General features: G+C 72.5%; 50 protein-coding genes and 1 pseudogene (1 of these 51 cut by a window edge). 28 read left to right on the top strand and 23 right to left on the bottom strand.

The genetic code is table 11. From position 1 onward, the window contains the following. Positions 1-314 carry the end of a hypothetical protein gene (locus ACH4T9_RS29930; RefSeq protein WP_396674619.1) on the top strand. It extends 505 nt beyond the left edge of the window, so the window shows 314 of its 819 coding nt (coding positions 506-819); its start codon lies off the left edge, out of view; the stop codon is at positions 312-314. Positions 315-391: 77 nt separating this feature from the next. Beyond that, positions 392-2,656, top strand: a complete 2,265-nt coding sequence (locus tag ACH4T9_RS29925; protein ID WP_396674617.1) for a transglycosylase domain-containing protein — start codon at positions 392-394, stop codon at positions 2,654-2,656. Positions 2,657-2,707: 51 nt separating this feature from the next. Here ACH4T9_RS29925 and ACH4T9_RS29920 read toward each other — a convergent pair whose 3' ends face one another. Beyond that, a complete protein-coding gene (locus tag ACH4T9_RS29920; protein WP_396674615.1) occupies positions 2,708-4,558 on the bottom strand; it encodes a thiamine pyrophosphate-requiring protein in 1,851 nt (616 codons plus the stop codon). A gap of 56 nt (positions 4,559-4,614) precedes the next feature. Between ACH4T9_RS29920 and ACH4T9_RS29915 the strand changes: the two genes are divergently transcribed. Together ACH4T9_RS29915 and argG are read left to right on the top strand one after the other, a co-directional pair. Next, positions 4,615-5,490 carry a TrmH family RNA methyltransferase gene (locus tag ACH4T9_RS29915; RefSeq protein WP_396674613.1) on the top strand — a complete coding sequence of 292 codons (876 nt, stop codon included), beginning with the start codon at positions 4,615-4,617 and terminating at the stop codon, positions 5,488-5,490. Positions 5,491-5,551: 61 nt separating this feature from the next. After that, positions 5,552-7,003, top strand: coding sequence for an argininosuccinate synthase (gene argG / locus ACH4T9_RS29910; protein ID WP_396674611.1), 1,452 nt, complete (start codon positions 5,552-5,554; stop codon positions 7,001-7,003). 77 nt (positions 7,004-7,080) lie between these two features. On the opposite strand, the gene ACH4T9_RS29905 is transcribed toward argG, so the two are convergent. Together ACH4T9_RS29905 and ACH4T9_RS29900 are read right to left on the bottom strand one after the other, a co-directional pair. Further along, positions 7,081-8,118 carry a hypothetical protein gene (locus ACH4T9_RS29905; RefSeq protein ID WP_396674609.1) on the bottom strand — a complete coding sequence of 346 codons (1,038 nt, stop codon included), beginning with the start codon at positions 8,116-8,118 and terminating at the stop codon, positions 7,081-7,083. 1,330 nt (positions 8,119-9,448) lie between these two features. After that, positions 9,449-10,732: a serine hydrolase domain-containing protein gene (locus tag ACH4T9_RS29900; RefSeq protein ID WP_396674607.1), complete on the bottom strand. Its 1,284-nt coding sequence runs from the start codon at positions 10,730-10,732 to the stop codon at positions 9,449-9,451. Between the two features lie 121 nt (positions 10,733-10,853). Here ACH4T9_RS29900 and ACH4T9_RS29895 point away from each other — a divergent pair, with 121 nt between their 5' ends. Then, positions 10,854-12,869, top strand: a complete 2,016-nt coding sequence (locus ACH4T9_RS29895) for a PucR family transcriptional regulator (protein ID WP_396674605.1) — start codon at positions 10,854-10,856, stop codon at positions 12,867-12,869. 191 nt (positions 12,870-13,060) lie between these two features. On the opposite strand, the gene ACH4T9_RS29890 is transcribed toward ACH4T9_RS29895, so the two are convergent. Beyond that, positions 13,061-14,410 (bottom strand): hypothetical protein, encoded by a 1,350-nt coding sequence (locus ACH4T9_RS29890; protein ID WP_396674603.1) that lies wholly within the window; start codon positions 14,408-14,410, stop codon positions 13,061-13,063. Between the two features lie 87 nt (positions 14,411-14,497). On the opposite strand from ACH4T9_RS29890, the gene murD reads away from it, so the two are divergent. Both murD and ACH4T9_RS29880 read left to right on the top strand, forming a co-directional pair. Then, a complete protein-coding gene (gene murD / locus ACH4T9_RS29885; RefSeq protein ID WP_396674601.1) occupies positions 14,498-15,847 on the top strand; it encodes a UDP-N-acetylmuramoyl-L-alanine--D-glutamate ligase in 1,350 nt (449 codons plus the stop codon). 113 nt (positions 15,848-15,960) lie between these two features. Beyond that, positions 15,961-16,782 (top strand): poly-gamma-glutamate hydrolase family protein, encoded by an 822-nt coding sequence (locus tag ACH4T9_RS29880; RefSeq protein ID WP_396674599.1) that lies wholly within the window; start codon positions 15,961-15,963, stop codon positions 16,780-16,782. A 24-nt stretch (positions 16,783-16,806) separates the two neighbouring features. Here the strand turns inward: ACH4T9_RS29880 and ACH4T9_RS29875 are convergent, their stop codons facing one another. After that, a complete protein-coding gene (locus ACH4T9_RS29875) occupies positions 16,807-17,253 on the bottom strand; it encodes a hypothetical protein (RefSeq protein ID WP_396674597.1) in 447 nt (148 codons plus the stop codon). A 36-nt stretch (positions 17,254-17,289) separates the two neighbouring features. Here ACH4T9_RS29875 and ACH4T9_RS29870 point away from each other — a divergent pair. After that, a pseudogene (locus ACH4T9_RS29870) lies at positions 17,290-17,610 on the top strand (UDP-N-acetylmuramoyl-L-alanine--D-glutamate ligase); the annotation flags it as partial. Here the strand turns inward: ACH4T9_RS29870 and ACH4T9_RS29865 are convergent. From ACH4T9_RS29865 to ACH4T9_RS29850, 4 genes are all read right to left on the bottom strand, one after another. Further along, positions 17,607-18,584, bottom strand: coding sequence for an NAD(+)/NADH kinase (locus ACH4T9_RS29865; RefSeq protein ID WP_396674595.1), 978 nt, complete (start codon positions 18,582-18,584; stop codon positions 17,607-17,609). The pseudogene ACH4T9_RS29870 and the gene ACH4T9_RS29865 overlap by 4 nt on opposite strands. A 135-nt stretch (positions 18,585-18,719) precedes the next feature. Continuing rightward, a complete protein-coding gene (locus ACH4T9_RS29860; protein ID WP_396674593.1) occupies positions 18,720-19,325 on the bottom strand; it encodes a DUF6114 domain-containing protein in 606 nt (201 codons plus the stop codon). 1 nt (position 19,326) lies between these two features. After that, positions 19,327-19,956, bottom strand: coding sequence for a DUF6230 family protein (locus ACH4T9_RS29855; RefSeq protein ID WP_396674591.1), 630 nt, complete (start codon positions 19,954-19,956; stop codon positions 19,327-19,329). 230 nt (positions 19,957-20,186) lie between these two features. After that, positions 20,187-20,969, bottom strand: a complete 783-nt coding sequence (locus ACH4T9_RS29850; RefSeq protein ID WP_396674590.1) for a TetR/AcrR family transcriptional regulator — start codon at positions 20,967-20,969, stop codon at positions 20,187-20,189. A 545-nt stretch (positions 20,970-21,514) separates the two neighbouring features. Between ACH4T9_RS29850 and ACH4T9_RS29845 the strand changes: the two genes are divergently transcribed. Beyond that, complete coding sequence (locus tag ACH4T9_RS29845) at positions 21,515-22,189, top strand: Tat pathway signal sequence domain protein (protein WP_396674588.1); 675 nt, start codon at positions 21,515-21,517, stop codon at positions 22,187-22,189. A 62-nt stretch (positions 22,190-22,251) separates the two neighbouring features. Here the strand turns inward: ACH4T9_RS29845 and ACH4T9_RS29840 are convergent, their stop codons facing one another. Further along, positions 22,252-23,271 (bottom strand): hypothetical protein, encoded by a 1,020-nt coding sequence (locus ACH4T9_RS29840; protein WP_396674587.1) that lies wholly within the window; start codon positions 23,269-23,271, stop codon positions 22,252-22,254. A gap of 263 nt (positions 23,272-23,534) precedes the next feature. Here ACH4T9_RS29840 and ACH4T9_RS29835 point away from each other — a divergent pair, with 263 nt between their 5' ends. Together ACH4T9_RS29835 and ACH4T9_RS29830 are read left to right on the top strand one after the other, a co-directional pair. Further along, the gene (locus tag ACH4T9_RS29835; protein ID WP_396674585.1) at positions 23,535-24,842 is read left to right on the top strand and encodes an aspartate aminotransferase family protein; all 1,308 of its coding nucleotides are present in this window, start codon (positions 23,535-23,537) and stop codon (positions 24,840-24,842) included. Positions 24,843-24,900: 58 nt separating this feature from the next. Further along, complete coding sequence (locus ACH4T9_RS29830) at positions 24,901-26,385, top strand: CoA-acylating methylmalonate-semialdehyde dehydrogenase (protein WP_396674669.1); 1,485 nt, start codon at positions 24,901-24,903, stop codon at positions 26,383-26,385. On the opposite strand, the gene ACH4T9_RS29825 is transcribed toward ACH4T9_RS29830, so the two are convergent. Continuing rightward, positions 26,357-27,730 carry an acyltransferase gene (locus ACH4T9_RS29825; RefSeq protein WP_396674583.1) on the bottom strand — a complete coding sequence of 458 codons (1,374 nt, stop codon included), beginning with the start codon at positions 27,728-27,730 and terminating at the stop codon, positions 26,357-26,359. The genes ACH4T9_RS29830 and ACH4T9_RS29825 overlap by 29 nt on opposite strands. A gap of 156 nt (positions 27,731-27,886) precedes the next feature. On the opposite strand from ACH4T9_RS29825, the gene ngcE (ACH4T9_RS29820) reads away from it, so the two are divergent. Genes ngcE (ACH4T9_RS29820) through ACH4T9_RS29810 form a run of 3 tightly spaced genes read left to right on the top strand, consistent with a single transcriptional unit; the run spans position 27,887 to position 31,118 of the window. After that, positions 27,887-29,302, top strand: a complete 1,416-nt coding sequence (gene ngcE / locus ACH4T9_RS29820) for an N-acetylglucosamine/diacetylchitobiose ABC transporter substrate-binding protein (RefSeq protein WP_396674581.1) — start codon at positions 27,887-27,889, stop codon at positions 29,300-29,302. Continuing rightward, positions 29,299-30,207: a carbohydrate ABC transporter permease gene (locus ACH4T9_RS29815; RefSeq protein ID WP_396674578.1), complete on the top strand. Its 909-nt coding sequence runs from the start codon at positions 29,299-29,301 to the stop codon at positions 30,205-30,207. Before ngcE (ACH4T9_RS29820) ends, ACH4T9_RS29815 begins: the two co-directional genes overlap by 4 nt. Continuing rightward, positions 30,204-31,118 (top strand): carbohydrate ABC transporter permease, encoded by a 915-nt coding sequence (locus ACH4T9_RS29810; RefSeq protein ID WP_396674576.1) that lies wholly within the window; start codon positions 30,204-30,206, stop codon positions 31,116-31,118. The genes ACH4T9_RS29815 and ACH4T9_RS29810 overlap by 4 nt, the downstream gene beginning before the upstream one ends. A 95-nt stretch (positions 31,119-31,213) precedes the next feature. On the opposite strand, the gene ACH4T9_RS29805 is transcribed toward ACH4T9_RS29810, so the two are convergent. Beyond that, positions 31,214-31,630 carry a tetratricopeptide repeat protein gene (locus ACH4T9_RS29805; protein WP_396674574.1) on the bottom strand — a complete coding sequence of 139 codons (417 nt, stop codon included), beginning with the start codon at positions 31,628-31,630 and terminating at the stop codon, positions 31,214-31,216. A 53-nt stretch (positions 31,631-31,683) separates the two neighbouring features. Between ACH4T9_RS29805 and ACH4T9_RS29800 the strand changes: the two genes are divergently transcribed. From ACH4T9_RS29800 to ACH4T9_RS29790, 3 genes are all read left to right on the top strand, one after another. After that, positions 31,684-32,265: a hypothetical protein gene (locus ACH4T9_RS29800; protein ID WP_396674572.1), complete on the top strand. Its 582-nt coding sequence runs from the start codon at positions 31,684-31,686 to the stop codon at positions 32,263-32,265. 21 nt (positions 32,266-32,286) lie between these two features. Further along, a complete protein-coding gene (locus ACH4T9_RS29795) occupies positions 32,287-32,622 on the top strand; it encodes a hypothetical protein (RefSeq protein WP_396674571.1) in 336 nt (111 codons plus the stop codon). Between the two features lie 130 nt (positions 32,623-32,752). Then, positions 32,753-32,986 carry a hypothetical protein gene (locus ACH4T9_RS29790; RefSeq protein ID WP_396674569.1) on the top strand — a complete coding sequence of 78 codons (234 nt, stop codon included), beginning with the start codon at positions 32,753-32,755 and terminating at the stop codon, positions 32,984-32,986. Positions 32,987-33,091: 105 nt separating this feature from the next. Here the strand turns inward: ACH4T9_RS29790 and ACH4T9_RS29785 are convergent, their stop codons facing one another. Further along, the gene (locus tag ACH4T9_RS29785) at positions 33,092-34,081 is read right to left on the bottom strand and encodes an N-acetylglucosamine kinase (protein ID WP_396674567.1); all 990 of its coding nucleotides are present in this window, start codon (positions 34,079-34,081) and stop codon (positions 33,092-33,094) included. A 195-nt stretch (positions 34,082-34,276) separates the two neighbouring features. Between ACH4T9_RS29785 and ACH4T9_RS29780 the strand changes: the two genes are divergently transcribed. The 6 genes from ACH4T9_RS29780 (at position 34,277) to ACH4T9_RS29755 (ending at position 41,113) form a co-directional block, all read left to right on the top strand. After that, complete coding sequence (locus ACH4T9_RS29780) at positions 34,277-35,233, top strand: MurR/RpiR family transcriptional regulator (protein ID WP_396674565.1); 957 nt, start codon at positions 34,277-34,279, stop codon at positions 35,231-35,233. Continuing rightward, positions 35,230-35,979, top strand: a complete 750-nt coding sequence (locus ACH4T9_RS29775) for an SIS domain-containing protein (RefSeq protein WP_396674564.1) — start codon at positions 35,230-35,232, stop codon at positions 35,977-35,979. Before ACH4T9_RS29780 ends, ACH4T9_RS29775 begins: the two co-directional genes overlap by 4 nt. 26 nt (positions 35,980-36,005) lie before the next feature. Then, the gene (ngcE, locus tag ACH4T9_RS29770) at positions 36,006-37,445 is read left to right on the top strand and encodes an N-acetylglucosamine/diacetylchitobiose ABC transporter substrate-binding protein (RefSeq protein WP_396674562.1); all 1,440 of its coding nucleotides are present in this window, start codon (positions 36,006-36,008) and stop codon (positions 37,443-37,445) included. Between the two features lie 13 nt (positions 37,446-37,458). After that, positions 37,459-38,367, top strand: a complete 909-nt coding sequence (locus ACH4T9_RS29765) for a carbohydrate ABC transporter permease (RefSeq protein WP_396674560.1) — start codon at positions 37,459-37,461, stop codon at positions 38,365-38,367. A gap of 1 nt (position 38,368) precedes the next feature. After that, complete coding sequence (locus ACH4T9_RS29760; protein ID WP_387026226.1) at positions 38,369-39,286, top strand: carbohydrate ABC transporter permease; 918 nt, start codon at positions 38,369-38,371, stop codon at positions 39,284-39,286. A 120-nt stretch (positions 39,287-39,406) separates the two neighbouring features. Then, the gene (locus tag ACH4T9_RS29755) at positions 39,407-41,113 is read left to right on the top strand and encodes a bifunctional 3'-5' exonuclease/DNA polymerase (RefSeq protein ID WP_396674559.1); all 1,707 of its coding nucleotides are present in this window, start codon (positions 39,407-39,409) and stop codon (positions 41,111-41,113) included. A gap of 60 nt (positions 41,114-41,173) precedes the next feature. On the opposite strand, the gene ACH4T9_RS29750 is transcribed toward ACH4T9_RS29755, so the two are convergent. Continuing rightward, positions 41,174-41,794 (bottom strand): TetR/AcrR family transcriptional regulator, encoded by a 621-nt coding sequence (locus tag ACH4T9_RS29750; RefSeq protein WP_396674558.1) that lies wholly within the window; start codon positions 41,792-41,794, stop codon positions 41,174-41,176. A gap of 92 nt (positions 41,795-41,886) precedes the next feature. Between ACH4T9_RS29750 and ACH4T9_RS29745 the strand changes: the two genes are divergently transcribed. Next, positions 41,887-42,897, top strand: a complete 1,011-nt coding sequence (locus ACH4T9_RS29745; protein ID WP_396674557.1) for a hypothetical protein — start codon at positions 41,887-41,889, stop codon at positions 42,895-42,897. Positions 42,898-42,988: 91 nt separating this feature from the next. Further along, on the top strand, positions 42,989-43,582 hold the full coding sequence (locus tag ACH4T9_RS29740; RefSeq protein WP_396674556.1) for an NTP transferase domain-containing protein: 594 nt from the start codon (positions 42,989-42,991) through the stop codon (positions 43,580-43,582). A gap of 255 nt (positions 43,583-43,837) precedes the next feature. Here the strand turns inward: ACH4T9_RS29740 and ACH4T9_RS29735 are convergent, their stop codons facing one another. The 3 genes from ACH4T9_RS29735 to ACH4T9_RS29725 all read right to left on the bottom strand — a co-directional run bounded on the left by ACH4T9_RS29735 (position 43,838) and on the right by ACH4T9_RS29725 (position 45,291). Continuing rightward, positions 43,838-44,131 carry a type II toxin-antitoxin system Phd/YefM family antitoxin gene (locus tag ACH4T9_RS29735; protein WP_396674555.1) on the bottom strand — a complete coding sequence of 98 codons (294 nt, stop codon included), beginning with the start codon at positions 44,129-44,131 and terminating at the stop codon, positions 43,838-43,840. A 125-nt stretch (positions 44,132-44,256) separates the two neighbouring features. Further along, positions 44,257-44,643, bottom strand: coding sequence for a hypothetical protein (locus ACH4T9_RS29730; RefSeq protein ID WP_396674554.1), 387 nt, complete (start codon positions 44,641-44,643; stop codon positions 44,257-44,259). A gap of 42 nt (positions 44,644-44,685) precedes the next feature. Further along, positions 44,686-45,291, bottom strand: coding sequence for a helix-turn-helix domain-containing protein (locus ACH4T9_RS29725; protein ID WP_396674553.1), 606 nt, complete (start codon positions 45,289-45,291; stop codon positions 44,686-44,688). A 144-nt stretch (positions 45,292-45,435) separates the two neighbouring features. Between ACH4T9_RS29725 and ACH4T9_RS29720 the strand changes: the two genes are divergently transcribed. Next, complete coding sequence (locus tag ACH4T9_RS29720; protein ID WP_396686873.1) at positions 45,436-45,717, top strand: winged helix-turn-helix domain-containing protein; 282 nt, start codon at positions 45,436-45,438, stop codon at positions 45,715-45,717. A 51-nt stretch (positions 45,718-45,768) separates the two neighbouring features. Next, a complete protein-coding gene (locus ACH4T9_RS29715) occupies positions 45,769-46,797 on the top strand; it encodes a phosphotransferase (protein WP_396674550.1) in 1,029 nt (342 codons plus the stop codon). A gap of 64 nt (positions 46,798-46,861) precedes the next feature. Here the strand turns inward: ACH4T9_RS29715 and ACH4T9_RS29710 are convergent, their stop codons facing one another. From ACH4T9_RS29710 to ACH4T9_RS29700, 3 genes are all read right to left on the bottom strand, one after another. After that, a complete protein-coding gene (locus tag ACH4T9_RS29710; RefSeq protein WP_396674549.1) occupies positions 46,862-48,271 on the bottom strand; it encodes a GH1 family beta-glucosidase in 1,410 nt (469 codons plus the stop codon). Then, positions 48,268-50,505: an alpha-xylosidase gene (gene yicI, locus ACH4T9_RS29705; RefSeq protein WP_396674548.1), complete on the bottom strand. Its 2,238-nt coding sequence runs from the start codon at positions 50,503-50,505 to the stop codon at positions 48,268-48,270. Before yicI ends, ACH4T9_RS29710 begins: the two co-directional genes overlap by 4 nt. A 222-nt stretch (positions 50,506-50,727) precedes the next feature. Further along, positions 50,728-51,936 (bottom strand): erythromycin esterase family protein, encoded by a 1,209-nt coding sequence (locus ACH4T9_RS29700; protein ID WP_396674547.1) that lies wholly within the window; start codon positions 51,934-51,936, stop codon positions 50,728-50,730. A gap of 283 nt (positions 51,937-52,219) precedes the next feature. Between ACH4T9_RS29700 and ACH4T9_RS29695 the strand changes: the two genes are divergently transcribed. Further along, positions 52,220-53,503 (top strand): glycosyltransferase, encoded by a 1,284-nt coding sequence (locus tag ACH4T9_RS29695; protein ID WP_396674546.1) that lies wholly within the window; start codon positions 52,220-52,222, stop codon positions 53,501-53,503. Between the two features lie 120 nt (positions 53,504-53,623). Here the strand turns inward: ACH4T9_RS29695 and ACH4T9_RS29690 are convergent, their stop codons facing one another. From ACH4T9_RS29690 to ACH4T9_RS29680, 3 genes are all read right to left on the bottom strand, one after another. Next, a complete protein-coding gene (locus tag ACH4T9_RS29690) occupies positions 53,624-54,433 on the bottom strand; it encodes a metal-dependent hydrolase (RefSeq protein ID WP_396674544.1) in 810 nt (269 codons plus the stop codon). Between the two features lie 117 nt (positions 54,434-54,550). Continuing rightward, positions 54,551-56,209, bottom strand: a complete 1,659-nt coding sequence (locus tag ACH4T9_RS29685) for a protein kinase (protein WP_396674542.1) — start codon at positions 56,207-56,209, stop codon at positions 54,551-54,553. Positions 56,210-56,290: 81 nt separating this feature from the next. After that, the coding region (locus ACH4T9_RS29680) for a glycosyltransferase family 4 protein (protein WP_396674540.1) at positions 56,291-57,163 on the bottom strand (873 nt) is incomplete at its 5' end.

The raw sequence follows: 57,163 nt of genomic DNA, 5'->3' as shown, positions 1-57,163 counted from the left end.
CCACCTGCTACACGGTGGGCTGGTTCCTCACCGGATGGGCGGTGGCCCGTTCCGGCATGTTCAGCATCGGCGACGGCGCGATGCTGATGATCGCCGCCCCGCTGGTCGGCATCGGCGGCGCGCTGGTCGGATCCCTGCAGACCTTCGGGGCGATCTTCGTGCTGATCGCCGGCATCGGCATCGGGTACCGCTCCGGCCGCCTGGTCCCCGCCGCGATCGCCCGGGACGCGGCCAGCGCCAGCGTCGCCACCGCCACCGCCCCGGGCGGCGGCGCGACGGCAGGTCCCGGCGGCGGCCCGCTCGCCGCAGGCTGACCCGGTTTTCCGCCGGCCGTTCGGGAGGTTCGTCCCGCTCCCTGCCGCCCAGGTGGGGAAGCGCCTGGCGGGACGCGGTGAATTACCTGACAATCGCCCCCGGGGCTGGCCGGATCGCGGCTTTCGTGGCAATCCTTGGCTCCATGCCGCCACCCCGGTCGCCGCTGTCGCGGCTGTTCACCGTGCTCCTCGCCGGCGTGCTCGCCGGTCTCGTCCTGGCGGTCGCGGCGCTGCCGGGCAACCTGCTGCTCGGGTACGCCGCGAAGTCGGCGATCGGGTCGTACGCCGTGCTGCCCGAGGCGCTGCGCACCCCGATCACCCCGCAGCGGTCGTACCTCTACGCCAACGACGGCAAGACGCTGATCACCACGTTCTACGACGTCAACCGCACCGACGTGCCGCTGGCCGAGATCGCCCCGGTGATGCGCCAGGCCATCGTGGCAGCCGAGGACCGGCGGTTCTACTCGCACGGGGGCGCCGACCTGCGCGGCCTCGCCCGCGCCCTGGTCGCCAACGTCACCGGCGGCGGCACCGAGCAGGGCGGCTCCACGCTGACCATGCAGTACGTCCGCAACGTGCTCAAGACCGACCCGAACCGCACCGCCGAGGAGCGGCAGGCCGCCACCGAGCAGACCGTCGGGCGCAAGCTCCAGGAGATCCGGTACGCCACGGCGCTGGAGCAGCGGCTCAGCAAGGACGAGATCCTCAACGGCTATCTCAACATCGCGTACTTCGGCTCCGGCGCGTACGGCATCGCGGCGGCCAGCCAGCGCTACTTCGCCAAGTCCCCGGCCGAGCTGACCCTGCCCGAGGCGGCCCTGCTCGCCGGCCTGGTCCAGTCGCCGGACGCGTACAGCCCGATCGACGGCGACGCCGACGCGGCGCTGGCCCGGCGCGGGTACGTGCTCGACGCGATGGCCGGCACCGGCGCGATCACCGCCGAGCAGGCCTCGGCGGCCAAGGCGCAGAAGCCGGCGCTGAGCCCCACCCGGCAGCCCAACGGCTGCACCGCCGTGGCGCAGGGCCACGACGACTGGGGCTTCTTCTGCGACTACCTGCGCCAGTGGTGGCTCACCCAGCCCACGTTCGGTGAGACCGTCGAGGAGCGTGAGCAGGCGCTGCGCCGGGGCGGCTACACCGTGGTCACCTCCCTCGACCCGAAGATCCAGGCCACGGCGCAGCAGCAGGCCACCGCCGTCTACGGGTACGACAACAAGCGCGCCCTGCCGATCGCGGCCGTGCAGCCCGGCACCGGCCGGGTGCTCGCCATGGCGGTCAACCGGCACTACAGCCTCGAGGACAACCCGGAGGGGCAGGCCAACCGCCCCAACACCGTCAACCCGCTGATCTCCGGTGGCGGCGGCGTCGACGGGTACCAGGCCGGGTCGACGTTCAAGCTGTTCACCATGCTCGCCGCCCTGGAGAACGGCAAGCAGCTCGCCACCGGCTTCGACGCGCCCAGCCGGCTGCCCACCCGGTACGCCGCCGAGGGCGAGGCGAGCTGCGATGGCAAGTGGTGCCCGGCGAACGCCAACCCGCAGTGGATGGACGGCTACCGCACCATGTGGGACGGCTTCGGCCGCTCGGTGAACACCTACTTCGTCTGGCTCGCCGAACAGGTCGGCCCGGCGAAGGTGGTGGAGATGGCCCAGCGCCTCGGCATCACCTTCCGGGCCGACTCGGACGCCGCCTTCGCGAAGGACAACGCCGCCAACTGGGGGTCGTTCACCCTCGGCGTGGCCGCCACCACCCCCCTCGACCTCGCGAACGCGTACGCGACCGTGGCCGCCGAGGGCACGTACTGCGCCCCGCTGCCGGTGGTCTCGGTGACCGCCGCAGACGGCGACCGGGTTCCGGTCGGCGACCCGTCCTGCCGCAAGGTGCTCGACGCCGACGTGGCCCGGGCGGCCACCGACGCGGCGCGCTGCCCGGTCGGCCAGCAGACCACGTTCGCCCAGTGCGACGGCGGCACCGCGACCTCGGTGGACCGGATCGTGGGCCGCCAGGTCGCCGGCAAGACCGGCAGCTCGGAGAAGAACGCCACCGAGACATTCGTCGGCTTCACCCCGCAGGTCGCCGTCGCCGGCATCGCCGCCAACCCGGACGACCCGGGCGACTCGGTCGGCTCAGCCGTACAGGCGAAGGTGATCGACGCGGTGGCCCGGACCATCCGCACCGCCGTCAACGGCCAGCCGGTGCGCGACTTCACCCCGCCCAGCCGGAAGCTGGCCGGCGAGGTGCACCGCCCGGCCCCGGAGCCGAGCCCCACGCAACAGCGCCGGCAGCAGGAACAGAACCTCCCTCCGGACGTGCTCCGCTGGCTCAACCGCGGCCGAGGCTGAGGCGCGACCGAGTCTCAACCGGGGCCGAGGCTGAGAGGGCTCGTCACGCGCTCAGCGGCGGCGGGGACGCCAGGTGGCGACGGCGCTGGGCAGGCCGCGCCGGATGATCCCCGCCCGGTCGGCGTCGCCGCGCAGCATCGCCGCCGCCGTGTTGCGCGCCTGTTCGGCGGTGAAGTGCGGGGGCAGCATCAGCTCCGCCGGGTCCACCACCGCATTGATCACCGTCGGCCGGTCGGCGGTCAGGGCGCGCTGCCACACGTCCGGCACCTGGTCGGGGGAGTCGACCAGGACGCCGCGCAGGCCGAGCACCTCCGCCCACCGGTGGTAGTCGACGTCGGGCAGGTCCTGGCTGGCCGGGAACGCCGGCGTGCCCTCGGTGGAGCGCTGCTCCCAGCTGACGAAGGCGAGGTCCCGGTTGTTCAGCACCAGCACCACGAACCGGGGGTCCGACCAGCTCCGCCAGTACTTCGCCACGGTGATCAGCTCGTTGACCCCGTTCATCTGCATCGCCCCGTCGCCGAGCAGCGCCACCAGCGGCCGGTCCGGGTGGGCGAACTTCGCCGCGATGCCGTACGGCATGCCCCCGCCCATGGACAGCAGGGTGCCCGACAGGCTGGCCAGCATCCCGGGGCGGACCCGCACGTGCCGGGCGTACCAGGCGGTGCTGGTGCCGCAGTCCACCGAGAGCATCACGTCCCCGGGTAGCTGGTCGTCCAGCGCCGTGAACAGCGACTGCGGGTTCACCGGGTCGGCGGGCTGGCCGGCGATCTCCCGCTGGGCACGCCGCCAGGCGGAGGTGGCGTCGACGATATTCTGCCGCCAGGCGGTCGGTGCCGGGCCGGGGCCCAACTCGCGCAGCAGCGCCCGCAGCGTCGGCCCGGCGTCGCCGGTGAGGTTGACCTCGGTGGGGTAGCGCAGCCCCATCCGGCTGCCGTCCACGTCGATCTGCACGGCCCGGGCCTGCCCCTCGGGCGGGTAGAACTCCGAGTACGGCATGTTGCTGCCCACGATCAGCAGCCGGTCGCAGTCGCGCATGAGCTGCCAGCTCGGCCGGGTGCCGAGCAGCCCGATCGCCCCGGTGACCCACGGCTCGCGGTGGTCGACGGCGGCGAACCCGAGCAGGGCGGCGGCCACCCCGGCACCGAGCCGGTCGGCGACCTGGCGTACCTCGGCCTCGGCGCCCAGCACGCCCTGGCCGACCAGCATCGCCACCCGCTCGCCGCCGCGCAGCACCTCGGCGGCCCGGCGCACGTCCGCCTCCGGCGGCACGGTGGTGGCGCTGCTCGGCACGGCGCTGGTGTGGTAGTAGCCGTGCGCGTGCGGCGGGTCCGGCACCGCCGGCCGGTTCTGCACGTCCAGGGGGAGCACCAGCGCGGTGACGGTACGCCGGGCCAGCGCCGTCCGGCAGGCCCGGTCCACCAGATGCCGCACCTGGGACGGGTCGTCGAGCTGGGCCAGGAACGCCGAGGCGACATCCTTGTAGAGGGCGAGCAGGTCGATCTCCTGGTAGTAGCCGCCGCCCTCGGCGGTCAGCGCGGTGTTCCCGACCAGTGCCACCACCGGCTGGTGGTCCAGCTTCGCGTCGTACAGGCCGTTGAGCAGGTGGACCGCCCCGGGGCCGCTGGTGACGAGGGCGCAGCCGAGCGGGCCGCCGCCGTACTTCACGTGGGCCGAGGCGGCGAAACCGGCGGTCTCCTCGTGCCGCACCTGGACGAACTCCACCCGCCCGGCGGCGCGTTGCAACGCCGAGGTCATGCCGTTGATGCCGTCGCCGGGGAGGCCGAAGTACCGGCGTACGCCCCACAGGGACAGCCGGGCCACGATGTGGTCGGCGACGGTGGCGCCCTTCGGCAGGCCACCCTGTCCGTCCGGGGCCGTCCCGCCTGCCTGGTTCGCGCTCACCCGTCAGGTCCCTCCGGTCGCGTCTGCTGTCCTCGGGCGCGTTCCCCGTCGTACCCGTGCAAAACGCCGCGGGACGACCGGCGCGCGGGGCCGGCGGCGCGGTCCGGCAGAATCGCCGGGTGTCCGTCCACCAGATCACCGACCCCGACGACGACCGGATCTCCGACTACCGCGCCCTCACCGACGTGGAGCTGCGCACCCGGTGGGAGCCGCCGCACGGCCTGTTCATCGCCGAGGGGGAACTGGTGCTGCGCCGGGCGCTGCGGGCCGGCTACCCGGCCCGGTCGTTCCTGGTCGACGCCAAGCGCGTCGACCAGTTCGCCGACCTCGACACCGGCGACGCCCCCGTGTACGCGGCCACCCAGGAGGTGCTGGAGCGGGCCACCGGCTTCCACGTGCACCGGGGAGTGCTGGCCTCGTTCCGCCGCAAGCCGCTGCCGGACGCGGCCGAGGTGCTCGCCGACGCCCGGCGGGTGGTGATCCTCGAGGACGTCAACAACCACACCAACCTCGGCGCGGTTTTCAGGGGGGCCGCCGCGCTTGGCATCGACGCGGTGCTGCTGTCCCCGTCCTGCGCCGACCCCCTCTACCGGCGCAGCGTGCGGGTCAGCATGGGGGAGGTCTTCGCGGTTCCGTACGCCAAGCTCGAGCGCTGGCCTGCGGGTTTGGACCAGGTGCGGGAAGCGGGCTTCACCGTGCTTGCCATGACGCCGGCTCCGGACGCCGTACCGATCCAGCGGTTGACTCCGGCGCAGCGCGAGCGGGCAGCGCTGCTGCTGGGAGCCGAGGGTCCCGGCCTCACCGCGGCGGCCCAGTCCGCCAGCGACGTACGGGTGGTCATCCCGATGCGGCGCGGAGTGGATTCGTTGAATGTCGCCGCCGCTGCGGCGGTGGCGTTCTGGGAACTGGGTCGCGACGACCCACCGGGCTGACGCCGGTCCAGCCGAGCGCTTCGGTTTGCATGATGATGCGGTCTAGTGCATAGTCTTCCTGGTGTCCAAGGTTCTCACCTCCCTGCCCATCGGCGAGCGTGTCGGCATCGCCTTTTCCGGCGGCCTCGACACCTCGGTCGCGGTCGCCTGGATGCGCGACAAGGGTGCCGTTCCCTGCGCCTACACCGCTGACATCGGCCAATACGACGAGCCAGACATCGTCTCGGTGCCCGGTCGCGCGCTCAGCTACGGCGCCGAGGTCGCCCGCCTGGTCGACTGCCGCGCCGCCCTGGTCGAGGAGGGCCTGGCAGCGTTGACCTGCGGGGCCTTCCACATCCGTTCGGGCGGGCGGGCGTACTTCAACACCACCCCGCTGGGCCGGGCCGTGACAGGGACCCTGCTGGTACGGGCGATGATCTCGGATGACGTCCAGATCTGGGGCGACGGCTCGACCTTCAAGGGCAACGACATCGAGCGGTTCTACCGGTACGGCCTGCTGGCCAACCCGCAGCTACGCATCTACAAGCCGTGGCTCGACACCGACTTCGTCACCGAACTGGGCGGGCGTAAGGAGATGTCGGAGTGGCTGCTCGAACGCGACCTGCCGTACCGGGACAGCACCGAGAAGGCGTACTCCACCGACGCCAACATCTGGGGTGCCACGCACGAGGCGAAGACCCTGGAGCACCTCGACACCGGCATCGAGACGGTCAACCCGATCATGGGAGTCCGGTTCTGGGACCCGTCGGTGGAGATCCCGACCGAGGATGTCACGATCGGCTTTGACCAGGGTCGTCCGGTGACGATCAACGGTAAGGAGTTCGGCAGCCCCGTCGATCTGGTGCTGGAGGCCAACGCCATCGGGGGCCGGCACGGCCTGGGCATGTCGGACCAGATCGAGAACCGGATCATCGAGGCCAAGAGCCGGGGCATCTACGAGGCGCCCGGCATGGCGCTGCTGCATGCCGCGTACGAACGGCTGGTCAACGCCATCCACAACGAGGACACCGTGGCGAACTACCACAACGAGGGCCGCCGCCTCGGTCGGCTGATGTACGAGGGGCGTTGGCTGGACCCGCAGGCGCTGATGCTGCGCGAGTCGTTGCAGCGCTGGGTCGGCACGGCGGTCACCGGCGAGGTGACGTTGCGGCTGCGCCGGGGCGAGGACTACTCGATCCTGGACACTACCGGCCCGGCGTTCAGCTACCACCCGGACAAGCTGTCGATGGAGCGTACCGAGGACTCGGCGTTCGGCCCGTCGGACCGGATCGGCCAACTCACCATGCGCAACCTGGACATCGCCGACTCGCGGGCGAAGCTGGAGCAGTACGCCACCCTTGGCCTGGTCGGCGGCACGACCCCTCAGCGGATGGTCGGCGCTGCACAGGCAGCCTCGACCGGGCTGATCGGTGCGATGCCACAGGGCGGCGCGGAAGCGATCGCCTCCCGGGGCGTCTCCTCCGCCGACGACGAGGCACTTGACCGCGCCGCGATGGAGTTCGGCGTCGACTGAGCGACGCCTCGGGACGGGACCGGTAAAGCCGTAGGGTTCGAACCCCGCCGCCGCGACGACCCCGGCCTGAGGAGGCGTCAGCCCTTGATGGAGTTGGGCACCACCGGGACGGAGATCGAGGTGCCGGCGCCCTTGGTGAGGTCCGGCAACTGGATGCGGGTGATCTGGATCTCGGGGCGCGTGGTCCGCTTTCCGATGCTGTCGGCCTCCCTCTTGACCGGGAAGAACGGCAGGTCCAACCAGAAATTCGCGAACGCACGCCACGCGGCGGTCTCGCGTTCCGCGAGTTCGGCCACCTTGTCGCTGTCGTTGTGGCCCTCGGCGATGTCCTGTGCGCCAGCGATGTCGAGCGCCTTGGCGAGGGTGCGCACCATGGTTTCGAACCTGTCGACGGGAATGGCCTTGCCGAGGCCCCATCCATCCCGGATCCCGTTCAGCCGGATCCGGTCCGCTTCGGTGACGTCCCTGTCCTGCTCTTTGCCGATGTTCAGACCGCTGTCGTCCTTGCCCGTCCACCAGCTGGCGAAATAAGCGCCCTGGTAACCCTGACACAGGTAGCGGTTCCCGTTCGAGTGGACCTCAAGTACGAATGTGTGAACCAAGGGAAAGGTGCAGTCGAGGAGCAGGATCTGCCCTTGTTGCGGCACTGCGCTGAGAGCCCGCCTCGCCGCTTCGCCCTTTCCGGCGGGCACCGTCAGCCGCTCTACGCCCGTGATCCCGCCCGCGAGTTCGGGGTGGAGTTTCTTCAGCTCGAACAGGATGTTGTCGGAGGTCTTGCCGCAGTTGGCCCAGTTGACGCTGCCCATGGCCATGTTGAAGTGCTCTTCGTTGTGGGCTTTCGCCTCCTCCATGCGGCTGGCCCCGAGAAGCCCGCCGGTCTTGACTTTGGCGTTAGCGGCGCGTACGGCCGCCAACCAGGACGGGAACATTTCCTTTCCCGCTGGCCCGGACCACCTGATCAACTGCTCGAGAACTGATTGTTTGGTGGGATTGTCGAGGGCCTCCCCGCTTGATTCGATGAACTTGGTGAATGCGCTCTCAATGTCTTGAGCGTGCGGAGCCAGCGCGCCCTCGACGCTCAGGTCGGGGATCGGTACCTTGTTGATGTAGAGCAATTCCGCTCCTCGGGGTGACTTCTCGACGTTGGTGTCGCCGACAATACCGAACAGCGACGGACCGTTGTCTCACGAATCACTATCTGTCCAGAATCCGTCAGTACCCGTCGGGCTTTACGGGACTGAATGAGCGTTTCCGAGTGACGGGGTGGTTGTCGTTTTAGGTGGTCCGTCCGTCTCGTCTCGATGTGGAGGATGACCAGGTTCTAGGGCCCCGGCAAAGCCGCGGAGTGTCCGATCCCGCCCGAAGCTCATCCCCCTTCCGGGAATCCCGTTCCGCTCCTTGCGGATGACCCGAGATCCCTGGCCAGGGCCTCGGTCTGGTCGGTCCTGCGCCCTGTCCCCTCTCCCGCACATGCCCTGGGAGATCGCCGCTGCGCCGCCCCGTACACCTGGCGGTCGGGCGGCGGCCTGAACGAATCCCCCCGGTCGGGGACGACCTGCCCTTCGGTCCCTATGGAGCTGCCCCGTCCACGCTCCCACTCCCATCGACAGCACAAACGGGGCAGCTCCACAGGGGCCGACGCAGGGCGGGCCGACCCGGCAAAGGCCGAGGTCGACCCGGCAGGGGCCGATGGTGTCGGCAGCGCGCGTATCCCCTGGGGCCTGCCGAGCCGGAGACCCTCACGACCTTGCCGGGCCCTGGGCCAGGGTCGCAGCGACGATGTCCCCGATCTTCCAGGGGCGCGGGCTGACCTTGCGGAGGGTTCTGAAGGTCCACCGGTGGTGCCGCGGCACCCGACCCCGCCCCGCCCGACCCCGCCCCGAACACCGCCCCGCCCCGTCTCTGCCGCGGCGTGAACTTCGCCCACCGCCCCGGATCTTGGACGGTTTTTGTCGACAGTGGACGGAAACTGTCCAAGAACCGCGATTCGGTGGTACGGCGGTTCCTCTGGTGGCTGCCGCTGAGCCACGAGGAGGTCCGTGCCATCGCCCTGCGGATGAGCCGATGACACATCGGATGATCCCGCACGCGCCGATGCGCCCGCTCTGGCGGTGCCGCAACTGCGGCGCGGAATGGCCCTGCCAGCCGGCCCGGCTCGGCCTGCCGGTGGAGTACCGGGGCGACCGTACCGCCCTGCTGTTCTACCTGAGCGGGCTGATGGCCGAGGCCCGTGCCCAGCTCGTACAGTCAACCCCGAACGCGGCCTCAACCTGCAGGAACGCTTCCTCAACCGGGCGCGGGCCCGGGACTGGGCGGCGGTAGCAGCACTCGCGGCGGATCAGCCGCGCCCGGGCCCGGAACGTCCGCCCGTTCCGGGCCACGGGACGGGCGTCCCCGTCCCCGCGTCGGCGGCGGGCGATGTTCCGCCCACCGCCGGCGGTCGGGTCAGGCGGGGAAGTACGTCGACCAGAAGTCGTGCGTCGGCCAGCTCGTCACGGCGCTCGACGCCGTCCACAGCGCGGAGTCGATCGGGGCGTAGCTCAGCCCGGAGGGATCGTCGCGCCGGTTGAACACCGCCGCCCAGCTCAGCCCGTGGTACGTGCGGACCAGCAGGCTGTACGTACCGGCGAAGCTGCCGGTGTGCCAGATGTTACGTCCGGTGCCGCCGGCGACCGAGCGGACCGCCCATCCCATCCCGTAGTACCAACCGTCCGGGTTCACCCCGAGCCCGGCGGGCGTGGCGAAGACCTGCCCGGTCGAGGTGCTGTTGAGCACCGGGCTGCCGCTTTCGAACGCGCGGGCCCAGCGGACCAGGTCGACCGCCGAGGCGAGCCAGCCGCCGTTGGCGTCGTGCAGCCGCATGCTGAACGTGCCGTACGGGGCGTTGACGACCGTGCCGGAGTTGTCCAGCACGGTCGGGCCCGTGTACTGGGACTCGTAGCCGACCTCGCCGCTGTGCGGGCTGATCGTCCACCCGGTCGCCATCCGGGTGATGCCCAGCGGCGCGAGCAGCTTCTGCCGCACGTACGTCTCGTAGGGCAGGCCGCTGACGTTCTCCACGATCCGACCGGCCAGCAGGTAGCCGTAGTTGCTGTAGGAGACTGTCGAGCCGGGGGCGTGCGACAGCGGCTGGCCGGACATGTACCGGATGACGTCGGCGTGCGTCAGCTCCATCGGCACCCCGAGCGAGCCGGCGATGACCGCGTCCTTGAACAGGGGGTCGAACGCGGTCAGGTCCCGGTTCCAACCGCCGGTGTGCTGGAGCAGCCGCCGGAGGGTGACCTGGGGCAGCCGGGAATCGGCCGCCTGGCCGGCCGGCGGGGTGAACTGGAGGAACTGCGTGATCTGGTCGTCCAGGCCCAGCTTGCCGTCCTGGGCCAGCCGGACCAGCGCGGCGGCGGTCAGCGACTTGGAGAGGCTGGCCACCCGGAACAGCGAGGTCGGCTGGATGGGCTGGGGGGAGTTGTCGCCGTACCCCCGGGCGAGCACCAACCGCCCCTGGTAGGTGACCGCGAGCTGCCCGGCGGATATGTGTCTGGCCTGCATGAACGCCTTCATCGCGTTGTCGAACGCGCTCAGCGCGGCGACCGTGGTGCCGGTGGCGGTCCAGGTGTCCGGCACCGCCTGGGCAGCCGTCGCGCCCACCCCGAGCGCCCCCAGCGCCCCCGCCCCTGCGGCGGCGCCCACCAGCTTGCCGAACCCGCGCCGGCTGACAGTTGTCCCGTCCATGCCGCTCCTTCCGATTGGTCGTGGTCGAAAGGCACCGTACTGCACAAGATCGATGTCGAGGGGGCACGGCCGGGCCGACTGGTGGTACAGGATCGACGTCACGGACGGTAGCGTGTCGCCCGTGTTCCCTACCGTCCGTGAGGTCCTTGCGTTGGACCCGGTCCGCCATGGCGCGCCCCGCCTGGTCGCCGGGGAGGCTGGCCTGGACCGGCCGGTGCGCTGGGTGCACGTGGCCGAGGTGCCGGACATCGCCACCCTGCTGCGCGGCGGCGAACTGGTGCTCACCACCGGCATCGGGCTGCCCGCCGACGACGCCGGCCTGCGCGTGTTCATCGGCGCACTGGCCGACGTCGGGGTCTCCGGTCTGGTGGTCGAGCTGGGTCGCCGGTACGTCAGCGGCGTGCCCCGGGTGATGGCCGCTGCCGCCGAGCGGCGCGGCCTGCCGTTGGTGGAGTTGCGCCGGGCCACCCCGTTCGTCCGGGTGACCGAGGCTGTGCACGCGCTGATCGTCGACGCCCAGCTCACCGAGTTGCGGGCGACCGAGGAGATCCACCAGCGGTTCACCGAGCTGTCGGTCGAGGGCGCCGGCCCGGCGGAGGTGGTCCGGCAGGCCGCCGAATTGTCCGGCTGCCCGGTGGTGCTGGAGAACCTGTCCCGGCAGGTGCTCGCGTACGACCCGGCGGGGGAGAGCGCCGAGCTGCTGCTGGACGGCTGGGAGCAGCACTCGCGGCGGATCAGCCCGGCCGGGCGCACCGCGTACGATTCGGACAGTGGCTGGCTGGTGACCACCGTCGGGGCCCGTGGGCAGGACTGGGGCCGGCTGCTGCTGCGCTGGCCGGGCGGTGGTGAGCTGACCACCCCCGCGCCGGTCCCCGACCGGGTGCCGGACCCGGAGGCGGGTCGGGTCGGGCAGCTGCCGGGTGGACCGCCGACCCGGCTGACCATCCTCGTCGAGCGGGCCGCCTCCGCCCTCGCGCTGGGGCGGCTGATCCGCCGCGACGCGGAAGGGTTGGAGCGGCAGATCCACCGGACCCTGCTCACCGCCCTGTTGGACCACTCCCGCCCCGTCGACGAGGTGGCCCTGCGGGCCCGGGCGCTGGGGGTGGTGCTGGAACGCCGGCACCTGGTCGGCGTGGTGGTGCGGTACCGGGCCGACGAACCGTCCGCCGAGGTCGGCAGCCCGGGCGAGTCCGGCCAGGCCGACCCGGAGGCTGGACCGGCCCGGCTGCGGGACCTGTCCGAGGCGGTCGGGCAGGCCCTGGGCGAGGCGAAGCTGACCGGGCTGAGCAGCGCCATCGACGACCAGGCCGTCGGCGTGCTGCTCGCCCTGCCCGAGGCGGCGGCCGAGGAGCGGGCGCTGGCCGCCTTCGCCGCCGCGCTGCGCCGCAACCGGATGGACGCCGCCCCGCCCCGCCCGCCCGACGCCGTCCCCGCCCGCCCCGGCGGATCCGCCCCGGGTGCTACCCCCGCCCGAACCGGCACGACCGCTGCGGGTGCCGGGTCCGCCCGAACCGGTACGGCCGCTGCGGGTGCCGGGTCCGCCCGAGCCGGTACGACCGCTGCGGGTGCTGGATCCGCCCGGCCGGGCGGCGCCGGCCCTGCGGCCCTGGCCGGGCTCGGCGCGCCCCCGCACGCCCGGACCGCCGGGCCCGGCGCGCCGCCGTCGCTGCTCCGGACCGCCGGTCCGGCCTCGGTGATCGTCGCCGCAGGGTCCGGGGTGGGCAGCCTGCGGGAGGCACGCCGCTCGCTGGTCGAGGCGCGGCAGGTCGCCGACGCGGCCCGCCGGGACCGCAGGGACCTGCCGATCTTCCGGCTGCCGCACGTCGGGCTGGCCGGCCTGCTGCACCTGCTGCGGGACGAGCCGCGCCTCCAGACCTTCGTCGAGCGCGAGCTGGGCGCACTGCTGGCGTACGACGCCCGGCACCCCCGGGAGCAGCTGCTCGGCACCCTGCGGGCGTACCTGGAGCAGGGCCGGAACAAGTCGGCCGGTGCCGCCGCGGCGCACCTGTCCCGGCCCGCCTTCTACGAGCGGCTGGCCCGCATCGCCCGGATCCTCGACGTCGACCTCGACTCCGTGGAGGCGTGCATCTCCCTACACGTCGCCCTGCTCGCCCTGGATGCCGTCCGCACCCCCTGACCCACCCCACCCCCGGCCCCTCCCGGCCCCGGCCCCGGCCCTCTCCGACCCCGTTGATCATGAAGTTATTGCTACGACACGCGGAGCCGGACGGCAATAACTTCATGATCAACGGGGTGGGGCCGGGCGGGGCGGGGTGGGGCCGGGGCGGGCCCACCCAGCATGAAGCAGCCCCGTCGGCGTGGGTGGGGTCAGGTTTGGGTGGTCAGGGCCTTGGCGTAGGGGGCGGGGATGTGGTTGGGGCCGCCCGGGGTGAAGACGTCCGAGTTGGCCGCCGCCGACCAGGCGGTCTCCGGGATCGCGTCGACCAGGGCGCGGACGGTCGGGGCCTCGCGCCACTGGTCCTGCTCGGCCAGCAGGCTGAGCGCCACCACCGACTCCTCGACCTCGCCGACGCACTCGAACGGCTTGTGCCCGTCGACGCCCAGCAACTCCCGGTACCCGGGGATCTGGGACTCGTCGGCCAGCAGGTCGCCGCCGAAGATGTGGATGATCCGCTCGCGCGGCATGAACGGCGCCATGGCCAGGAAGACGAACCGGCACTTCGGGCAGTCGCGGCACCACCGTTCGCTCGCGTCGCGCAGCTTGAACGCGGCGTTGCAGCTCGTCACCACGTCGTCGTACCGGTCGATCGCGGCGAACAGCCGGGCAATGTGCAGCTCGGAGAGCGAGCGCAGCAGCGAGAAGTACGGCTCGGTGAGCCCCGCGTGCTCGGCCAGCGCCGCCCGCAGCAGCCCCTCCGCCTCGACCCCCTTGGACCACTGGTGGTTGATCTCGTGCCCGTTCCAGACCAGGTTCGGGTCGGACGCGGACCGCTCGTTGGACATCACCACCGGGCCGAGTCCGTTGAGCACCGCCGTGGCGACCGCGATCAGCGAGTTGATCGCGGTGACCGGGATGTGGCCGTTGCGCGCGCCGGCCGCGTTGAGGTCGAACAGCACCGGGTCGAGCCGCCGCCGGGCGGCAAGGGGAGCCAGCCCGGACGCCTCGTTGACGGAGACGATGACGTGGTTCGGGTTCACCGAGAACGGCACCGGGTCGAGGCCGGCCCGGCGCAGCGCCTCCAGGCTGACGATGGAGTCCTTGCCGCCGCCGACGGCCGACAGTGGGCGCAGGTCGGAGTTGTCGTACTCGCGGGCGGGCGACACCGAGCCCGGGGGGATCTCCGGGACCAGCTCCAGCACGTGCGGGAGCTGGTTGCGGTACGCGTACTCGGCGAGGCCCCTGGTGTAGACGGCGGTGACCAGCTCGGCGGCGGCCGGGCCGAGCGGCGCCGGCAGCACCAGCCGGGGCGGCGCGGCGGCCTTGTAGTAGCTGACCCCGGCGACGACGTGCAGCAGCTCCAGGATCCGGCCCAGGGTGGCCACGGTGGCGTCCGAGGGCGGCCCGGCCGGCAGCGGCAGGGTGATCACCTCGGTGAACCGTTGCTCGCCGTCGGGGCCGGTCAGGGCGTAGTCGAACAACGCCTCTCCGGTGGCGAGGTCGATCGAGTAGGACGGGAAGGTGAAGGCGTCCATCCGCCGGAGCTGCTCGTTGGGCACACGCCATACTAGGCCCTGGTTCGTCCGGCCGTGCCCGGCTGCGCCGGACCGGGCCGCCGACCGTCCCCCAGCCCGAGGAGAACACCTGTGCGCCTGTCTGACCTGCGCGGACGTGCCGTCGCCGTCTGGGGTGCCGGCCGGGAGGGCCGGGCGGCGGTGACCGCGATCGCCGCGCACGGCCCGGCCGGCCTGTTCGCCGTGGACGACAGCGCCAACTTCCTCGCCCTGCCGTGGGACGGCCCGCTGGCCGAGGCGGCCCCGCTGGTCACCGGCGACGAGGGCCTGGCCCGACTGGCCGCCGCCGACGTGGTGGTCCGCTCCCCCGGGGTGCCGAACACCCACCCGTGGATGGTCGAGCTGCGCCGCCGGGGCGTCACCGTCACCCAGGGCAGCGCGTTGTGGATGGCCGACCACGCCCGGCGTACGGTCGGGGTGACCGGCAGCAAGGGCAAGTCCACCACGTCCAGCCTGATCAGCCATCTGCTCACCGCGGTCGACCGGCCGAACGTCTTCGGCGGCAACATCGGGGTGCCGCTGCTGGACCTGCCCGAGTCCGACCTTTACGTGCTGGAGCTGTCCAGCTACCAGTGCACCGACCTGACCGACTCGCCCCGGGTCGCGGTGGTCACCTCGCTCTTCCCCGAGCACCTGGACGCGCACGGCGGCGAGCGGGAGTACTACCGGGACAAGCTCAACCTGCTGGCGTACGGGCCGGAGACCGTGGTGGTCAACGGTGCCGATCCGCGGCTCGCCGCCGAACTGGGCGACCGATCGGCCGTGCGCGCCGGCTCCCCGGACACCACCCACGTGGCCACCGGCCCGGACGGCGCGCCCTGGTTCCACCTCGCTGACCGGCCACTGTTCCCCCGCGCCGTGCTGCCCCTGGTGGGCCGGCACAACGAGGGCAACCTGTGTGTCGCGCTCGCCGTGCTCGACGCCATCGGAGTGGACGTGGTGGCCCGGAAGGACACCCTCGCCGTCGCGGTCGCCGGGTTCCAGGGGCTGGCCCACCGGCTCACCGAGATCGCCGACCCGTCCGGGCTGACCTTCGTCGACGACACCCTGGCCACCAGCCCGTACGCGGCGATGCACGCGATCGACGCGTACGAGGGGCGGCCGTTGACGGTGATCGTCGGGGGCACCGACCGGGGGCTGGACTACACGCCGCTGCGCGAGCACCTGGCCGAGCGGGAGCTGACCGTGCTCGGCATCCCGGACAGCGGGGAGCGGATCGTGGGTGCCCTCGCCGGGTTGCCGAAGGTGCGTACCGAGGTGGTCGAGGACCTGGTCGCCGCCGTGCGTCGGGCCCGGGAGGTGACCCCGGCCGGCGGGGTGGTGCTGCTCTCCCCGGCCGCGCCCAGCTACGGGCGGTTCCGCAACTTCGAGCACCGCTCCGAGGTCTTCGCCCAGGCCGTCCGCGACACGGCCGCCGGCTGACCCCCGCGCCATCCGCGACACCGCAGCCAGCTGACGTCCGCGCGGGACCACGCCGCAGCCGGCGACCCGTTAGGCTCCGTCCGAACGTATCGGCAAGTTTGGATGGAGTGGTCATGGGGGTTGCGTCGAAAAGGGCCGTCCTGGCGGCACTGGCCACGGCGGCGGTCGGCAGCCCCGTGCTGCTGTCGGCCGGCGGGAGCCCCGCCAGGGCGGCCACCGGCGACCTGTACGGCTCGAACACCGAGCTCTACGCCACCCCGGGCCTCGTGGAGGGCACCCAGTACGCCCGCCGTTACCGCCGGCACGGGGTCCTGGACGACCACCTGACCTCCGACGCGGGGCTCCCCCAGGTGGCGGTCCTCGCGCCGCACGGCGGCGGCATCGAGACGGGCACCTCGGAGCTCTGCCTCGCGGTTGCCGGCTACCACCCGGCGACCATGGCGGCGACCACCGACGGCAGGGGGCTGCACGACTACTGGATGTTCGAAGGGCTGCTCAGCTCCGGCAACGGCGACCTGCACGTTACCTCGGTCAACTGTGACGATCCGTGGGCGGAGTCGATCTGCGGCGGGGCCCGCCACGCCGTCACCCTGCACGGGTGCACCCCGGAGCAGGCCGGCGAGCCGGCGGGGACCGCGGCCGTGTTGATCGGCGGGCTCGACGGCACGCTGCGGGAGTTGCTGCGTCAGGAGTTCGTGACGGTCGGCATCACGGTCGCCCAGGGATCCAACGACGACATCGACGGCACCCACCCGCGCAACATCTGCAACCGGACGCTCTCGAGCACGGGCGCGCAGTTGGAGCTGACCACGCCGCTGCGTAACGCCATGTTCGGCACCAACACGCGGGCCGGGCGGAAGAACACCACCGAGCCGCTGTTCTGGGATTTCGTGTCCGCGACGCGGGCGGCGCTCGCCCTGCGCGCCAGCGCCTGACGGCGACCCCGCAGAGGTGCTGGGCTAGCCCTGCACCTCGTGCGGGGCGCGCATCGAGCGGATCTCCTGGAGGTAGCGCAGGCCCGCGGCGTACGTGACCCGGCGTTGACAGGCGTGCGCCAATCCGCCGAGCACGACCAGGTGGGCGTACCCGGGCTGGGCGGGCTCCGCCGGGCGGACCATGCCGAGCGCGGCGGCGGTGGCGACCACCAGCGTCGCGGTGGCCGGGTCGAGGGCCGGTTCCCGGGCGTCGGGGCGCTCCCGGCCGCCCCGGAAGTCCCAGTGCCGGGCCGAGAGGTTGTCGAGAGCCGCGAGCACCGCCGCGAGGTCCCCGTCCCGGCCAGTCGCCACCGAAGCGCCCGACCAGGGCGCGCAGCGGCGCCGGGCCCACCCAGTCCCGTACGCCGGCCGTGATCCCTCGGCGTCCGTGCCCGCCGGGCCGGTCGGCAGCGCCACCTCACCGATCCGCACCGCCGGATCGTACCGGCGGCCGGCTGCCCGGCGCGGCGGCCGTTGACGGTGATCGTCGGGAGCACCGACCGGGGGCTGGACTACACGCCGCTGCGCGAACACCTGGCCGAGCGGGAGCTGACCGTGCTCGGCATCCCGGACAGCGGGGAGCGGATCGCGGGTGCCCTCGCCGGGCTGCCGAAGGTGCGTACCGAGGTGGTCGAGGACCTGGTCGCCGCCGTGCGTCGGGCCCGGGAGCTGACCCCGGCCGGCGGGGTGGTGCTGCTCTCCCCGGCCGCGCCCAGCTACGGGCGGTTCCGCAACTTCGAGCACCGCTCCGAGGTCTTCGCCGAGGCGGTCCGGGACACCGCCGGTTAGTCCGCCGAGGCTGCCTCGTCCCGCGACCGCCGCATCTGCCTGGCGCGTTCCCGCAGGTGCTCGGGTACGAGTTCGAGCAGTTGGTCGGGGCGCAGCGGCAGGTCGAGGAGGCTGAGCTTGATGCGGTTGCGTCGCCCGAGTGCGGCGGCGTCGAATCGGACCACGTTGACGACGTTCGGTCGTAGCCGCAGGGTCACGTGGCCCCTGGGCCCGACCCGGCTGACGGCCGCGCCGTCGAGGGACATCCGCAGGGTCTCCTCCTCGGAAGGGTTGCGGAGCGTGACGATTTCCTCGCCGCCGAGGACGATGGTGCGGCTGACGCCCGACATGGGCGCCACCGGCGTCAGCCCGATCGCGGGGATCGCCGGGGAGATGACCGGCCCTCCCGCGGCGTAGTTGTAGGCGGTGGAACCGGTGGGTGTGCACGCGATCACCGCGTCACAACGGTAGTAGCCGTGGCGGACGTCGTTGATCTCCAGGTCCAGGGTCACTGCCGTCCCTGGCCGTTCGCAGGTGAGCACGATGTCGTTGAACGCGGTCGCCGGTCCGAGCGAGCCGGTGTCGCCGTCGACCTCCAGGCAGCTGTGTGGTTCGAGGCTGAACCGACCGTTGACCATCTCGTCGAGTGCCGCGGGCAGCTGCGCCGGGGAGACCTCGATGAGGAACCCGAGGTTGCCGTGGTTGACACCGAGCACGGGAGTCTGCCGCCCCGCCATCAGACGCATGGCGCCGAGCATGGTGCCGTCCCCGCCGAGGCTGATCACTGCGTCGACGCGCTCGACGAACTCCTGGTCGTCCATGGGCAGCACGCCGTCGCCCAGCCGGGCGGCGTCGCCCGGGCGCGCCACGACGGGTGAGCCGTGACGCGCTGCGGCCCGCGTCACCGTCGCGACCGATTCGCTGACGTCGTTGCGCGGATGAACCACCAGGCCCAGGACGAACGGCTCCCGTCCTGGTGTGGACACGTCGGTCATGCCTCTCCCGTCCCGGGCGGGGCCGGTCTGTCCGCAGGGCCACCCGATCAGGGCACAGGTTACGCACCGGACGGCCCGGGGGTCCGCATCGCCGGGAAAGCCGTCCCCGGTCGTCCGGTGCGCCCACCGGCGCGACTACGTCTGGTCGACCCCCTGCCGGTGTCGCCCGTCGGTCACGGGCGTGGGCTCCGGGCCGACGGGGGCCTCCGGATCGGCGAAGGGCTCCGGGGCGGCGAAGGGCTCCGGGTCGCCCACCGGCTCCACCGGGTCCGTCGCGGCGGGGTGGGTCGCCGGGGCGGCGCCGGGGCGGGGCTTCCTGGCCGGGGTCCAGGCGAACGCCAGACAGCCGCCGACGAGCGCGAGCAGCAGCCCGACGAAGAACCCGCCCAGGTTGGAGGTCAGCCAGGAGACCAGGGCGAGCACCAGGGAGACCAGCGCGTAGAAGATCCGCTGGGGCGGGTGGGCCACCAGCAGCACGCCGCAGAGCAGCAGGATGACCGGCACGAGGTAGCCGGCCAGCCCCTGCGGCCCGATGTGCAGGATCACCGGCAGCGGGGCGCGCAGGGTCACCAGGATCTCGGCGCCGCCGAGGGCGACCAGCAGCCCGCCCCAGAAGGGGCGGCTGCGCCGCCAGGCCCGCCACCGGCCGCCCCGCGTCGCGCCACCGCGCGCCGTTCCGGCCACGCGCGCCCCGCCACCACGCCCCGGCCTGGCCACGCGCGCCCCGCCACCGTCGGTCATCTCAGCACCCTTCGGAGGTGAACCGCATCCGCAGGTTCGGCAGGGTGAAGACCGCCGCCGTGGTCGCGTAGTTGTTCTGCCGCAGGTCGGTGATGGTCACCGTGTCGGCCTGCTGGCCGAAGACCCCCGGGTTGCCCCGCACCCCGGGCACCTGATCCAGCGTGCTGGCGTCCTGCCCGATGTCGATGGACTTGAACGAGGCGTTGCCGGAGAGTTCGTCCGAGTCCACGACCAGGGTGCGGGCGCTGACCGGCTTGCCGTCGCCGCCGGCGGTGAGCTTCATGTACATGCCGCCGAGGTTGATGCTCTGGCACAGGTTGGTCAGCTCGGCCTTGTCGATCGCCGAGACGATCACGACGACCTGGCCGCCCGTGTCGCCCTGGTTGGGGCTGTCCTCGATCATCTGGTCGAGGGTGGCGAACTGCTCGAACCCGGTCCCGCTGAGCTTGTCGGCGGTGACCACGAAGGGCATTCCGGAGATCGCGAACTGAGCGCCGAGCACTCCCTGGGCGGTCAGCACCACCATTCCTGCGGCGCCGGCGCCGGCGACGGCCAGGCTGGCCGCGAACCGCCGCCAGCGCACGCCGCCCTGGGGTGGGACCGGCTCGATGGGTACGGTGTCGTCCGACATGACGGCTCCTCTTCGAGATCGATTCGTCCGCGACAATGCGATGAACGCGCCGCGGATCATGGAGGATGATCTGAATTGGTTGCGCGTTGTGCTGTTCGGGTCGCTGCCCCGCGAAGTTACCGCCGAGTAAAGGGCGGGTCAAGATTGGCGTCCGGTGGAATCGGCGGATCTGCGAAATGCGGCCAATAGTGAGAAACCGCAGCGGTTTCTGATCGTGGCCGGCGGGTCGGTCAGGCGCCCCGCCTGGGCGGGCGGGCCGGATCGGCCGCGCAGGGGGCCGTGACGCCGGGGGTGGCGTCCGCGCCGGCGGCCCGGGCGGCCCGCCCGCCGGCGGCCGGGCCGAGGAACGGTGCCGTCATGGCGTACGTCAGCGCCGGCAGGAGCTGGGGCAGTTCCGCCGTGCGGCCCTGGGCGACCCGCTGCCGGACGGTGGTGTGGATGCCGCCGACCACGGCGGTGACCAGTAGTTCGTCGTCCTCCTCGGTCAGCGGGGACCGGGGGCGGGGCGGACGGAAGAACCGGTGGAACTCCGCCAGCAGCAGGTCCCGCTCGCCCCGGGCGGCCGGGCCGGCGGCGTCGATCTCCACCAGCGCCATCCGGGCGAACGCGGGCACGCTGGCCAGCACCTCCAGCAGGGTCCGCAGGGTGGCGCGCGCGGTGTCCGTCCAGCCCGGCCCGGCTGCGGCGTAGGCGTCGTCCATCAGGCGCAGCAGGACGGCGGTGCCGTGCCGGTAGGTGGCCAGGAGGGCGTCCTCCTTGCCGGCGAAGAGGGTGTAGAAGGCGGGGCGGGTCACCCCGGCCGCGCGGCAGATGTCGGTGACCCGGGCGTTGTCGTAGCCCCTCGCCGCCACCTCGTGGACGAGCCCGTCGAACAGCCGGTCGCGCTGGGTCGCCGCCACCGCCTCGGCGGACAGGCGGCGCGGGCCGCGTTTGATCGCCCGTTCGGGGTCGCGGCCGGGGCGGGCTCCGGGCAGGGGGGTCGCCCCGGCCGCCGGGTGCGGTGCCAGCGACATTGACATCGACCTCCCTGAATCGACGATTGACTTTGCGACCCTCCGGGGTTTATAACTTCACCACGTTGAGTTCCGGTCGTGTCACTCATGGTCATCTTCGTCGGACGGCCGCACCGAGCAGCGCCGAAGGAGGGCTCGATGTTCGCCATTATCGCTGACCGCACCCTCGCACCCAAGGCCGGAAGATCGCAGGTGACGCGGCTGCGCCGCAGTGCACCAGCCCGCACCGCCCGCTGACCGGCAGGAAGCTCTCGGGCCCGGTGGTTCACCGGTCGCCCGGTCGCCGATGCGCGCACGTCGCGCCGCCCGGCGGCGTCCAACCCGCCGTCGAGGCTGTCCCCGGCGGCGTCCAACCCGCCGTCGAGGCTGTCCCCGGCGGCGGGCCCCACCCGCCGCCGAGGCCGTCCCCGGCGACGGCCCATCGGCCGCGATGCGTCCCTACGCGGCCGGTCCCCCGAGCGGCCGTCCGGTCGCGCCCGGTCCACGCCGGGCACGGTCGACCCCGGCCGGCCGCCACCGTCGCACCACCGTCGAAAGGATCCACCATGCCCAGGTACGGACGCGCCGTCGTCGGCCTCGCCGCCGTCGCGCTGCTCGGCTCCCTCGTCGCGGCGGCCCCCGCTGCCGCCGCCCCGCCCGCCTCCCTCGCCAACACGGTGCTCACCACCGGCAGCGCGGCCGGCACCGCCGTCGCGGTCGGGGACGTCCTGCAGGCCAGCCTGAAGGCCACCACCACCGCCAACTTCTACTCCTCCGCCACCGGCACCACCGGCGTGAAGTGCGCCGCGTCCGCCTTCACCGCCAAGGTGCTGACCAACCCGGCCGCGCCGGGGACCGCCACCGAGAGCCTCACCGGGCAGACCTTCACCAGCTGCACCACCAACGTGGTCGGCACGCTCGGCGTCAACAGCGTGCTCGTCAACAACCTGCCGTACTCCGTCTCCGTCACCAGCGCCGGCGCGGTCACCCTCACCGGGGCGATCCAGAGCACCGTCTCGCTGCGCACCCTGCTCGGCAACATCACCTGCGTCTACAAGGCCGACGGCAACACCGTGAAGGGGACGGCGTCCAACGCCACCACCTCGATCGCCTTCGTCAACCAGCCCTTCACCAAGTCCTCCGGGCCGGGCACCTGCTTCTCGACCGCGTACTTCAGCGCCACGTACTCGCCGGTCCGGGACACCACCCAGGCGGGCAGCCCGATCGTCTACGTGAACTGACCCCCGCGCACCCGGTCCGGGTCGGCGTCCGACATCCCCGTCGGGCGTCGGCCCGCGCCGCCTCAGCTGGCGGCGAGGCTCGCGTGCAGGGCGCGCATCGACCGGATCGCCGAGCGGATCTCCTGAAGGTGGCGGCCCGGGGTGAGCGCCGGCTCGGGCAGCCGGGCCAGGTCGGGCACCTCCGGGTCGACGCCGACGGTCTCGATCGCGCACCCGTACGGCACGGCGAGGGTGCGCAGCGCGTCGCAGTGCTGGAACGGCACGTAGATCGGCGCGGTGACCACCAGCACCGGATCGCCCGGCGAGAGCCGCACGTGCTCGGCCCAGAACCGCTGGGTGTCGGCCGTGTGTGCGCGCCGCCGGTCCGGCTCGCTGGACGGGGCGGCGAGCACCCGCACCGGGGGCAGCCCCGCCGGCCGGTAGGTCCGCGAGGACCAGGAGTGGTGCGGGTGCCCGGCGTCCGCCCCGTCGGACGCGGCCGGCCCGGCCACCCGGAACGCCAGCCGGACCGCCGCGTCGAGGGCGTCCACCTCGGTGTCGCCGCCCGTCACGCCCGCCTCGGCCAGCGCCCGCAGCTCGGCGCCGGACAGCGGGCGGAAGCTGCCCAGCACGGCCACCTCGCCGGCCACCCGCGTGCCGGAACGCAGCAGGTGCGCGGCGTACCCGACCCGGCGCAGGCAGGCGTGCGCCAGCCCGCCGAGGACGACCAGGTGGGCGTACCCGGGGCGGGCCGGCGGGACCGGGCGGACCAGGCCGAGCGCGGACGCCGCGGCGAGCACCAGCCCGGCGGTGCGCGGGTCGAGGGCCGGCTCCCGGGCCTCGGGGCGTTCCCGGCCGCCCCGGAAGTCCCAGTGCCGGGCGGAGAAGTCGTCCAGCCATGCCAGCACCGCCGCCAGGTTCCCGGCCGGCCAGTCCCCGCCGAAGCGCGCCACCAGCTCCCTCAGCGGCGGCGAGGTCACCCAGGACCGCACGCCGTCGGCGATCTCCTGCGGGGTCGTGCCCGCCCCGCCGCTCGGCAGCGCCACGTGGGCGCCGGTGTGCCGCTGGCGCGGCGCCGACAGGTCGTCCGGGATGATCGGCACTCGCCGGATCGTACCGGCAGCCGCCCTCCCGGAGGCCGCGGCCCCGTGGGCGCGCCACCCGGCTCCTGTTGCGGAAAGAGTCGTCTCGGCCGGATCTGACCACCGGAAACGCCGCTCTGGTGCCCGGACCGCGCCGGAAATCGTGGTGGTCGGTTGACGTGGTGTCAGGCGGTGGCCGGCGGTGCGCTACACAGTGGCAGTTGTCCCCGCGCCGTCCGGGTGGGAGCGTGCGGTGACCGCCAACGCCCTGAAGGGTGCGACGAATGACCGACGACCTGCTGGCCCGGCACCGGGCCGTGCTGCCTTCCTGGATGCCGCTCTACTACGCCGAGCCGATCGAGCTGGTCGCCGGCTCCGGTCGCCGGGTCACCGACGCGCGGGGACGCAGCTACCTGGACTTCTTCGGTGGCGTGCTGACCAACATGATCGGCTACGACATCCCGGAGATCCGGGAGGCCGTCGAGCGGCAGCTCCGCACGGGGGTCGTGCACAGCTCCACGCTCTACCTGATCCGTCAGCAGGTCGAGCTGGCCGAGAAGATCGCCGGGCTCTCCGGCATCCCCGACGCCCGGGTGTTCTTCACCAACTCCGGCACCGAGGCCAACGAGGCCGCCCTGCTGGCCGCCACCAACCACCGCCGCTCGCACCAGATCCTCGCGGTGCGCAACAGCTACCACGGCCGGTCGTACGCGGCGATGGGCGTCACCGGGAACCGGAGCTGGTCGGCCAGCGCGCTCAACCCCCTCCAGGTGGCCTGGCTGCACTCCGGCGAGCGGCTGCGCGGCCTGCTGTCCCGGCTCGACCCGGCCGACCGGGTCGACGCGGCGGTGGAGGACCTGCGCGAGGTGCTCGCCACCCAGACGGCCGGCGATGTGGCCTGCCTGATCGCCGAGCCGATCCAGGGCGTCGGTGGGTTCGTGCACGGCCCGGACGGCCTGTTCGCCGCCTGGAAGAAGGAACTCGACGCCCACGGCATCCTGCTGATCTCGGACGAGGTGCAGACCGGCTGGGGGCGCACCGGCGAGCACTTCTGGGGGTACCAGGCGCACGGCGTCACCCCGGACCTGCTCACCTTCGCCAAGGGCATCGGCAACGGCTTCGCCCTGGCCGGGGTGGTCGGCCGGGCCGAGATCATGGAGTCGGTGCCGGCGATCAGCTTCTCCACCTTCGGCGGCAACCCGGTCTCCACGGCCGCCGGCAACGCCGTCCTGGACTACCTGCTCGACCACGACCTCCAGGCCAACGCCGCCCGCACCGGGGCGATCCTCGCCGACGGCCTGCGCGCCGCCGTGGGCGGCCTCGACTGCGTCGCCGAGGTACGCGGCAAGGGCCTGATGCTCGGCGTCGAGTTCGTCCACCCCGGCGGCGTCGAGCCCGACCCGACGCTGACCACGCTCGTGTTCGAGGCGTGCCGGGCCGGCGGCCTGCTGGTCGGCAAGGGCGGCCTGTACGGCAACGTGCTGCGGATGGGGCCGCCGCTGACCCTCACCGAGGACGAGGCCCGCGAGGGGCTGGCCATCCTCGTCGAGGCGATCCGCGCCTCGGCGGCGGCACCGGAGGCGGCGGCGTGAACCGCACCTCGGCGGCGGCGCCCGGGGCGGCGGCGTGAGCGCGACGGGGGACGGGCCGGTGATCGGACACTTCGTCGACGGCGAGCGGGTCGACGGCACGTCCACCCGGCGCGGCGACGTCTTCGACCCGGCCACCGGCCGGCGCACCGGGCAGGTGGCGCTGGCCTGCGCCGGGGACGTGGCGGTCGCGGTGCGGGCCGCCGGGCGGGCCGCGCGGAGCTGGCGGGACGCCTCCCTGGCGAAGCGGACGGCCGTGCTGTTCGCCTTCCGCGAGCTGGTGAACGCCCGCCGGGACCGGCTCGCCGAGGTGATCACCGCCGAGCACGGCAAGGTGCTCGCCGACGCCGCCGGCGAGGTGCAGCGCGGCCTGGAGGTCATCGAGTACGCCTGCGGCATCCCCTCGGCGCTGCGCGGCCGGTTCAGCGAGAACGTCTCCACCGAGGTCGACTCGTACAGCCTGCGCCAGCCGCTCGGGGTGGTCGCGGTGATCTCCCCGTTCAACTTCCCGGTGATGGTGCCGCTGTGGTTCGTCCCGGTAGCGGTGGCCTGCGGCAACGCGGTGGTGCTCAAGCCGAGCGAGAAGGACCCGGGCGCGGCGCTGCTGCTGGCCGAGTGGTTCGCCGAGGCCGGCCTGCCCGACGGGGTGCTCAACGTGGTCAACGGCGACGCCGAGGCGGTCGACGCCCTGCTCGACCACCCCGACGTGCGGGCGGTGTCGTTCGTCGGCTCCACCCCGGTCGCCCGGCACGTGCACCAGCGCGGCACCGCCGCCGGCAAGCGGGTGCAGGCCCTCGGCGGGGCGAAGAACCACATGGTGGTGCTCCCGGACGCCGACCTGGACCTGGCCGCCGACGCGGCGGTCAACGCCGGGTTCGGCTCGGCGGGGGAGCGGTGCATGGCGATCTCCGCGCTGGTCGCGGTGGAGCCGGTCGCCGACGCCCTGGTGGCGCGGATCGCCGAGCGGATGGCCCGGCTGCGCACCGGCGACGGCCGGCGGGGCTGCGACATGGGCCCCCTGGTGACCGCCGCGCACGCGGCCCGGGTGCGCGGGTACGTCGAGGCGGGGGTGGCCGCCGGGGCGGTCCCGGTGGTCGACGGGCGGGACGTCACCCCGGACGGGGACCCGGCCGGGTTCTGGCTCGGCCCGACCCTGTTCGACCGGGTCACCCCGGACATGTCGATCTACACCGACGAGATCTTCGGCCCGGTGCTCGGCGTCCTGCGGGTCGGCTCGTACGACGAGGCGGTGGACCTGGTCAACGCCAACCCGTACGGCAACGGCACGGCGATCTTCACCAACGACGGCGGCGCGGCCCGGCGCTACCAGCACGAGGTGGAGGTCGGCATGGTCGGCATCAACGTGCCGATCCCGGTGCCGATGGCGTACTACTCGTTCGGCGGCTGGAAGGCGTCCCTCTTCGGTGACCTGCACGCCCACGGCGCGGACGGGGTGGCGTTCTTCACCCGCGGCAAGGTGGTCACCAGCCGGTGGCCCGATCCCCGGCACGGCGGGGTCAACCTCGGGTTCCCCACCCAGACCTGAGCAGCCGGAGCAGCCCCGCCCCGGCCAGGTACGCGACCAGCGCAGGGGCGGGCAGCCCCAGCGGCGCGGGCGTGCTCTGCGGGGTGACGGTGTTGACCAGCAGCCCGCCGAGCACGGCGGCGTACCCGGCGACCACCAGCGCGGTCCTGACCCGCCGGCGGCCCGTCGACCTTCCCCCGGCCGGGCGTCGCCGGCCGGCACGTGCCTCGACGGGCCCGAAGACGGCGACCAGGCCGGCCAGCACCAGGGCGAGCAGCAGCAGCCACGGCACCCGCCAGGCGTACCAGGCCGTGGTTCCCACCGCCGGGGTGGGCAGCAGGCCGACCGCGTCCAGCAGCCCGATCAGCAGCAGGACGGCGGTGAGATGCCAGAGGAACACGGTCAGCACCACGGAGTTGACCGCGATCACCGCCTGCCACGGGCCCGGCCGGCGCAGCCACCGCCGCGCGGGCCGACGCAGCAGCAGGATCAGCCCGAGCTGGGCGGTGGCCAGGGCGAGCAGCGCCAGGCTGGGCGGGCCGGTGTTCTCCAACCGCTGGCCGGGCACGTGCAGCATGGAGACCGGGTACGGCCCGATCGTGGTGAGCAGCAGCAGCGCGCCGAACCCGCCGACCAGCAGGGCCGTCGCCGCCCGCCGCGAGGTCGGCAGGGGGTGCCGGGTGCGGTCGCGTCCCGGGTCCCCGGTCGGGCGGGCGTGGGCGTCGTACCAGGCGAAGCCGATCTGGTGCACGGCGAGCCAGCCGGCCAGGTGGTTTCCGGTGGCCAGCGCCTCCGGCCCGACCAGCCGACCCAGGTCGCCGAGGGCCACCAGCCCGACTAGCGCCACCGGCACGGCCAGCCCGAAGCGGCGGTGCAGCGCGTGCATCGGCGGGGTGAGGGCCACGACGGCCAGGTAGGGCACGAGGAACCACAGCGGGATGGTGGCGAACCAGACCACCTGGCGGACCTGGGCCGGGTCGATGCCCCAGAGGTGGGCGCCCGCCGCGCCGGCGGCCAGGACCACCAGCAGGACGGTGGTCGGCGGCACCAGCCGGGCGCTGCGGTCGAGCAGCCAGCCGGTGGCGTCGCCGCCCCGGCCCCGGTGCGCGGTCAGCGAGGCGGCGTTGGCGAACCCGCCGACCAGGAAGAACACCGGCAGCACCTGGGCGACCCAGGTCAGCGGGTACGCCCACGGCAGGTCGCCGAGCGCCGAGTGCCCGGTGGGCCGCCCGGCGGCGTCCCGGCCGATCACGGTGACGCCCCAGTGACCGACGACGACCATCCCGATCGCGACCGCCCGGAGCAGGTCGACGTAGCGCTCGCGCCCTGCCGGCGTGCGCTCGGCGAGCTGCCGGAGGCGGCGCATGGGCTCAGGCTATGCCAGCCTGAGCTGCCCGGTGGTGATAACGGTTCGGTGGCCAGGGCTTGAAGTCGACGCGCTCCTGCCGTAGAAATTCTTCAGTCGACTTCAGTGACGTGAAGAGAAAAAACAGATCCGCCCGGGACGATCCGAGGAGCAACGATGGACAGGCGTGACATCCTGCGGCGCAGCGCCGCCGCCGGCCTGCTGGCCACCCCCGCCGCAGGCCTGCTCGCCGGCTGCGCCAGCTCCGGCGGCGACGACTCCGCCGACGCCGAGGTGTACAAGGGCACCAAGTCCGCGCAGAACCCGCTCGGGGTCGCCGAGGACGCCCCGCTGGAGGTCGTCATCTTCAACGGCGGCTTCGGCGAGGACTACGCCAAGGCCCACGAGGCCATGTACACCGCGAAGTACCCGAAGGCCAAGATCAAGCACTCGGCCACCGCGGAGATCAGCAAGACGCTCCAGCCGCGCTTCGTCGACGGCACCCCGCCGGACGTGGTGAACAACTCCGGCGCCGGGCAGATCGACTTCAACGGCCTGGTCTCCCAGAACGCCCTCGCCGACCTGGGCGAGCTGCTCGCCGCCCCGAGCCTCGACGTCCCCGGCAAGACCGTCAAGGACACCCTGCTGCCGGGCGTGGTCGAGGTCGGCTCGTACGACGGCCGGTTCCTGGTGATGAACTACACCTACACCGTCTACGGCATCTGGCACTCCAGCAAGCTCTTCGCCGACCGGGGCTGGGAGTACGCGAAGACCTGGGACGAGCACATCGCCCTGTGCAAGAAGATCAAGGCGGCGGGCATCGCCCCCTGGACGTACGCCGGCAAGCACCCCCGCTACATGAGCTGGCCGGTGATCTCCACCGCGATCAAGTTCGGCGGCGCCTCGGTCGCCACCGCGATCGACAACCTGGAGCCGAACGCCTGGAAGTCCGACGGGATGAAGGCCGCGGCCGACGCCTGGCACCAGATCGTCAAGGACAAGTTCATCCTCGACGGCACGCCCGGCCTGGACCACGTCCAGTCGCAGACCGCGTGGTGCCAGGGCAAGGCCGCGTTCATCTCCTGCGGCTCCTGGCTGGAGAACGAGCAGAAGGCGGTCACCCCGGCCGGGTTCAACATGACCGTCGCGCCCACCCCGAGCCTGGGCAGCGGCGACAAGCTGCCGTTCGAGGCGGTCCGGGGCACCGCCGGCGAGCCGTTCATGGTGCCGGCCAAGGCGAAGAACGTCGCCGGCGGCCTGGAGTACTTCCGCACCATGCTGTCGAAGCAGGGCGCCCAGGACTTCACGAAGAAGGTCGCCAGCCTGCCCGTGGTGGCCGGCGCCACCGAGGGCGTCGAGCTGCCGTACGGGCTGACCACCGTGGTCAAGGCCCTGGCGGCGTCCGGCGACAACGGCTTCAACTGGGTCTACAACAACTACTACCGCAAGCTGGAGCGCAACCTGGTCGACGCCGCCTGCGGCGAGTTCTTCAGCGGGCGGATCGGCCCGGCGGAGTTCCTCGACCAGTGCCAGAAGCACGCCGACTCGATCGCCCAGGACACCTCGATCAAGAAGTACAAGCGGTCGGCGTGAAGCACGGCAGGCTCCCGCTGATCGTCACCTTCCTGGTGCCGCCCCTGCTGCTCTACGTCGTCTTCGTCGTGTCGCCGTACCTGCAGGCGTTCCAGATCTCCACCACCGACTGGCTCGGCTACTCGGCCGAGGCCAACCCGGTGGGCCTGGCCAACTTCAAGGCCCTGTGGCACGACGACTACGTGTGGAACGCGCTGAAGAACAACGCGATCCTGCTCGCCCTGGTGCCCGTGTTCACCATCGCGTTCGGGCTGTTCTTCGCCACCATGCTCAGCATGGGCGGGCGCCGGGGCCGGGCCGGGGTCACCGGGGTACGGGGCGGCGCGTTCTACCGCACCGTCTATTTCTTCCCGCAGGTGCTGTCGGTGGTGATCATCGCGGCGCTGTGGAAGGAGGCCTACCACCCCACGAGCGGGCTGCTCAACGGCATCCTGGGGACGGTGGGGGTGTCCGGGCCGGTCTGGCTGGGCGACCCGGACATCGCCTTCTGGTGCGTGCTGGCGGTGATGGTGTGGTCCAACGTCGGGTTCTACGTGGTGCTCTTCGGGGCCGCCATGTCGGCGATCCCGAGGGAGATCTACGAGGCGGTGCTGCTCGACGGGGCGTCCCGGTGGGCCACCCTGCGCCGGATCACCATCCCGCTGCTCTGGGACACCGTGCAGGTCGCCTGGATCTACCTGGCCGTCGCGGCCCTGGACGGGTTCATCCTGGTGCAGCTCATGACCAACGGCGGCCCCAACTTCTCCTCGGACGTGATCGGGGTGCGGATGTACGACACGGCGTTCGGCAGCGAGAACAAGTTCGGCTACGCGTCGGCGATCGGCGTGGTGATGTTCTTCCTGACCCTGTCGGTGGCCGTGCTGTCGCTGCGGGTCAGCCGGCGGGAACGGATCGAGCTGTCATGACCGCTCTGGACAGGCCCGTCGGCGTGGTCGTCGACGGGGACCGGAACGCCCGGGACACCCGGGAACCCCGGCCGGTGCGCCGCGAGCGGGGAGTCGTGAATTTCCTCTCGCACGGCTTCCTGCTGTTCTGGAGCGCGTTGACCGTGCTGCCGCTGCTGTGGATGCTCATCAGCTCGTTCAAGACCAACGCCGAGATCATCGCCGACCCGTGGGGCCTGCCCGACGCGCTGCGGTTCGACAACTGGGCCCGGGCCTGGACCGGGGCGCACATCGGCCGGTACTTCCTCAACAGCGCCGTGGTGGTCACCGGCTCGGTCGCCCTCACCATGCTGATGGGGGCCACCGCCGCGTACGTCTTCGCCCGGTACGAGTTCCGGGGCCGCCAGCTCGCCTACTACCTGTTCGTCGGCGGGCTGATGTTCCCGGTCTTCCTGGCCCTGGTGCCGCTGTTCTTCGTGGTCCGCAGCGCCGGGCTGTTCGGCACCTGGACCGGGCTGGTGCTGGTCTACGCGGCGTACTCGCTGCCGTTCACGGTCTTCTTCCTCACCGCCTTCTTCCGCACCCTGCCCACCTCGGTCGCGGAGGCGGCGTTGGTCGACGGGTGCGGCCACTTCCGGCTGTTCTTCCGGGTGATGCTGCCGATGGCCCGGCCGGGACTGATCAGCGTCGCCATCTTCAACTTCCTCAGCCACTGGAACCAGTTCCTGCTGCCGCAGGTGCTGCTCCAGGGCGACGAGTCGAAGTGGATGCTCGCCCAGGGCCTGGCCGCCCTGTCGATCAGCCAGGGATACGCCGGCGACTACGCCCAACTCTTCGCCGGCCTCACCATCGCGGTGATCCCGGTGCTGGTGGTGTACCTGCTCTTCCAGCGTCAGGTGCAGTCCGGGCTCACCGCCGGCCAGCTCAAGTAACTGACCCGGTAGCGGTTCTGGTGCGGCGTCGCCACCGACCGCGCGGCGGGTCGGCCCGGCTGACATGGTCCCGGCCGACCCCGCCGCCGGTCGGCTCACCCGGACTGCCGTCGCCGCCGGCCGGTTCGGGGGCCGTCCGGGTCCAGCTCGGCGCAGACCAACTCGTCGAGGCTGGCCCGGACCCTGTCGGCCTTCGGGTCGTCGACGTCGTCGAGGATGGCAAGCGCGTGCTGCCACGCGGCGGCGGCCCTCTCGGGGTCGCCGGCCTCGCGCAGGGTGTCGCCGAGGTTCGCCCCTGCCTCGGCCTCGCCGTGCCGGTCACCGAGCGCCACGAAGATCTCCTGGGCGCGGCGGTACAGCTCGGCGGCCCGGGCGTGCTCGCCGAGCAGCCGGTGGACGTAGCCGAGACTGTCCAGCGTCATGGCGACGCCGTCCCGGTCGCCCTGCTCGTCGAGCAGGACCAGCGCCCGCTCACAGTCAGAGCAAGAGTCACGCCCACCACTGCCGACCATCAGCCCATCACCCGCGAGCCAACCCGGCCAGCCTCACAGTCAGCGCATCCGCGGTGGATCCCCGGGCGCTGCGGTTCAAGGAGTACTCCTACACCCCCCAGCAGACGCCGGAGGCGTTGGCGGCGGCGGACTTCATCAAAGTCACCGCGGTCGGGACCGTCGAGGGTTTCCGGGAGGGCGTGACGTACCTGACGGAGCCGGCCGACACCCCCTATCCCCGGGTCTACATGGTGGTGCGGGTGGATCGGACGTTCAAGGGCGCTGCCGACCGCAGTGTGCTCGCGGACGGACGACTGTTCGTCGAGTTCGACCGGGGACCGATCAACACGCTGGACGGAAAGACGCCGTTGAATTCAATGGACGTGTTCGAGCGTGAGGTTCCGCGGGGGACCAGGGTCGCCCTCTTCCTCACCGATGCGCCGACGATTTCCAATCGGGTGGTGAATGCGGAACTCGCTCCCCGGGTACGGACGTTGGTTCCCCACCCGCAGGGCCTCGTCTTCGAGGACAGGAGTCGATCCGGTGGGGAGCGCCTGGTGCCCGGGCTGATCGCTCCTCAGGAACTCCCTGGGCCATGGCGTGCCCTCTCATCGCTGGACGAGCTGACGAATCGCATGGCGAAGGTCCGGCAATAACCGATCGATTCGGAGGAAACAATGCGGAAGAGACTGATGGTCGCTCCCCTCGCGTTGGGCGCGGTGCTCGCGATCGGTGGGGTCGCCGCGCCCGCCCAGGCGGTCGCCGACGTGGGGTCCGGCTCAGTGGCGACACCCGCCGGTGCCGCCGCGGCCTGCGCGTTGGTCTGGAACGACAAGTACACGGCGGGGATCTCGTGCGACTACGGCCCGTTCAAGGGGTGGGCGAGGTGCAGCAACGGGGCGGTGGCCTTCGGCACCAGAGCTGCCGCCGGGGCGACGTCGTACGCCTACTGCTCCCAGTACGGCACCACTCTCAAGCAGAACCCGGTCGAATGGGGTACGTCGGCCGCGTAGGGGACGTTCAGGGGGTGCCGGTCGGGCCGGCACCCCCGCATACGGGATGGAGGCGAATTGTGATCCCAAGAATTGCACCGACGACGATCCCTTCAGCCATTCCGTCGCGTGTTGGCAGCCGTACGGTGACGTGCTCTGGATCTCCAACAACAGCACGCTCGGCAGCACGCCCACCGCGGTCTGGTGGAACTACTACCCGAGTGACGGCACGCTCTACCTGCAGGGCACCTGCACCTTCACCTCCAACGGTTGGGGGTACTGCAACAAGGACATGCACGAGGGCAGCCTGATCAAGCTCCGGGTCTGCGACAGTCCCGATTCGGATCGGCAGTGCTGGACGTCGATCATCAGCACCCGGGCGTGATCGGCGCCCCGCGTCCGCCGACGGGGTGAGTCGTTCCGGCTGCTCGGGGGGAACGGGGGAGCAGCCGGGGCGTCGGCGGGCGTGGGTCGTGCTCGACCGACGCCATCATGTCGTCGGTGGCACCAGCAGCGGATGAAGGTCCGCCGGGTCGGTGACCTCGGGCAGGTCCCGGGCGGCGAGCCAGGCCGCCGCTGCGGCACCGTCGCCGGCGGTGCGCAGCGGCGCGTCCGGCCATCGCCGGCCCAGCTCCGCCCGGACCGCCGCGGCCAGCGGGGTGTCGCCGGTGAGTAGGCCGCCACCGAGGACCACCGGGTCGACAGCGCCGGGGGGACGGATCCGCCCGGCGCTTTCCGCCAGTTGTCCGGCGGCCCCGTCGAGCAGCCCGGTGGCGACCGGGTCGCCCGCGACGGCGGCGGCCACCACGAGCGGCGCCAGTCGGGCCAGTTCCACCGGCGGGCGGCGGGTCACGGCCTGGACCACCGTGTCGACGGTGTCCCGGGGGCGGGCCGCCACCCGGTCGGAGCCGACCAGTTCGGTGAGCACCTGGGCGGCCAGCGGCCCCGCGGCCCGGCCCCGGTCCAGGTCGGCCAGGAGCCGACGGACCGCCTCACGGCCCAGCCAGAAGCCCGAGCCCGCGTCGCCGAGCAGCCAGCCGTGTCCGTCGGCCACGCGATCCAGCCGCAGGTCGCTGACCTGTGCGGCGATCGCGCCGGTGCCGGCGATGAGCACCGTGCCGTCCGGGCTGGCGGTGCCCGAGGCGTACGCCACCAGAGCGTCGCCGTGCACCGTGTAGGGGCAGCGTAGCCCGGCGTCCCGCCAGGCCCGGTCGAAGGCGGCCTTCCCGGCCGGGTCGGCGAGCAGCCGGCCGGCACCGGCCAGCCCGATGGTACCGGCCCGGACCCGGGTCGGGTCCACCCCCGTCAGGGCCCCGCGCAGGGCGGTCAACAGCTCCCCGGCGGCCCGCTCGGCACCGTGGCTGGTCGGGTTGCCCCCGCCACCCCGCCCGGCGCCGAGGCGCTCCCCGGCCAGGGTGAGGGCGACCGCCCGGGTGGACGTACCCCCGACGTCGAGACCGACCACGACGGTGTCGGACATCGTTGGGCCTCCCTGGACTGCGGTGCGGGCGGACTCATGCTGGTCGGCCCGGCTGCCGGAGGCAAGACCCCGGGCCGGTCGACGGCCGTGGTCCAGGTAACGGTTTGAAAACTTCGCCCACGGTCTTGACACCGGGGGGCCTTTAGTAAGAAATTTTACCACTAACAGTTAAGAACCTTTTCCGAAAGGCGTCGCATGGTGGATCACGAGGTGGAGACCCCCGGGGGCACCGCCGTGGTCGACGCCGACACGGCCGACCGGCGGGGCGCGCTCCCCACCGACGGCGTGCTCGCCCGGGTCCGGGCCGGCGTGGGCGAGCTGACCGGCGCACTGCGCCGGGTCGCCGAGCACGTGCTCAGCGACCCGGAGTCCGCGGCCCGCGCGACCATCGTCGAGCTGGCCGAGCGCAGCGGCACCTCCCCGGCCACCATCACCCGGTTCTGCCGGGCGATGGGCTTCGAGGGGTACGCGGACCTGCGGCTCGGCATCGCCGCCGAGACCGGCCGGGCCCGCTCCGCCGGCTGGACCGTCGACATCGGCCGGGAGATCCAGCCCGGCGACCCGCTGGAGCGGGTGCTCGACCAGATCATGGCGGCCGACACCCGGGCCATGCACGACACCGCGGCGCTGCTCGACCTGACCGAGGTCGAGCGGGCGGCGGTGGCCATCGCCGGCGCCAGCCGGGTCAACATCTTCGGCGCCTCCGGCAGCGCCCTGGTCGGCGCGGAGATGCAGTTCAGCCTGCACCGCATCGGGGTGGCCGCCTGGGCCTGGAGCGACGTGCACGAGGGTCTGGCCAGCGCCGCGCTGCTGGGCCCCGGCGACGTGGCGCTGGGCATCTCGCACACCGGGCAGACCCGGGAGACCATCGAGATGCTCGCCGAGGCGGGCAGCCGGGGCACGACCACCGTCGCCCTCACCGGCTTCCCCCGCTCGCCGCTGGCCGAACTGGCGGACATCGTGCTGCTCACCGCCAGCCAGGCCACCACCTTCCGACCGGACGCGCTGTCCGCCCGGCACCCGCAGCTCGTCGTGCTCGACCTGCTCTACATCGCGGTGGCGCAGCGCACCCACGCCCGCGCCCACGCGGCCTTCCGGCGCACCGCCCAGGCCGTCGACGGGCACAAGGCCGCGAAGGGGGCAGCCGCATGATCAGCGCACAGGGGTACGCTGACGCAGTCCGTCCCGTCCTCGACCGGGTCGTCGACTCGCAGGCCGAGGCGGTCGGCCGGGCCGCCGACCTGATCGCCGCCAGCCTGCGCGCCGGCGGGGTGCTCCAGGCGTTCGGCGCCGGCCACTCCGAGGCGTTCGCCGCCGAGCTGGTGGCCCGGGCCGGCGGGCTGGTCCCGACCAACCGGATCACCCTGCACGACCTGGTGCTGCATGGCGACGTACCCCGCGACGTGCTCGCCGATCCGAAGCTGGAACGCGACCCGGCCGTCGCCCACCAGCTCTACGCCCTGGCCGCCCCGCACCCGCGGGACGTCTTCGTGGTCGCGTCCCAGTCCGGCATCAACGGCTCGGTGGTCGAGCTGGCGACGCTGGTCAGGGGCAACGGCCATCCGCTGATCGCGGTCACCTCCGTCGAGCACACCGCGCGGGTCGCCCCTCGGCACCCGTCGGGGCACCGGCTCGCCGACCTCGCCGACGTCGTGCTGGACAACGGCGCGCCGTACGGTGACGCACTGCTGCCGCTCGAGGGCGGCGGCGCGGTCTGTGCGGTCTCCTCGGTCACCGCCGCGCTGCTGGCGCAGCTGCTGACCGCCGAGGTCGTACGACGGTTCCACCAGGCCGGAGAGGTACCCCCTGTCTACCTCTCCGCCAACGTCCCCGGTGGGGACGAGCACAACCTCGCCCTTGAGTCGCGGTACGCCGGGCGTCTCCGGCGGACCGCCTGATTCGACACCACCAAGGAGAGACAACGATGTCGGTTACCCCCGAGCACCCGGCCGATCTGAACCGCCGGACCCTGCTGCGCCGCGCCGGCGCCGCCGGCCTGCTCGCCATCCCGGCCGCCGGCCTGCTCAGCGCCTGCGCGACCAGCAGCTCCGACAAGGAGAGCGACACCAAGGCCGAGACCGGCACCAAGAGCGCCACCAACCCGCTCGGTGTCAAGGACGACGCCCCGCTGGAGGTGATCATCTTCAACGGCGGTTACGGCGAGAAGTACGCCACCGACGTGCACGAGCCGCTCTACAAGAAGGCGTTCCCCAAGGCGGAGGTCAAGCACCAGGCGACCCAGGCGGTTTCCACGGTGCTCCAGCCCCGGTTCGCCTCCGGCAACCCGCCGGAGTTCGTCAACAACTCGGGCGAGAAGCTGATGGACTTCGGCGCCCTGGTCGCCGACGGGCAGCTTCAGGACCTCACCGAGCTGTGGGACGCCCCGTCGGTCGACGACCCGAGCAAGAAGGTCCGCGACACCGTGGTCCCCGGCACCGTCGATGTCGGCTCGTTCAACGGCAAGCCGTACGTGCTCTACTACGTCTCCACCGTCTTCGGCATCTGGTACTCCGGCAAGCTGTTCAAGGACAACGGCTGGGCGCCCGCGAAGGACTGGAGCGAGTTCACCGCTCTGCTCGACAAGATCAAGGCCAAGGGCATCACCCCCTACGGCTACGCCGGCGCGAACGCCGCGTACTACCAGTGGAACGTGATCCTCACCCAGGCCGCGAAGATCGGCGGCGCGGACGTGCTGAAGAACATCGACAACCTGGAGGACGGGGCCTGGCAGCAGGACGCCGTCAAGCAGGCGGCCACGGCATGGGCCGAGATCGGTGCCAAGTACATCGACAAGAGCTTCGAAGGGCTCAAGCACACCGACGTCCAGCTCCGGCAGAACCAGTACAAGTTGGGCTTCTACCCCAGCGGTGACTGGCTGGAGGGCGAGCAGAAGAAGGACACCCCGGCCGGCTTCGAGTACCAGCTCATGCCGGTGCCGAGCCTGGCGGCGTCCGACAAGCTGCCGGCCACCGCCCTGCGGGCCACGGCCGGTGAGGGCTACTTCGTCTCGGCCAAGAGCAAGAACCCGCGCGGCGGCCTGGAGTACATGCGCCAGATGCTGTCCACGGCCGGCGCGAAGGGCTTCACCGAGGTGGTCAAGGCCCCGACCGTCGTCACTGCCGGCTCCGAGGGGTACGCCTTCCCGCCCGGCGTGGCCAGCTCGCAGGCCGCGCTCAAGGCAGCCGGCCAGGACGTGTTCAACATCTACTTCGACGGTTGGTACAAGGAGCTGGACACCGAGGTCCGCACCGCCACCAACGAGTTGATGTTCGGCCGCATCAAGGCCGACGCCTTCGTCGAGCGGGTGCAGAAGCGCGCCGACGCCATCAAGAAGGACAGCTCCATCACCAAGTTCAAGCGCTGATCGGAGCGGGGTCATGCGGCACGGCAAGTATCCATTCGTGATCGGGTTCCTCTTCGCCCCGGTCACGCTGTACGTGGTCTTCGTCATCGCACCGTACGCCCAGGCGTTCCAGATTTCGATGACCAACTGGCGGGGCCTGTCCGCCCCCCAGTGGGTGGGCTTCGACAACTACCGCAGGCTGCTGGACGACGGCAACTTCTGGAAGGCGGTCCAGCACCACGGCGTACTGCTGCTTGCCCTGCCGCTGATCACGATCGCCATCGCGCTGTTCTTCTCCTTCCAGCTCAACGTGGGCGGCCGGAGCGTCGGCGGTCAGCGTCAGGGGGTCTGGGGGGCGAGGTTCTACCGGGTGGTGTTCTTCTTCCCCCAGGTCCTGGCCGTGGCGATCATCGCGGTGCTGTTCCAGATGGTCTACCGGCCCAACGAGTCCGGCCTGATCAACGGCGTGCTGATGGAGTTCGGTCTCGACCCGGTGCTGTTCCTGGTCAAGCCGAACCTGGCGCTCTGGTCGATCATCGCGGTGCTGGTCTGGCAGGCAGTCGGCTTCTACGTGGTGCTCTTCTCGGCCGGGATGGCCTCCATCCCGGGCGAGATCTACGAGGCCGCCGAGATGGACGGGGCGACCCGGGTCACCCTCTTCTTCCGGGTCACCCTGCCGCTGCTCTGGGACACCCTCCAGGTTGCCTGGGTCTACCTCGGCATCGCCGCGTTCGACGCGTTCGCCATCGTCGCGGTGCTCTCGGTGGACAGCGGGGGCCCCGACGGGGCGACCACGGTGCTGGCGAACGAGATCTACCGCAACGCGTTCGTCTACTCGAAATACGGTTACGCCTCGGCGATGGGCGTGGCGCTGTTCTTCCTCACCCTCACGTTCGCGGCGCTGACGCTGCGGCTGACCAAGCGGGAAAGCGTGGAGTACTGACATGAAGACCACGTTGCCGTCGGCGCCGGCGGCGCTGCCACCCCGTACCGGGAAGTCCACCACCGGGTCCGACCCGAAGAGCCGCCGCTCGGAGGTGCGACTGCTCGCCGGCCTCGGTCACGTCGCGCTCGCAGTCTGGGCGGTGATCGTCATCGTGCCGATCCTGTGGACGTTCCTCGCGGCGTTTAAGAACACCAGCGAGATCTTCAGCAGCCCCTGGACCCTGCCGGCCGAGCTGCGCTGGGAGAACTTCGGCCGGGCGTGGACCAAGGCGCGCGTCGGCCGGTACTTCGTCAACAGCGTCATCGTGGTCGGGTGCAGCACCTTCGCCACCATGCTGCTCGGCTCGATGGCCGCGTACGTGCTGGCTCGCTACAAGTTCTGGGGCAACCGGGCGGTGTACTACCTGTTCGTCTCGGGGCTGGCGTTCCCGGTCTTCCTGGCCCTGGTGCCGCTGTTCTTCGTGGTGAAGAACCTGGGCCTGCTGGACACCCACACCGGCGTGATCCTGGTCTACACCGCGTACTCGCTGCCGTTCACCGTGTTCTTCCTCGCGGCGTTCTTCCGGACGCTGCCGAACTCGGTGGCCGAGGCCGGGATGATCGACGGCTGCTCGCACACCCGGCTCTTCTTCCAGGTGATGGTGCCGATGGCCAAGCCGGGCCTGATCAGCGTCGCGATCTTCAACATCATCGGCCAGTGGGCGCAGTACCAGCTGCCGCTGGTGCTGCTGTCCAACGCCAAGGACAAGTGGGTGCTCACCCAGGGCATCGCGGATATCTCGGTCAATGCGGGCTACGAGGCCGACTGGTCCGGCCTCTTTGCCGCCCTCACCATCGCCATCCTGCCGATGATCATCGTGTACGCCGTGTTCCAGCGGCAGATCCAGTCCGGTCTGACCTCCGGCGCGGTGAAGTAACCCACCCGCCACCCTCGCCCCCACCCCACCCGGCGGGCGCAGATTCACGGAAAGAGTGGCCATTCCGCGTCGAATGGCCACTCTTTCCGTGAAAGTGGGGGGCCCGGGCCCGGCGAGGGGGTGTCGGAGGGGCGAGGCAGAATCACGTCCGTGCTGGTGGCGGTGGTGTCGGACGACCGGGGCGGGGGAGTGTTGCAACCCCTCGACCCCGTCGGCCGGCCCGTGGCCCCGGCCGAGTCGGTCGCCGACCTCGCCGCCGCCGTGGCCGCCCGGGAGGCCGCGGAGCATGCGCGCTGGGTCTGGGCCTGCGGCGCGGCCGTCTACCCGGCGCTGCTGCGCGCCGGGGTCCGGCTCGACCGTTGCCACGACGTCGAGCTGACCGAGTCGCTGCTGCTCGGGCACGCCGGCCGCTGGGGTGAGCCCCGCTCGCTCGCCGCCGCCTGGGCCCGGCTGACCGGCGCGCCGGTGCCGTCGGACCCGCCGCCCCGCGCAGCCGAACCGCCGGGCCACGGGCAGGGCACGCTCTTCGACGCGCTGCCCGGCCCGCCGGGCCCGGGCGTCGAGGCCCTGACCCGGGTGTACGCCGACCAGCTCGCCCGGGTCGCGGCCACCGAGCATCCCGGTCGGTTTCGGTTGCTGGTGGCCGCCGAGTCGGCCGGCGCCCTGATCGCGGGCGAGATGGGCGCGACCGGGCTGCCCTGGCGCGCCGAGGTGCACGACGAGCTCCTCACCGAGCTGCTCGGCGAGCCGTCCCCGGTCGGCGGCCCGCCCCGTCGGCTGGTCGAGTTGGCCGCCGGGATCGCGGCGGCGTTCGGGCTGCGCCAGGTGCACGTCGACTCCCCGGCCGAGCTGCTCAAGGCGTTCGCCCGGGCCGGGGTGGAGCTGCCCAACACCCGGGCCTGGGTGCTGCGCGGGGTCGACCACCCCGCGGTGCCGCTGGTGCTGGAGCACAAGGAGCTCTACCGGATCTGGACGGCGCACGGCTGGGCCTGGCGGGACGCCTGGGTGCGCGGCGGCCGGTTCCATCCGGAGTACGTCCCCGGCGGGGTGGTCTCCGGCCGGTGGGCCACCCGGGGCGGCGGCGCGTTGCAGATCCCGAAGGTGATCCGGCGGGCGGTGGCGGCCGACCCGGGATGGCGGCTCGTCGTCGCCGACGCCGGTCAGCTCGAACCGAGGGTGCTCGCGGCGGTCTCCGGCGATGCCCGGCTCGCCGCCGCCGGCGGGGCCGGCGACCTCTACGCCGCCCTCGCCCGGGACTCCTTCGGCGGCGACCGCGCCCGGGCCAAGGTGGCCCTGCTCGGCGCGATGTACGGGCAGACCGGCGGGATGGCCGTCCCCGCCCTCGCGGTGCTGCGGCGCAACTACCCGACCGCCTTCGCGTACGTCGAGGCGGCGGCCCGCACCGGCGAGGCGGGCGGGCTGGTCCGGTCCTGGCTGGGCCGGACGTGCCCGCCCGGCACGGCCGGCTTCACCGACGGCGACGACGCCGGGGTCGACCCTGGCGTGGCGGCCGACCCGCAGGGGCCCCGGGCTCGGGCGGCCCGTTCCCGGGGCCGGTTCACCCGCAACTTCGTCATCCAGGCCACCGCCGCCGAGTGGGCCTCCACCCTGCTGGCCACCCTGCGGACGGCGCTCGCCGGCACCGACGCCGAGCTGGTCTTCTTCCAGCACGACGAGGTCATCGTGCACTGCCCGGCGGCGCAGGCCGACGCGGTGGCCGAGGTGGTGCGCGCCAGCGGCGAGCGGGCAGCCGCGTTGCTGTTCGGCGACACCCCGGTCAGGTTCCCGCTGGACCTGTCCGTCGTCGACTGTTATGCCGACGCCTGAGACGCCGACGCCTGAGACGCCACCGCCCCGGGGCCGGCGCTGGTCGGGTCCGCGCGCCGGTCAGCCGACGCCCGGGCGGGCGCGCCCGCGCAGCAGCGGCAGGTACACCTCGTCGACGATCTCGACGAGCACGTCGTCCGGCGCGCTGGCGATCCCGCGGGTGACGATCTCGTTGCGCAGCAGCGTGAGGGCCACCGTGGCCACCCGGGGGTGCCGGGCCTCGGGTGACGCCTGCCCCCGGGCGACGGCGCGGTCGAGGACCGTCAGCCAGCCGGCCGTCCCGGCGGCGCCGGCCTGCTCCTGCAACTGGGCCAGCAGCTCCGGCTCCTCGCCGACGCCGGACAGCAGGGCGCGCAGCACCTCGCCCAGCGGGGACGTCCAGTGGCAGTTGGCCCGGCGCAGCAGCTCCAGCGCGTCGCCGCGCAGCTCGCCGGTGTCCGGCGGATCCAGGTTGGCCACGGCGAGCTGCCGGTACGCGGCGACGCCGAGCGTGGCCCGGTTCGGCCAGCGCCGGTAGATCGCGTTCTTGTTGGTGCCGGCCCGCCGGGCGACCCGGTCCATGGTGAGGCCGGCGTAGCCGGACTCCAGCAGCTCGTCGGCGGCGGCGCGCAGGATCGCCTGTTCCAGGGCCGCCCCGCGCCGCCGCGTCGCCCCGGTCCGTTCCGCCCCGTCGCCTGCCATGACGGGTACGGATCGTACCCCAGCCCCCGTCTTGCGCCGCGCCACGCCACCGCTTTAAGGTACGCTGCGTACCCTAAAGAAGGTGGGCAGCTGTGCGCGGCAAGGGAATCACGTACGACACCGGCTTCGTCGACGCCGGCGAGAGCACCCGTGAGCCGTTCGACCCGGACGTCGTGCGGCGCGAGATGCGGGTCATCCGGGAGGACCTGCACTGCACGGCGGTCCGGGTCACCGGCGGCATCCCCGAGCGGCTGGAGATCGCCGCCCGGCACGCCGCCGACGTCGGGCTGGAGGTGTGGTTCTCCCCGTTCACCTGCGACCTGACCACCGACGAGCTGCTCGACGTCCTGGCCGACTGCGCCGAGCGTGCCGAGGGGCTGCGCCGGCGGGGCGCGGAGGTCGTCCTCGTCACCGGGGCCGAGCTGACGCTGTTCACGAAAGGGTTCCTGCCCGGCGACACGCTCGCCGAGCGGCTGGACGTGCTGACCCGGCCGGACCTCCTCCGCGAGGTGCTGCCCGAGGTGCCCGCCCGGCTGAACGCCTTCCTCGGCGAGGCCGTCCGGGTCGTCCGCGCGCGGTTCGGCGGGAAGGTCACCTACGCCTCGCTGCCGAGCGAGCGCATCGACTGGACGCCCTTCGACTACGTCTCGTCCGACGCCTACCACTCGGCCGAGGTCGCCGACGCGTACGTCGACGGCATCCGCGCCCTCGTCGCCCAGGGCAAGCCGGTGGCGATCACCGAGTTCGGGTGCACGACCCACCGTGGGGCCGCCGACCTCGGGGCGCGCGGCATGTTCATCGTCGAGTGGGACGGCGCCAACGGCGCCCGGCTGACCGGCGACTACGCCCGCGACGAGGACGAGCAGGCCGGGTACCTGCGGAAGCTGCTCGGCATCTTCGCCGCAGAGGGGGTGGACACGGCGTTCTGGTGCACCTTCGCGACGTACAACCTGCCGCACCGCGAGGAATCGGCGCGCGACGTGGACCGGGCCTCGTACGGCCTGGTGAAGGTGTTCGAGGACCGGCTCGGCGACACGTACCCCGACCTGCCGTGGGAGCCCAAGGCAGCCTTCGCGGCGCTGGCCGACGTGTACCGCCGCTGAGTAGACGTCGGGGCGATGTGTGGCAAATACCCGTTTCGCCCCGACACGGATCTGTCGGGCGCTCGTTGCACCCGGTGTGCGAATCGCAGGAATGATCATCGCGGCGGGCGGGGGACGCCGCCTCGGCGGCCCGGAGGCATTGCTCCACCAGGGCGGGCAACCCCTGGTGGACCGGATGATCGAAACGATGACCGAGGCCGGCTGCGAGCAGCTCGTGGTGGTGCTGGGCGCGGCGGCTGACCAGGTCCGGCAGACCGCCGACCTGACCCGGGCCACGGTGGTGGTCAACCGTGCGTGGGGGACCGGGGTCGGCTCGTCGATCCGGGCGGGCCTGGCCGCGCTGACCGACGAGACGGTCGAGGCGGTGGTGGTGGTGCCCGTCGACATGCCGGGGCTCACCCCGGCGGCGGTGCGGCGGGTGGCCGCGCTGCCGTACCCCGACGTGCTGGCCTGCGCCACCTACAGCGGGCTGCGCGGGTACCCGATGCTCTTCGGCCGCCGGCACTGGGCCGGCATCGCCACCCTGGCCAGCGCGGACGTCGGCGCCCGGCCCTACCTGCTGGCGCACAAGGACCAGATCGTGGACATCGCCTGCGACTCGGTGGCCGACGGCAGCCGCGTGGACACCCCCGAACTGATGGCCCTGTACGGCCTGACCGTCCCACCCCAACGCGTCGGCGCCTGAGCCTGCGACGGCCGGCCGGCCCGACCCGACCTGGCCGGATCGGATCGGCCGGGCGAGCGCATGGTGGCGGCGATGTAAGGGCTAGGGCCCGGACGCCAGAGGCCTCGCTGACCGTCGGACCTGCCGGACATCCCGACGCTGCGCTAAGCCAGACCCGCAGGCACCCACGCCGCGACTCCGGTCGCAAGAAGATGGATCGACCGGCCCGCCCGAGTGAACTTGCGGTGGTAGTACAGCCGACGGCGGGATCAGAGGTTAGCCACCGTCCCACCTGCCCAGCCTGTTCGGTCCCCGACGTCCGACGGTCAGTTCCCGCTCGGCGGCGTCGCCCTCCTCAAGCTCCGCGATCGATCGACGTAGGGCTGCTGCATTGCTCGGGCTTCGGAGCAGGTACTCGGTTTCCTTCATCGCCTCGTACTCCGCAAGCGGCACGATGACCACCGGCTCAAGGCCCGACCGGGTCACCACCACTTCCTCCGCGCCGTTGGTGACGCTGCCGAGCTCGGCGGCCAGGTTCTGCCGCAGCTGGGTGAAATTCACGGTCCGCATGATCACCTCCAGGGTAAGTACAGAAAGTTGTACCTCGGGGAGTGTTTCCGATGGGTGCACCGCTGGCACGTCACACCCGCTGTGCCACGCTCCGAACAGCCAGGCCGGCCGTCTGACCCACAGCCTCACGTCACCCCGAGGGTGGTGGCGAGTTGGATGATCGTGGCGGGAGCGTGGGGGTCGCGGGCGACCTGGGCGAGCACGGTTCGTGCCGCCGGTCGATGGCGTACCTCGGCTGGTGCGGTGTGGTCGGCGTCGATCAGCGCCCGGCCGGCGTTGGCCGGGTCGTCAACGTGGAGGTAGGCGCGGGCGTCGTCGAGCAGGTGCGCGGCGCGGTGTTCGGCGGGCAGCCAGCGCCAGCCGTCCCGTGCGGTGGCCCGGTCGTCGCCGTGTCGGGCTGCCGCCAGGGCCGCCTGGATGAGCAGCGTCCCACACAACGACAGTTCCTCCGGTGTGCCGGCATCGGGATCGCGTGGGGCGATCCGGTACGCGGCGGCCAGCGCCGTCGACATGGCCGCCCGGGTCCGACCCGATGCGCGTAGCACCTGGCCGAGTTACACGGCTGCGGCGGCCACCAGCAGCGGGTCACCGGTCGCCACGGCCATGGCCCGGTCGGCGGCCAGCCAACCCAGCTCGGCCTCGCCGAGCTTCACCAGCAGCGACGCGGTCACCCGGTACACCTCGCCCAGCGGCGCGCGGCCCGACCCCGGATCGTCGGCGTGGGTGCGCTGCGCGCCGGCCAGCAGGTTCGGCACCAGCGCGATCAACTGCGGGTACCGGGCATGCTGGAAGGTGATCCACGCATGCTCGACATTGCGGGCCAGCCGGTCAGCCGGCACCACGACAAGGCGGGCCGCCGGCAGACCAAGAGCGATCTCGTACGCCGAAAGCGCCGACCGGATCCGGTCCACACCCTGGGCCCGCTCGGTCACGTCCGCCGGTCGGACCTCCCGGCCGAGCAGCACCGCCGTGTCGATCCGCAGGACGGCGGCGATGTCCTGGAGGGTGGAGACCCTGTCGAGGGAGCGGACGCCGCGTTCGATCTTGTCGACCCAGCTCTTCGACTTGCCGAGCCGGTCGGCGAACACCTGCTGCGACATCCTCCGCCGCCCGCGCCAGTGCGCGACCCGCCGACCTATCGGCAGGAGATCACTGTCCACGCCGCCACCGCCGCTCCGGCGCTGTCACGGTCGGCCCTACACGACAGCATGGGCAGCTCAACACCGACCCGCACCGCCGACACCACCGCGACTTGACCGTGAACAGGAACAGCCCAGCCGCGAAGCCGAGCACCGCCACGGGGTATGCGGCGTGTTCCGATGGGAGTGCCGAACGAAGGAACTTCCGACATGCCCATACCGACTGGCGGCTACCGTGAGGTCGCCGAGGACCTCTCTGCCCGGATCAAGAGCGGCGAGTATGCCCCGGGTGACCGGCTACCCACGTACCGAGAGCTTTCCGACCTGTACCAGGTGAGCGTGACAACCGTCCAGCGAGCCGTGATCATCTTGCAGGACCGTGGCCTGGTTGTCGGCCTGCAGGGCCGGGGCCTGTGGGTAGCGGAGCGTTCGAGGGACAAACAGTGATGACGACGAGCGCCGTGCGACGGGCGGGACGATGGACGTAGGGTCGAACGGGTGTCGCGTCCCCCCATCGACCTGGTGCCCGCCGACGAGCCGGCCGAGGAACTGATCCACAACCCGCTCAACGCGGTGACCGGCGGCATCTGGCGGACCCGCCACCACGGCCGTCCGGCCGTGCTGAAGCTGATCACCCCGCCGGGCCGCGAGGGCCCGACGCACTGGGCCGGCAGCGTCGACCCGGGGCACTGGAACTACTGGCGGCGCGAGGTCGAGGCGTACCGCGGTGGCCTGGCCGCCCGGGCGTACGCCGACGCCGGGCTGGCCGCGCCCGAGACGCTGGGGGTCGACGAGCGCCCGGACGGCAGCGTGGCGCTCTGGCTGGCTGACGTCGCGGGGCGGCCCGGCACCGCCGGCACGGTCGCCGACCTCGGCGACGTCGCGGCCCGGCTCGGTGCCGGGCACGCCACCTGGCTCGGCCGGCCGCCCGGTCACGACTGGCTGGCCCGGGACTGGCTGCGCGACTACACCCTGACCCGGCCGGTCGTCGAGCCGGTGCCGTGGGACCACCCGGTCGCCGTGGCCGCGTGGCCCGCGCCGCTGCGCGCCGCGCTGCGCGGGCTCTGGGAACGCCGGCACGAGCTGCTGACCGCCGCCGACGGGCTGCCGCGCACCCTGTGCCACCACGACTGCTGGCCGATGAACCTGGTGTTCGGCGACGCCGGCCCGGTCCTGCTGGACTGGTCGTTCGTCGGCCCCGGGCCGGTCGGCGAGGACGCCGCCAACCTGGTGCTGGACACCTTCCTCGACGGGCTGGTCGACGTCGCCCTGCTCGACGAGGTGGCGACCACGGTCGTCGACCGGTACGCCGACGGCCTGCGCGGTGCCCTCGACCGGACCGAGGTCGCCCGCGCGGTGCGGCTCACCGGGGCGGCGAAGTACTTCTGGCTGGCCCCGCTGATGCTGGGCCGGGCCGGCGGCGGCACCGCGCAGACCTACGACCTGCGCGGCGAGGCCGAGATGTTCGCCGGCCGCCGGCCGCTGCTGGAGCTGCTCGTCCGTTGGGCGGACGAGCAGCTCCGCTGAGCGCGCCGGCCGGCTCTCGGAGGGGGAGCAGCCGGGCCCGGACCGCCCAGGCGGGCAGTGCTGGTCAGGAGCCGGCCGGCGGCTCCAGCTGGCCCGTGGCGACCAGACCCCGGTACCAGTACGCGCTGTCCTTCCAGGTCCGGGCCTGGGTGTCGTAGTCGACCCGGATGATGCCGAACCGCCGATCGTAGCCGTACGACCACTCGAAGTTGTCCAGCAGCGACCACGCGAAGTAGCCGCGGACGTCCGCGCCCGCGTCCATCGCCGCCCCGACCGCGTCGACGTGCCGGTGGAGGTAGTCGACGCGCCGGTCGTCGTGCACCCGGCCGTCGGGGGAGACCACGTCGTCGAACGCGGCGCCGTTCTCGGTGATCATCAGCGGCTGGCCCGGGTGCTCCCGGGACAGCCGCAGCAGCAGCTCGGTCATCCCGCTCGGGTCGATGTTCCAGCCCATCGCGGTGTACGGCCCGGGCTGGGGCAGGAAGTCGACGTTCGCGGCGCCGACCCACGGGGTGTGTGCCGAGCTGCCGTGCCCGTCGGCGGCAGAACGGGCCGAGACACCGTCCCAGGCTCGGACCAGGGTGGTCGAGTAGTAGTTCACCCCGAGCACGTCCAGCGGCACCCCCGCCGCCCGCTCGTCGCCGTCGCGCACGAACGACCAGTCGGTGACCTTCGCGGTGTCGGCGAGCAGGTCGGCCGGGTACGCCCCGCCGAGCATAGGTCCGAGGAACGCCCGGTTGGCCAGCGCGTCGATGCGGCGCACCGCGTCGGCGTCGGCGGCCGAGTCCGACGCCGGGCGGATCACGTGCAGGTTCAGCGTCACCGACAGCTCCGCCGCCGGGGCCAGCTCCCGCACCGCCCGCCCGGCCAGCCCGTGCGCCAGGTTCAGGTGGTGCACGGCGGCCAGCGCCCCGGCCGGCTCGGTGCGGCCCGGCGCGTGCACCCCGGAGCCGTAGCCGAGGTACGCCGAGCACCACGGCTCGTTGAACGTGGTCCAGGTGTGCACCCGGTCGCCGAGCGCGCCGACGATGCCGGCCGCGTAGTCCCGGAAGCGCAGCGCGGTGTCCCGCGCCGGCCAGCCGCCCGCGTCCTCCAACTCCTGCGGCAGGTCCCAGTGGTACATGGTGGCCACCGGGCGGATGCCCCGTTCCAGCAGGCCGTCGACGAGGCGGGAGTAGAAGTCCACGCCGGCCCGGTTGAACGCGCCGGAGCCGCCGGGCTGCACCCGGGGCCAGGAGATCGAGAACCGGTACGCCCCGAGCCCCAGCTCCGACAGGTGGCCGAGGTCGTCGACCCACCGGTGGTAGTGGTCGGCGGCCACGTCGCCGGTGTCCCCGTTCAGGGTGCGGCCGGGGGTATGGCTGTAGGTGTCCCAAATGGACGGACCCCGGCCGTCCTCCGTGGCCGCGCCCTCAACTTGGTATGCCGCTGTGGCGGCCCCCCACAGGAACCCCTCGGGAAAACTCCTCGTCACCGGTTCGCCTCCGCTCCCACGACCACCACGGCATACCCCGATGATTCTCCGCCCACCAGGTCGGCGGTGGCCGCCCCGTCGGCGTACCGGATCTCGAACTCCGCCCCGGGCCCGTCGCCGGGCGAGGGCACCCGCACCCGGGTCCGCTGCCCCTCGGCGGGCGCGTACAGCCGCAGCTCGACGCCGTCGGCCCACGCGTAGTCCGGCCGGTCGTGGGTGGAACCGACGGCGAGCACAGCGCCGGGCCGGGCCAGTACCGGCAGGCTGTCGAAGCCGTGCCTCTGGTCCACCCAGGCCGGTCCGGTGAGCTGCTCGCCGGTGACCACGTGGGTCCAGGTGCCGGCCGGCACCCAGAACGTCACCCGGCCGTCGGCGCTCAGCACGGGGGCCACCAGCAGGTCGGGGCCGAGCATGTACTGCCGGTCCAGGTACGCCGCGGCCGGGTCGTCCGGGAACTCCACCACCATCGGCCGCATCACCGGCACGCCGTCGCGGTGCGCCTCCTCGGCCGCCGCCGCGAGGTACGGCATCAGGCGCAGCTTGAGCCGGGTGAAGTGGCGCAGCACCTCGACGGCCTCGTCGTCGAACGCCCACGGCACCCGGTACGAGCCGGAGCCGTGCAGCCGGGAGTGGGAGGAGAGCAGCCCGAACGCGATCCACCGCTTGAACACCGCCGGGTCGGGGGTGCCCTCGAAGCCGCCGATGTCGTGGCTCCAGTAGCCGAACCCGGACGCGGACAGCGACAGCCCGCCGCGCAGCGACTCGGCCATCGCCGCGAACGTGGACTCGCAGTCGCCACCCCAGTGCACCGGGAACTGCTGGCCGCCGGCCGTGGCCGACCGGGCGAACACCACCGCCTCGCCGATCCCGCGCTCGGCCTCCAGCAGCTCGAAGACCGCCCGGTTGTAGAGGTGGGCGTAGTAGTTGTGCATCCGCTGCGGGTCCGACCCGTCGTGCCAGACCACATCGGTGGGGATGCGCTCGCCGAAGTCGGTCTTGAAGCAGTCCACGCCCATGTCGAGCAGCGCCCTGAGCTTGCCGGTGAACCAGGCCACGGCGTCGGGGTTGGTGAAGTCGACCAGCGCCATGCCGGCCTGCCACCTGTCCCACTGCCACACCGACCCGTCGGGGTTGCGGACCAGGTACCCGGCGTGGCGGCCCTCCTCGAACAGGTAGGAGCGCTGGGCGATGTACGGGTTGATCCAGACGCACACCTTCAGGCCGCGCTCGTGCAGCCGGCGCAGCATGCCCTCCGGGTCGGGGAAGGTCGCCGGGTCCCAGACGAAGTCGACCCAGTGGAACTGCCGCATCCAGAAGCAGTCGAAGTGGAACACCGACAGCGGCAGGTCCCGCTCGGCCATCCCGTCGATGAACTCGGTGACGGTCTCTTCGTCGTACGAGGTGGTGAACGACGTCGACAGCCACAGCCCGTACGACCAGGCCGGGACGCGGGCCGGCCGGCCGGTCAGCGCGGTGTAGCGGCGCAGCACGTCCTTCGGGGTGGGCCCGTCGATCAGGTAGTAGGTCAGCGACTGTCCCTCGACGCTGAACTGGGTCTGCGAGACGACCTCGGAGCCGATCTCGAACGACACGTGCTCGGGGTGGTCGACGAAGACCCCGTACCCGGCGCTGCTGAGGTAGAACGGCACGTTCTTGTACGCCTGCTCGCTGGCGGTGCCGCCGTCGGCGTTCCAGATGTCGACGGTCTGGCCGTTCTTGACGAACGGGCCGAAGCGTTCGCCGAGGCCGTACACCGTCTCGCCGACGCTCAGCGCCAGCCGCTCGTGGACGTACGTGCGGCCCTCGCCGTCGGTGGCGATGCCGACGCTGCGCTCGGTGGACGAGGTGACCAGGCGGTCGCCGTGCAGGAAGTCGACCCGCCACCGGTCGCCGAGCGTGACCCGGGCGGTCAGTTCGCCGGTGGTCAGGGACGCACTGTCCCCGGTGACCTCCACGGTGACCGGGTGGCCGTCGCCGGCCGACAGCGCGAAGCGGGGCTGCTTCGGCAGCCCGCCGCAGTGGTGGCCGACGGTCACCCCGACGACGCCGGGGGCGGGGGAGAAGAACCGGACGGTGACGACCGGCCGGTTGAGGGTGTCTCCCCGCCCGGTGATCCGGCCGGTCGGCGCGAAGACGGTGAAGCCCCTCTCGTCCGGCTCGACCGATTCGACCGCGCCGGGACGCAGCACGCTGACCCCCGGCCGCAGCAGCCAGTACCCGTCGGTGAACTTCACTTCTCGGCTCCTAGCGTGATGCCGCGGCAAGTCGACCCGCGTCGAAACCCTGCGTCACACCAACCGCGTGAAACGCCTGTCGCACCAACCGCGTCGTAACGCCTTGTCGAAACGTCATGTCGAAACGCTTCGACAAGGCGTTTCGGCAGACCGTAGGACACGTGTCACGAGGGCGTCAATAGACGACGACGCCAGCCGCTGGACCCACGCGACGCCGAACGCCTACCCCTGGCTCCGCCGGACGTCCTTGACGAACACGATCCCGTCGGTGCTGGCCAGGTGTGCCGGATCAAGCGGGAAGTAACCGAACCAGGGGGACACCCGGGGAACGGGCGTCGCGTCGGCGAGGGCCGTGGCCAGTCGGCGGGCGTCGACGACGTATCGCTCCTGCGGGAGCGCGTACAGCAGCCCCTCGACGGTGTCCGGAGGCGGGGCGTCCACTCCCCGGTGGGGGATCGTGCCGAGGGCTGTGGCGAGGAAGGCGTAACCCTCGCCCAGGTGGGCGCTCACGATCGCGCCGGCGCTCCACCAGTCCACCGGCAGGCCGCCCATCCGCATCGTGCTCTTGTTCCGCTGGAGGTGGCCGTTGTGCGCGTTCACCAGCGTCGGCCCGCGTTCGGCGAGGGCGAGCAGGTTGGCGGCCATCATCGAGTCCCGTACGCCGAGCAGCCACGCCAGGCGACTCGGTGACGTGTCGGCCATCCAGGAGTGGTAGCGCAGCAGCCCGGTGGCGGTACGCCCGTACAGGCGTGCCCGGTGCCAGTCCTCCTCGGGGGAGGCCGCGATCAGGTGTGGCGTCTGCGCGTCGAGCAGGGCCACCAGGTCGTCGGCGAGCAGCCGCAGCTGCCTGGCCTCGGGCGTCCGCCCCACGGATCGCGACGGGTCCATCATCGCGGCGGGGTTCGGCCAGCGGTCGTCGGCCCCGAGCAGGCGGTCGAGCGTTTCGGCGGTGCAGGGGAGCAGGTCGGCGTCAACCCAGGCGGTGAGGTAGGCGTGGAGTGCGGTGAGGGCCTGCCGAGGGCTCGCGGCGCCGGTGATCTCCAGCGGGCCGTCGAAACCGGCGAAGCGCAGCTGCTCCGACGCGGGGCGGCCGTCGTTGTACGCGCGCATCCAGCGCACCAGCTCGCGGTTGCCCGCGAAGGCGCCCCACTCGTGGCTGAAGCCGCGCTCCATGACCTCGTCGAGGATGCCGGTGCCCGAGGTGACGTAGTCGTCCACGACCAGGCCCATCAGGCAGTCGCTCTCGATCGCGATCGTCCGGTAACCCTCCTGCTCGACGAGCTGCCGGAAGAAATCGTTTCGCAGGTCGAGCAGAACGTCCTCGCCGTGGGTGGGCTCACCCAGGGCGAGTAGCCGTGGCCTGGTCGGGAGCAACCCCATGACGGCAGCAGGGTCGAAGACATGGGCGGCGTCGGTGAAACCAGTGGTCATACCATGAACGGTATCGTTGAACCAACGGTGCAAGCTTTTCGTCAACATCAGCAGAGTGGCGAAGCAGAACTCTCAAAGCAGCGGACAGCACAGGCCGTTCAGCCGGCGCAAGCGCACGCTCTGTCCACACAGGCAGCTCGCACCCGGCGGTGCGTGGATTCCCATTCGGCGGGATTTTCTCGGATCGAATCGCGAACAGTAAATGAAAAACCCTCATGGATGATGGACCCCGGCGCTCGGCGGCAGTTACGTTGTTACGCCCCGACCACACGGAGTCGCCACAATGTCCTCTGGCGCCGCAACGCCGATGATCTCCGTCATCATCCCCACCTACAACCGCTCGCGTCTGCTGCGCGGCACGCTGACGGCCCTGGCCGACCAGCGGATACCGACGGACGCGTTCGAGGTCATCGTCGCCGACGACGGTTCGACCGACGACACCCGCCGGACGGTGGAGGACTTCACCGGCCGGCTCCGCCTGCGCTACCACTTCCAGGAGGACCTGGGCTTCCGGGCCGCAGCCGCCCGCAACGCTGGCGCCCGCCTCGCCCGTGGCGAGATCCTGGCCTTCGTGGACAGCGGCATCCTGCCCGGCCCCGACTTCGTCGCCGGGCACCTGGCCGCGCACCGGGAGCCCGGCCCGGCGCGGGCGGTGATCGGCTACACCTACGGCTTCCGTCCCGACTACCCGACCCCCGGTCTGGAGGGGATCCTCCAGACACACACCCCCGAGGAGGTCGTACACGACTACGGCAGCGACCCGGAATTCCAGGACTCCCGGCACTCCCTCTTCGCGACCGCCCGCTTCTTCCTCGCCCGCACGGCGCTGCCCTGGCAACTGTTCTGGACGTGCAACTGTTCCGTCCCGGCCGAGAAGTTCTGGGCCGTGGGCGGCTTCGACGAGATTTTCCGCTCCTGGGGCGCCGAGGACACGGAGCTGGGCTTCCGCCTGTACCGGCACGGCCTGTCGTTCGAGGTCAGCCGCGACGGCTGGGCGGTGGACACGCCGCACCCGCGCCGGTCGGACCCGGACCTCAGCGACAACCGCAGCAACATGCTCACGTTCCTGCACAAGCATCCCGAGCCATTGATAGAACTGTTGTGGGCCTGGTACTCCAAGCACCTGCCCCAGCTCGAGGACACCCGCGACTGGCACGTCAGGCTGGAACTGCCCGCCATCCGCCGGGGGACCAACCGGGTTCGCGGCCTGGACGTGACGGCGGAGCTGGCCCACCTGCGTGACACCCTGCCGCCGGGCACCCGGGTCGCCGTGTTCGGCTGCGGCGACACCCTGCCGGCCGGGTTCCCGCCCGCCGACCTGTTCGACTACGACGAGACGCTGCTCGAACGGCTGCCCGCCGACCCGGCGCACCCGACCCACCACGCCATCGGCATCCGCACCGTCCTGCCCGACGACGTCGTCGACGTCGTCCTGGTCACCTCCCGGCTCACCCCGGTGTGGCGACGATGGCGCACCCACATCCTGGCCGAGGCCCACCGAATCGGCCGATCCGTGCGCGGGCCGCTGCTGGAGGCCGCCGAGCCCGCGTTGGGCGTCGGAGGCTGACGCCCAACGGTCGAGGACGGCGCCGGCGGGAACCGGCCCGCGACGCCGTCCTCGACCGGACCCGCCGGCCAGGTGGGCGGTCGGTCCGGCGGCGCCACCCGGGCGGCTGACCGGGCGCGGTCAGATCTCGATGTTGAACTTCCGCAGCACCGAGGGGGCGACCAGGCCCACGGCGGCCAGCACGGTGATGGTGGTCAGCACGCCGCGCAGCACGATGACCTCGGCCTTGCTGCCGGTGCGCAGGGCGATGCTGTTCGGCAGGCCGACCATGGTCCACATCCGGCGCTTGATCGGGATCGGCCAGAGGATCGGCACCCCGGCACGGGTGATCATGTCGCCGAGGATGTGTACGAAGCAGCCCACCCCGACGGCCAGCCCGATCAGCGGGTACCCCCGGTCGCCGGGCAGGTTGACGAAGGTGAACCAGGCGGCGGCGGCCGAGGACAGGGTCACGATGACCCAGCCCGCGCGCTCCGCCCACCGGTCGAACAGCCCGCGCAGGGCCAGCCCGAACATGAAGAACAGGATGCCGACCACGGCCCACTTGCCGTAGGCGGCACACAGCGCGGTGGTGCCCCAGCCGACCAGCACGGTGAACGGGATGGTGTGGGTCAGCGTGCGGTGCCCGTTGTTGCGGCGCGGGTCCTTGCTCAGTTTGGTGGCGTAGTAGACGCCGAGCGAGATCTTCTCCATCACCTCGGCGACGAAGAGGCTGACCACCCCGAAGGTGCGGGCCACCGTGGCGCCGCCCTGGTTGCGGGTCACCTTGCCGGACAGGTCGAGGTCGGGGAAGAGCGCCCCGCCGGCGCAGACCGCGGTGCCGACCGCCAGTGCCAGCGGCGACTGGTGGTAGTCGGCGAACTGGTCGAGCGCCCAGGAGCCGGTCAGCCACACCGCCGCGCCCGACAGCGCGTGGGACGGTCCCATCATGACGCCTCGCCCTCCCCAGGGTTCTTGATCCACAAACTACGTCACTCTGGCAGAGCAGCCGCCCGGGGGCAACAACCCGAACGGTCCAGATAGGACAGTGTCGGCGCGCGCCGTGTCTCAGCGCGGGGGGCCGGGCCGGAAGCTGACCCGCACCGTGTTCCGCTCGGTCGCGCCGGTCGGCCAGTCCGCGTCGGGGGCGCTCCAGGCGAGCGACCACGCTTGGGCGTCACGCGGGATCAGCTGCACCGCGTGCAGCCGGCCCCCGTACGGGGCGTCCCAGGCGGCCTCCCACTCCGACCCCCGGCCGGCCACCGTCTCCAGCCGGATCCTCGCGTACCCGCGCAGGGCGTCAGCGTCCAGCGCGCGCCGCTCGTTCACCCGTAGCTGGGCCAGTGGGGCGGCGTCGGGATCGCTGGTCGGGGCGACGGTGAGCACCCGCCGGGCCGTCGGATCCTGGAAGCAGACCGCGTCCCCCACCCGGTAGTGCCGCCAGCCCGGCGGCACGGCGAGCCGGAACCCGGCCGGGTCGGCGTACCAGCGCCAGTCGGACGGCAGTCGGAGCCGCTCGCCCCGGGCGGGGGAGACGGTGGGAGCGGGTTCGCCGGCGGGGTAGGGCCGCAGACAGGGGAAGGGTGGAGGCGGCACGCGCCTGCCGGGCGGCCCCGCTCCGGGCTCGGCTCCCGTCCCGTCCGGTACGGCTCCCGTCCGCCCGGCCCCGGTCCCCGGCGGCGCGCCCCGGTCGTGCTCGCGTTGGCCGATCGCGATCGCGGTGGAGATCGCGGCGAGCGCGGCGAACGCCCCGGCCGCCACTGCCAGCGGCCAGCGCCGGCCGTTCGGGCCGGATCCGGCCGGGCGGCCGTCATCGGCCGGGGTGGACGGCCACGGGGCGGCACCCGGGTCGGGGACGTCCGGCGGCAGCACCGTGGCCGGCGCGGCGAGGGCCAGGGGGCACGGTTCCCCGGCCCCGGTGGTGGCCGAGGTCAACCGCCGCCGCGTCTCGTCGTGGTCGGTGCGGTCGCGCGGGTCGCGGCGCAGCAGGCCGGCCAGGACCGGGCCCAGCGGGCCGGCGTGCGGCGCCGGGTCGGGCGGCCGGGTGGCCAGGGCGCTCAGGGTCGCCATCGCGGTGCTGCGGGCGTACGGGGACCGGCCCTCGACGGACGCGTGCAGGGTCGCCCCGAGCGACCACAGGTCCCCCTCCACGCTGGAGCACCCCTCGGCGGCCCGCTCCGGGGCGACGAACTGCGGCGAGCCGAGCACCAGCCCCGGCCGGGTCATCGTCGGGTCCCCGTCGTCGAACACGGCCAGCCCGAAGTCGGTGAGCATCACCCGCCCGTCGTGGGCGATCAGCACGTTGGCCGGCTTCACGTCGCGGTGCAGCACCCCGGCGTGGTGCGCGGCGCGCAGCGCGGCCAGCAGCGCCAGCCCGATCGACGCGGCCTGCCGGGGCGACACCGGCCCGGACGTGTCCAGCACGTTCTGCAACGACCGGGACGGGACGTACTCCATGATCAACCATGGGTCGTCGCCCACCGGCACCACGTCGTACACCCGGACCACGTTGGGGTGGTTGAGCCGGGCCGCCGTCCGGCCCTCCCGCAGGGTGCGCAGGCGCAGCTCGTCGCGCTCCTCGTCGGACAACCAGGCCGGCGGGACGACCTGCTTGACTGCGACGTCGCGGTGCAACACGTCGTCCCTCGCCCGCCACACCCGCCCCATCCCGCCGCGACCCACGAGGTCGAGCAGGCGGTACCGGCCGGCGATCACTACGTGCTGCACCGTTCTCCTCACCGCTGGTCGACGTACACCATAGCCAGCGGATCGGTGTGGACCTATCGGACGACAGGCCGGGGAAAGCTGTCAGCAGGCCGTATGGCCAGTCGTCAACAGGTTCCCCTCCGGAATGGCGATCCGGGTGCGCCCGGTGGCCAGCCGGCTCGCCGCCCGCCGGGCCTGGAACGTGCCGTGCTCGCGGCGGGCTGCGGCGTAGCTGCTCGCGGTGCGCGCGGCGATGGTCGCCCAGCCGTACCGCTCGCTGACCATGGTGCGGGCCCGGCGGGCCACCCGGCGGGCGAAGACCTCGTCGCCGAGGAGCCGGTCGACCGCGCCGGCGAGCGCGTCCGGGTCGCTGTGCGGGAAGGTGACCCCGGTGACGCCGGGCTCGACGATCTCGGCGAGGCCGCCGGTCGCGGCGACCGCCAGCGGCGCGCCGGCCGCCGCGGCCTCCAGGGCGACCATGCCGAACGGCTCGTAGAGGCTCGGCACCACGGTGGCGTCGGTGGCGGCCAGCATGGCCGGGAGTTGGGTGGAGTTCATGAAGCCGGCGAAGCGCACCGTGTCGCCGAGGCGCAGCCGGTGCGCCTGGTCCACCAGTTCCTCCCGGTACGGGCCGTCGCCGGCGATCACCACCCGCAGCCCGGGGTGCCGCTCGCGCAGGTACGGCACCGCGTGCATCAGGTGTTGCACGCCCTTCTCGTAGACCAGCCGGCCGGCGTACCCGACCAGGGGGCCGCTCCCGGCGAACCGGGCCCGGGCCGAGGCCACCGCCCGGGGGCGGGCGTGCCAGGCCCGATCGTCCACTCCGTTGGGCACCACGTCGACCCGGCCCGCCGGCACGTCGAACAGCCGGGTCACCTGCTCGCGCATGTATCCGGAGCAGGCGATCACCCGGTTGGACTCGCCGCTGATCCAGTGTTCGACGCCGTGGATGGTGCGGTTCATCTCTTCGGGGAG

Origin of the sequence: Micromonospora sp. NPDC020750, from assembly GCF_044334565.1 — a bacterium.
Classification (GTDB): domain Bacteria; phylum Actinomycetota; class Actinomycetes; order Mycobacteriales; family Micromonosporaceae; genus Micromonospora.
This window is presented reverse-complemented; position numbering and strand designations above follow the sequence as displayed.

Coding starts and splice junctions, on each gene's coding strand:
- ACH4T9_RS29720 (WP_396686873.1), top strand. CDS start 45,436: ATGCGGCGTGTTCCGATGGGAGTGCCGAACGAAGGAACTTCCGACATG.
- ACH4T9_RS29735 (WP_396674555.1), bottom strand. CDS start 44,131: ATGCGGACCGTGAATTTCACCCAGCTGCGGCAGAACCTGGCCGCCGAG.
- ACH4T9_RS29740 (WP_396674556.1), top strand. CDS start 42,989: ATGATCATCGCGGCGGGCGGGGGACGCCGCCTCGGCGGCCCGGAGGCA.
- ACH4T9_RS29845 (WP_396674588.1), top strand. CDS start 21,515: ATGCCCAGGTACGGACGCGCCGTCGTCGGCCTCGCCGCCGTCGCGCTG.
- ngcE (WP_396674562.1), top strand. CDS start 36,006: ATGTCGGTTACCCCCGAGCACCCGGCCGATCTGAACCGCCGGACCCTG.
- ACH4T9_RS29730 (WP_396674554.1), bottom strand. CDS start 44,643: ATGTCGACGGCGCTGGCCGCCGCGTACCGGATCGCCCCACGCGATCCC.
- ACH4T9_RS29765 (WP_396674560.1), top strand. CDS start 37,459: ATGCGGCACGGCAAGTATCCATTCGTGATCGGGTTCCTCTTCGCCCCG.
- ACH4T9_RS29825 (WP_396674583.1), bottom strand. CDS start 27,730: ATGCGCCGCCTCCGGCAGCTCGCCGAGCGCACGCCGGCAGGGCGCGAG.
- ACH4T9_RS29785 (WP_396674567.1), bottom strand. CDS start 34,081: ATGTCCGACACCGTCGTGGTCGGTCTCGACGTCGGGGGTACGTCCACC.
- ACH4T9_RS29880 (WP_396674599.1), top strand. CDS start 15,961: ATGGGGGTTGCGTCGAAAAGGGCCGTCCTGGCGGCACTGGCCACGGCG.
- ACH4T9_RS29750 (WP_396674558.1), bottom strand. CDS start 41,794: ATGGCAGGCGACGGGGCGGAACGGACCGGGGCGACGCGGCGGCGCGGG.
- ACH4T9_RS29695 (WP_396674546.1), top strand. CDS start 52,220: ATGTCCTCTGGCGCCGCAACGCCGATGATCTCCGTCATCATCCCCACC.
- ngcE (WP_396674581.1), top strand. CDS start 27,887: ATGGACAGGCGTGACATCCTGCGGCGCAGCGCCGCCGCCGGCCTGCTG.
- ACH4T9_RS29850 (WP_396674590.1), bottom strand. CDS start 20,969: ATGTCGCTGGCACCGCACCCGGCGGCCGGGGCGACCCCCCTGCCCGGA.
- ACH4T9_RS29700 (WP_396674547.1), bottom strand. CDS start 51,936: ATGACCACTGGTTTCACCGACGCCGCCCATGTCTTCGACCCTGCTGCC.
- ACH4T9_RS29855 (WP_396674591.1), bottom strand. CDS start 19,956: ATGTCGGACGACACCGTACCCATCGAGCCGGTCCCACCCCAGGGCGGC.
- ACH4T9_RS29805 (WP_396674574.1), bottom strand. CDS start 31,630: ATGGTCGGCAGTGGTGGGCGTGACTCTTGCTCTGACTGTGAGCGGGCG.
- ACH4T9_RS29860 (WP_396674593.1), bottom strand. CDS start 19,325: ATGACCGACGGTGGCGGGGCGCGCGTGGCCAGGCCGGGGCGTGGTGGC.
- ACH4T9_RS29865 (WP_396674595.1), bottom strand. CDS start 18,584: ATGACCGACGTGTCCACACCAGGACGGGAGCCGTTCGTCCTGGGCCTG.
- ACH4T9_RS29780 (WP_396674565.1), top strand. CDS start 34,277: ATGGTGGATCACGAGGTGGAGACCCCCGGGGGCACCGCCGTGGTCGAC.
- ACH4T9_RS29810 (WP_396674576.1), top strand. CDS start 30,204: ATGACCGCTCTGGACAGGCCCGTCGGCGTGGTCGTCGACGGGGACCGG.
- ACH4T9_RS29775 (WP_396674564.1), top strand. CDS start 35,230: ATGATCAGCGCACAGGGGTACGCTGACGCAGTCCGTCCCGTCCTCGAC.
- ACH4T9_RS29690 (WP_396674544.1), bottom strand. CDS start 54,433: ATGATGGGACCGTCCCACGCGCTGTCGGGCGCGGCGGTGTGGCTGACC.
- ACH4T9_RS29760 (WP_387026226.1), top strand. CDS start 38,369: ATGAAGACCACGTTGCCGTCGGCGCCGGCGGCGCTGCCACCCCGTACC.
- ACH4T9_RS29900 (WP_396674607.1), bottom strand. CDS start 10,732: ATGGACGGGACAACTGTCAGCCGGCGCGGGTTCGGCAAGCTGGTGGGC.
- ACH4T9_RS29835 (WP_396674585.1), top strand. CDS start 23,535: ATGACCGACGACCTGCTGGCCCGGCACCGGGCCGTGCTGCCTTCCTGG.
- ACH4T9_RS29795 (WP_396674571.1), top strand. CDS start 32,287: ATGCGGAAGAGACTGATGGTCGCTCCCCTCGCGTTGGGCGCGGTGCTC.